The sequence below is a fragment of the Shewanella sp. cp20 genome (genome assembly GCF_000832025.1).
Taxonomy (GTDB): domain Bacteria; phylum Pseudomonadota; class Gammaproteobacteria; order Enterobacterales; family Shewanellaceae; genus Shewanella.
This window is the reverse complement of sequence record NZ_JPII01000024.1, coordinates 1-57,671: the sequence shown is the minus strand read 5'-3', so window position 1 is coordinate 57,671 and position 57,671 is coordinate 1. Positions and strand designations below refer to the sequence as shown.

The 57,671-nt window shown below is 52.2% G+C and carries 40 protein-coding genes and 1 pseudogene (1 of these 41 running past the window's edge); 24 read left to right on the top strand and 17 right to left on the bottom strand.

Annotated features, from left to right (window positions below):
* Window positions 1-345 carry the 3' portion of a nitrous oxide reductase accessory protein NosL gene (locus tag DB48_RS08380; protein ID WP_041509847.1) on the top strand. Its footprint begins 162 nt before the window's first position, so 345 of the gene's 507 nt are visible here — the last part of the coding sequence; its start codon lies off the left edge, out of view; the stop codon is at window positions 343-345.
* A 219-nt stretch (window positions 346-564) separates the two neighbouring features.
* Here DB48_RS08380 and DB48_RS08375 read toward each other — a convergent pair whose 3' ends face one another.
* Window positions 565-2,184 carry a DHA2 family efflux MFS transporter permease subunit gene (locus tag DB48_RS08375; RefSeq protein ID WP_041509846.1) on the bottom strand — a complete coding sequence of 540 codons (1,620 nt, stop codon included), beginning with the start codon at window positions 2,182-2,184 and terminating at the stop codon, window positions 565-567.
* A complete protein-coding gene (locus tag DB48_RS08370; RefSeq protein ID WP_041509845.1) occupies window positions 2,181-3,257 on the bottom strand; it encodes an HlyD family secretion protein in 1,077 nt (358 codons plus the stop codon). Before DB48_RS08370 ends, DB48_RS08375 begins: the two co-directional genes overlap by 4 nt.
* Before the next feature lie 110 nt (window positions 3,258-3,367).
* Between DB48_RS08370 and DB48_RS08365 the strand changes: the two genes are divergently transcribed.
* The 3 genes from DB48_RS08365 to DB48_RS08355 all read left to right on the top strand — a co-directional run bounded on the left by DB48_RS08365 (window position 3,368) and on the right by DB48_RS08355 (window position 6,511).
* Complete coding sequence (locus tag DB48_RS08365; RefSeq protein WP_041509844.1) at window positions 3,368-4,303, top strand: LysR family transcriptional regulator; 936 nt, start codon at window positions 3,368-3,370, stop codon at window positions 4,301-4,303.
* Between the two features lie 107 nt (window positions 4,304-4,410).
* The gene (locus tag DB48_RS08360; protein ID WP_041509843.1) at window positions 4,411-5,136 is read left to right on the top strand and encodes a YebC/PmpR family DNA-binding transcriptional regulator; all 726 of its coding nucleotides are present in this window, start codon (window positions 4,411-4,413) and stop codon (window positions 5,134-5,136) included.
* Window positions 5,137-5,476: 340 nt separating this feature from the next.
* Window positions 5,477-6,511, top strand: coding sequence for a DUF4382 domain-containing protein (locus tag DB48_RS08355; protein ID WP_041509842.1), 1,035 nt, complete (start codon window positions 5,477-5,479; stop codon window positions 6,509-6,511).
* 75 nt (window positions 6,512-6,586) lie between these two features.
* Here the strand turns inward: DB48_RS08355 and DB48_RS08350 are convergent, their stop codons facing one another.
* Complete coding sequence (locus DB48_RS08350) at window positions 6,587-7,954, bottom strand: SO_0444 family Cu/Zn efflux transporter (RefSeq protein WP_041509841.1); 1,368 nt, start codon at window positions 7,952-7,954, stop codon at window positions 6,587-6,589.
* A 3-nt stretch (window positions 7,955-7,957) separates the two neighbouring features.
* Window positions 7,958-8,434: a Zn(2+)-responsive transcriptional regulator gene (gene zntR, locus DB48_RS08345; protein ID WP_041509891.1), complete on the bottom strand. Its 477-nt coding sequence runs from the start codon at window positions 8,432-8,434 to the stop codon at window positions 7,958-7,960.
* 300 nt (window positions 8,435-8,734) lie between these two features.
* Between zntR and purH the strand changes: the two genes are divergently transcribed.
* The 3 genes from purH (at window position 8,735) to DB48_RS08330 (ending at window position 14,959) form a co-directional block, all read left to right on the top strand.
* A complete protein-coding gene (gene purH, locus DB48_RS08340; protein WP_041509840.1) occupies window positions 8,735-10,324 on the top strand; it encodes a bifunctional phosphoribosylaminoimidazolecarboxamide formyltransferase/IMP cyclohydrolase in 1,590 nt (529 codons plus the stop codon).
* 51 nt (window positions 10,325-10,375) lie between these two features.
* Complete coding sequence (gene purD, locus DB48_RS08335) at window positions 10,376-11,668, top strand: phosphoribosylamine--glycine ligase (protein ID WP_041509839.1); 1,293 nt, start codon at window positions 10,376-10,378, stop codon at window positions 11,666-11,668.
* Between the two features lie 288 nt (window positions 11,669-11,956).
* Window positions 11,957-14,959 (top strand): hypothetical protein, encoded by a 3,003-nt coding sequence (locus tag DB48_RS08330; protein WP_041509838.1) that lies wholly within the window; start codon window positions 11,957-11,959, stop codon window positions 14,957-14,959.
* A 90-nt stretch (window positions 14,960-15,049) separates the two neighbouring features.
* Here DB48_RS08330 and DB48_RS08325 read toward each other — a convergent pair whose 3' ends face one another.
* On the bottom strand, window positions 15,050-15,856 hold the full coding sequence (locus DB48_RS08325; RefSeq protein WP_041509837.1) for an SDR family oxidoreductase: 807 nt from the start codon (window positions 15,854-15,856) through the stop codon (window positions 15,050-15,052).
* 102 nt (window positions 15,857-15,958) lie between these two features.
* Window positions 15,959-18,532 carry a sensor domain-containing protein gene (locus tag DB48_RS08320; RefSeq protein ID WP_041509836.1) on the bottom strand — a complete coding sequence of 858 codons (2,574 nt, stop codon included), beginning with the start codon at window positions 18,530-18,532 and terminating at the stop codon, window positions 15,959-15,961.
* Between the two features lie 320 nt (window positions 18,533-18,852).
* Between DB48_RS08320 and DB48_RS08315 the strand changes: the two genes are divergently transcribed.
* From DB48_RS08315 to DB48_RS08300, 4 genes are all read left to right on the top strand, one after another.
* Window positions 18,853-19,554: a spondin domain-containing protein gene (locus tag DB48_RS08315; protein WP_041509835.1), complete on the top strand. Its 702-nt coding sequence runs from the start codon at window positions 18,853-18,855 to the stop codon at window positions 19,552-19,554.
* A 9-nt stretch (window positions 19,555-19,563) separates the two neighbouring features.
* On the top strand, window positions 19,564-20,292 hold the full coding sequence (locus DB48_RS08310) for a spondin domain-containing protein (protein ID WP_041509834.1): 729 nt from the start codon (window positions 19,564-19,566) through the stop codon (window positions 20,290-20,292).
* A gap of 100 nt (window positions 20,293-20,392) precedes the next feature.
* A complete protein-coding gene (locus DB48_RS08305; RefSeq protein ID WP_052813717.1) occupies window positions 20,393-21,121 on the top strand; it encodes a response regulator transcription factor in 729 nt (242 codons plus the stop codon).
* 2 nt (window positions 21,122-21,123) lie between these two features.
* On the top strand, window positions 21,124-22,593 hold the full coding sequence (locus tag DB48_RS08300) for a sensor histidine kinase (protein WP_041509833.1): 1,470 nt from the start codon (window positions 21,124-21,126) through the stop codon (window positions 22,591-22,593).
* A 246-nt stretch (window positions 22,594-22,839) separates the two neighbouring features.
* Here the strand turns inward: DB48_RS08300 and hemE are convergent, their stop codons facing one another.
* Window positions 22,840-23,904 carry a uroporphyrinogen decarboxylase gene (gene hemE / locus DB48_RS08295; protein ID WP_041509832.1) on the bottom strand — a complete coding sequence of 355 codons (1,065 nt, stop codon included), beginning with the start codon at window positions 23,902-23,904 and terminating at the stop codon, window positions 22,840-22,842.
* 477 nt (window positions 23,905-24,381) lie between these two features.
* Here hemE and rsd point away from each other — a divergent pair, with 477 nt between their 5' ends.
* Window positions 24,382-24,849, top strand: coding sequence for a sigma D regulator (rsd, locus tag DB48_RS08290; protein WP_200890547.1), 468 nt, complete (start codon window positions 24,382-24,384; stop codon window positions 24,847-24,849).
* A gap of 96 nt (window positions 24,850-24,945) precedes the next feature.
* Here the strand turns inward: rsd and acnB are convergent, their stop codons facing one another.
* A complete protein-coding gene (gene acnB / locus DB48_RS08285; RefSeq protein ID WP_041509830.1) occupies window positions 24,946-27,543 on the bottom strand; it encodes a bifunctional aconitate hydratase 2/2-methylisocitrate dehydratase in 2,598 nt (865 codons plus the stop codon).
* A gap of 413 nt (window positions 27,544-27,956) precedes the next feature.
* On the opposite strand from acnB, the gene hxpB reads away from it, so the two are divergent.
* A complete protein-coding gene (gene hxpB, locus DB48_RS08280; RefSeq protein WP_041509829.1) occupies window positions 27,957-28,616 on the top strand; it encodes a hexitol phosphatase HxpB in 660 nt (219 codons plus the stop codon).
* Between the two features lie 242 nt (window positions 28,617-28,858).
* On the opposite strand, the gene DB48_RS08275 is transcribed toward hxpB, so the two are convergent.
* From DB48_RS08275 to ampD, 9 genes are all read right to left on the bottom strand, one after another.
* Window positions 28,859-30,913 carry a M13 family metallopeptidase gene (locus tag DB48_RS08275; RefSeq protein ID WP_041509828.1) on the bottom strand — a complete coding sequence of 685 codons (2,055 nt, stop codon included), beginning with the start codon at window positions 30,911-30,913 and terminating at the stop codon, window positions 28,859-28,861.
* Window positions 30,914-31,045: 132 nt separating this feature from the next.
* Window positions 31,046-33,259, bottom strand: a complete 2,214-nt coding sequence (locus DB48_RS08270) for a patatin-like phospholipase family protein (protein WP_041509827.1) — start codon at window positions 33,257-33,259, stop codon at window positions 31,046-31,048.
* Window positions 33,260-33,355: 96 nt separating this feature from the next.
* Window positions 33,356-37,810, bottom strand: a complete 4,455-nt coding sequence (locus DB48_RS08265) for an EAL domain-containing protein (protein ID WP_041509826.1) — start codon at window positions 37,808-37,810, stop codon at window positions 33,356-33,358.
* A gap of 142 nt (window positions 37,811-37,952) precedes the next feature.
* A complete protein-coding gene (lpdA, locus tag DB48_RS08260) occupies window positions 37,953-39,380 on the bottom strand; it encodes a dihydrolipoyl dehydrogenase (protein WP_041509825.1) in 1,428 nt (475 codons plus the stop codon).
* 153 nt (window positions 39,381-39,533) lie between these two features.
* Entirely contained in the window at window positions 39,534-41,480 is a 1,947-nt protein-coding gene (gene aceF, locus DB48_RS08255) for a pyruvate dehydrogenase complex dihydrolipoyllysine-residue acetyltransferase (protein ID WP_041509824.1), read from the bottom strand.
* An 11-nt stretch (window positions 41,481-41,491) separates the two neighbouring features.
* Window positions 41,492-44,158, bottom strand: coding sequence for a pyruvate dehydrogenase (acetyl-transferring), homodimeric type (aceE, locus tag DB48_RS08250; RefSeq protein ID WP_041509823.1), 2,667 nt, complete (start codon window positions 44,156-44,158; stop codon window positions 41,492-41,494).
* A 70-nt stretch (window positions 44,159-44,228) separates the two neighbouring features.
* Window positions 44,229-44,981 (bottom strand): pyruvate dehydrogenase complex transcriptional repressor PdhR, encoded by a 753-nt coding sequence (gene pdhR / locus DB48_RS08245; RefSeq protein WP_011867228.1) that lies wholly within the window; start codon window positions 44,979-44,981, stop codon window positions 44,229-44,231.
* A 238-nt stretch (window positions 44,982-45,219) separates the two neighbouring features.
* Window positions 45,220-46,071 (bottom strand): beta-lactamase regulator AmpE, encoded by an 852-nt coding sequence (gene ampE / locus DB48_RS08240; RefSeq protein ID WP_041509822.1) that lies wholly within the window; start codon window positions 46,069-46,071, stop codon window positions 45,220-45,222.
* A gap of 63 nt (window positions 46,072-46,134) precedes the next feature.
* Entirely contained in the window at window positions 46,135-46,680 is a 546-nt protein-coding gene (gene ampD / locus DB48_RS08235) for a 1,6-anhydro-N-acetylmuramyl-L-alanine amidase AmpD (protein WP_041509821.1), read from the bottom strand.
* 284 nt (window positions 46,681-46,964) lie between these two features.
* On the opposite strand from ampD, the gene nadC reads away from it, so the two are divergent.
* The 11 genes and pseudogenes from nadC (at window position 46,965) to mutT (ending at window position 57,127) form a co-directional block, all read left to right on the top strand.
* Window positions 46,965-47,846 (top strand): carboxylating nicotinate-nucleotide diphosphorylase, encoded by an 882-nt coding sequence (gene nadC, locus DB48_RS08230; protein ID WP_041509820.1) that lies wholly within the window; start codon window positions 46,965-46,967, stop codon window positions 47,844-47,846.
* 906 nt (window positions 47,847-48,752) lie between these two features.
* Window positions 48,753-48,876: pseudogene (locus tag DB48_RS20610) on the top strand (prepilin-type N-terminal cleavage/methylation domain-containing protein); the annotation flags it as partial.
* Between the two features lie 26 nt (window positions 48,877-48,902).
* Window positions 48,903-49,190 (top strand): hypothetical protein, encoded by a 288-nt coding sequence (locus DB48_RS08225; protein WP_443018626.1) that lies wholly within the window; start codon window positions 48,903-48,905, stop codon window positions 49,188-49,190.
* 58 nt (window positions 49,191-49,248) lie between these two features.
* Complete coding sequence (gene pilB, locus DB48_RS08220; protein WP_041509818.1) at window positions 49,249-50,958, top strand: type IV-A pilus assembly ATPase PilB; 1,710 nt, start codon at window positions 49,249-49,251, stop codon at window positions 50,956-50,958.
* A 27-nt stretch (window positions 50,959-50,985) separates the two neighbouring features.
* Entirely contained in the window at window positions 50,986-52,251 is a 1,266-nt protein-coding gene (locus DB48_RS08215) for a type II secretion system F family protein (RefSeq protein ID WP_041509817.1), read from the top strand.
* 35 nt (window positions 52,252-52,286) lie between these two features.
* A complete protein-coding gene (locus DB48_RS08210; protein WP_041509816.1) occupies window positions 52,287-53,204 on the top strand; it encodes a prepilin peptidase in 918 nt (305 codons plus the stop codon).
* A gap of 23 nt (window positions 53,205-53,227) precedes the next feature.
* Window positions 53,228-55,126: an LTA synthase family protein gene (locus DB48_RS08205; RefSeq protein ID WP_041509815.1), complete on the top strand. Its 1,899-nt coding sequence runs from the start codon at window positions 53,228-53,230 to the stop codon at window positions 55,124-55,126.
* Complete coding sequence (coaE, locus tag DB48_RS08200; RefSeq protein ID WP_041509814.1) at window positions 55,119-55,733, top strand: dephospho-CoA kinase; 615 nt, start codon at window positions 55,119-55,121, stop codon at window positions 55,731-55,733. Before DB48_RS08205 ends, coaE begins: the two co-directional genes overlap by 8 nt.
* Window positions 55,734-55,741: 8 nt before the next feature.
* A complete protein-coding gene (gene zapD / locus DB48_RS08195; protein WP_041509813.1) occupies window positions 55,742-56,476 on the top strand; it encodes a cell division protein ZapD in 735 nt (244 codons plus the stop codon).
* 48 nt (window positions 56,477-56,524) lie between these two features.
* Complete coding sequence (gene yacG, locus DB48_RS08190) at window positions 56,525-56,737, top strand: DNA gyrase inhibitor YacG (protein ID WP_041509812.1); 213 nt, start codon at window positions 56,525-56,527, stop codon at window positions 56,735-56,737.
* Entirely contained in the window at window positions 56,738-57,127 is a 390-nt protein-coding gene (mutT, locus tag DB48_RS08185; RefSeq protein ID WP_041509811.1) for an 8-oxo-dGTP diphosphatase MutT, read from the top strand.
* Window positions 57,128-57,671 lie beyond the last annotated feature (544 nt).

Here is a 57,671-nt window from a genome sequence, read left to right as displayed (position 1 = left end):
GGTAATTTTCCCGGCCCCAAGGGGGAGCTCTATCTCAAGACAGAGCAGACAGTGAAGAAGTTCTGCTCGACCCGGGATCTGTTTAGCTTCCTGCTGGATCCCGAATACCAAAAGCAGGTCAAGGAGATCTATGTCCACGACATGGCCAAGAGCCCCTGGCAGGCGCCACAGGATAGCCACTTCATCGACGCCAGACAGGCCTGGTACGTAGTGGGTTCCAGCCAGACGGGCGCCATGGGTAAGACGCTGGCCAGCTTTGGCAAGCAGCAAGATGCCAGCGCCTTTGCCGCCGAATTTGGCGGCCAGGTTTACCCCTTCGAGCAGATAAGCCTATCTATGCTCTAATACCAATCGTAATAAATAATTAATCATTCTAGCTTGTTAAAACGCTCGATAACTGTATTAGTATTTTTAATTGTAGAATAACTACTTATCTAAAAATCCTGCTTTGTTCTCAAGCGTTTTTCCTGCGCTATTTCTGATCACATATTTACTGTGATTGGTATAACTGGCTCTTAGCCAGGTGCTAGCTGCTATAGGTGGTCGCTAACTATTGGCGATTACCTAGGCCGCGCCTGATTCATCGGCGTTAGGCTTGCGGATCAGCAGCACGGCCACTACCGCCAACATCAGCAGCACAGAGATGATGAGAAACACATCATTATAGGCCTGAACATAGGCCTGCTGCGTCATGGTCTTGGCCAACATTGCCTTGGCCTGCGCCTGGGCGGTAACGGGATCCGAACCCGCCTGAACAAATAGCTGACTGCTCTGCTGCAGATATTGATAGGCCTGGCTACTCACAGCCGTCACCGTCTGTTTCATCTCCGCCAGGTGGGTACGCGACTGATTGTCGATCAGGGTCGCCACCAGTGCGATGCCGAAGGCGCCACCCAGATTGCGGATAACATTGAGCACGGTCGAGGCCGACGGCGTCTGCTGGGCGCTGATATGCATAGTGGCGATAATGCCGATGGGCACCAGGATGAAGGGTTGGCCCAGGGCCCTGACAATCTGCGCGGCTATCATCTGATCGCCGGCAAAATCCAGCGTCATATGGCTGTTCATGTAGTAACTCAGGGCAAACATGCTAAAACCGAAGGCCGCCAGGTAACGCCCGTCAAATCTTTGCAATAGTCTGGGAACCAGCGGCAGTACCAGGAGTTGCGGAAAGCCCATCCACATGATCACCTCACCTATCTCCAGCGGACTATAGTCATGGATCTGTGACAGATAGAGGGGGATCATATAGATGGCCGAGAACAACGCCATCCCCAGCAGAAAATAGGCCAGGGTCGACAGGGCGAAGTCACGCTGCGCCAGTAATCTGAGGTTCACCAGCGGCGACGACTTACGCAGCTGAATAAAGACAAACAGGGCGATATTGATGACCGCAATGATGGCCAGATGCTGGATCAGCTCCGAGCCAAACCAGTCCTTACGATTGCCCTCCTCCAGCACCACCTCGAGACAGCCCATGCCCAGCGCCATGGTGACTATGCCGGAATAATCGGCGTTCTTCAGCTTGTCCCAGTCGATGGGGCGAGATCTCAGGCCATAGGCGAGCATTGCCATCACCAGGAGCCCGGGGGGAATATTGATATAGAAGAGATAGTGCCAGCTAAACTGCTCGGTCAGCCAGCCACCCAGGGTGGGGCCGATAGACGGTGCGAAGGTGGCGGTCACGCCAAACAGCGCCATGCCAGTGGCACGCTTCTCCTCGGGCAGCAGTTCCAGGATTAACCGAAAAGCCAGGGGGATCAGCGCGCCGCCGAAGAAGCCCTGCAGAGCGCGAAAGGCGATCATCGCCTCCAGATTCCAGGCGAGCGAGCAGAGGAATGACGCTAAGATGAAGGCCGCCGTGGTCCACAGCAGATAACGCCTCACCGACAGCCCCTGACTCAACCAGCCCGACAGGGGAATGGCGATCATCTCGGCCACCAGATAGGCGGTAGCAATCCAGGAGCCCTCCTCCAGGGTCGCCCCCAGGCTGCCCTGGATCTCCTTCATCGAGGCGTTGGTGATCTGAATATCTAAAATCGCCATGAAGGCACCAAGCAGGCCGGCGAATACGGCGACCCAGGAGCGAAGGCTGCCGCGCTCATAACCCTGGGGCCTGGCTGCTTGAACCTCTGACTCTGCGGCCTGAGGCGGAAGTGCCTGGGTGGCGCTCACGCTGCTCATTGGGTGGCCTTAACCGAAACCTGCTTACGATTGCTGGCGATCACTGTGTCTTGCGGCGCGCCCCGGGTATCTACCTTCACCACGGCACTAAGACCGGGCACTATGTTGATGCTCTCATCCAACGCCAAACGGATACGCACAGGAATGCGCTGCACTATCTTGGTAAAGTTGCCGGTGGCATTTTCCGCCGGCAACAGACTGAATTTGGCGCCAGAGGCCGGTGCCAGGCTATCGATCACACCAGTAAACTCCTGGTCGGGAAACGCGTCGAGATGAACCTGTACCAACTGCCCAGGCTGCATATGCTGGATCTGGGTTTCCTTGAAGTTGGCGGTGATCCACACCGCGCCATCCGGCACCAAACTGTAGAGCGACTGCCCCGGCTGCACATATTGGCCGGTCAGGGCGCCGCGTTTGCCTATCACCCCGGAGAAGGGGGCTCTGATCTGAGTATCGGCAAGCTGGATCTCGGCCAGCTCCAGCCCCGCCTTGGCCTGCGCCACCTGGGACTGACTCTGGTTCAGCTGGGCGTTAAGCACCGCCAGCTCCGCCTGCTTGGCCACCAGGGCCGCCTTGGCCTCATCTAAATGACCTACGGCCGAATCGAAGGCCGCCGTCGCCTGATCCACCTCATCTTGTGAGCTGTAGTCTCTGTGTCTTAACTTGGTGGTACGCTTTAGCTGCTGCTCTGCGCGGATCTTCTCCGCCTCGGCACTGGCCACCCCGGCTGCCGCCTGACGGATGATCGCCTGTTGCAGCGTCACCTTGGCCGACAGGGTCTGCAGCTCTGCCTGACGACTCTGCAGACTGGCCTGACTCTGACTCACCTTGGCGCGATACTGATTCGACTCCAGCTCGGCCAGCAGCTGTCCCTGCTCCACATGCTGGTTATCTGTCACCTTAGCGGTCACCACATAACCCGGCACCTTAACACTGATATTAGAGATATCGGCCTCGACATAGGCGTTGTCGGTCGATTCGATGAACCTCACCTGACTCCACCAGTAGTAGCCGGCAACCACAGCTGCGAGCAACAGCAGCGGCAGCACGATAAATAGGCGACGTTTTGACATCCAACCCCCACGAATAAACACCTTGATTAGAATTTGATAGTTTACTACTGTCTTATAATGTTTATTAGACAGTTAAAAAATTACCAACTGTTTCACAGGTGTAACAATAGATGGATTTGAATCGTATTCAGATGTTCGCCCAGGTGGTGGAAAAAGGCAGCTTCACCGCCGCAGCCAAGGCGATGGGTCTCACCAAGGCGACGGTGAGCCGTAAGATTGCCGAGCTTGAAACCGATACCGGGGTGCAGCTGCTGTATCGCACCACTCGGGCCCTCAAGCTCACCGAGGCCGGTAGCATCTATTACAACAAGATACAGAGGATCCTGATGGATCTGCAGAGCGCGGAAGATCAACTCAGCGCCAGCCAGGAGACCATCAAGGGCAACCTGAAGATAGTCTGCCCCATAGAACTGGGACAGCTGTTCTTCGGCCGTATCTTCGCCCGCTTCCTCGAGGCCAACCCCGGGATGACTCTGGACGCCGAACTGACCAACCGTAAGGTCGACATGATAGAGGAAGGCATAGACATTCTGTTTCAGGTGTCCGATGTGCGCGACTCGCGGCTGCAATCCTACCGGATACTCAACACAGACAAATCCTTGGTGGCCAGTCCAAGCTACCTGGCGCGCTATGGCATCCCCGCCACACCGCAAGATCTGATAAGCCACAAGGCGATTCGCCTCAAGTCGACCCATATCGACGGTGGCTGGACCCTGTTCGATGGCCAGCAGTGGGTCACCATTGAGCCCGAGGCCCAGCTAACCGTTAACAATGTCACCCTGGCGCGCGAGGCGGCCATCGAAGGGCTGGGAGTCGCCACGGCGCCGACCCTGGTGGCACAGGCAGCCATAGAGGAAGGGCTATTGATCCCGCTGTTGACCGACTTCCCCATGGCGCAGACCGCCATTACCCTGAGCTTTCCCCATAGGGCCTACCTGCCCCGCAAGTACCGCGCCTTTATCGATTATATCTATCAGGCGCTGTTTGACCGTAGGCCCGGAGAGATCCTGGAGATCCCAGATTTCATTACCCCACCCGAGCGTTAGCGGTTCGCGCGCCACAGTTTTGACAAAATAAGCAGCGGAGTCTGCAAAATCGTCGACAAAGCTGCTAACATTGGCCCAATTTTTTTCGCTTAAAGAGATATCGCAAGATGGGAAGAGCATACCAGAACCGCAAAGAATCTATGGCCAAAACGGCTGGGCAGAAGACGAGACTCTACTCTCGTTACGGCAAAGAACTCTATGTTTGCGCAAAGAACGGTGGCTTCGATCCTGACGGCAACCTGGCACTACGCCATATGATCACCAAGGCTAAGAAAGATCAGGTTCCTGCTCATGTCATCGAACGCGCCCTGGAGAAAGCCAAGGGTGGCGGCGGTGAAGACTATGAAACTGCACGTTACGAAGGCTTTGGTCCTGGCGGCACCATGGTGATCGTCGACTGTCTGACCGACAACGGTAAGCGTACCTTTACCGAGGTGCGTCAGGCGTTCGTGAAAAACGATGCCAAGCTGGGCAGCCCTGGCACTGTAGGTCATATGTTCGATCATCAAGCGGTATTTGCCTTCAAGGGCGAAGATGAAGAGGCCGTGCTTGAGGCCCTGATGATGGCCGACGTCGACGTCGCCGACATCGAAGTAGAAGATGGCATCATAAGCGTATTTGCGCCAAATACAGAGTTTTACAAGGCGAAGACGGCCCTCAACGAAGCCTTCCCTGAGACAGAACTGGAAGTGGAAGAGATCGCCTTCGTGCCTCAGACCATGACAGAGCTCAGCGACCCTGAAGTGATCGCCCAGTTCGAGAAATTCCAGGCCGCGCTGGAAGACTGTGACGACGTACAAAACGTCTACCACAACGCCGATATCAAGGCATAAATAAAAGTTTAACAGGCTAACGCTATTAGCTTGTTCTGTTATAAAAGCGATTCGTAGCACTTGCGCACGAATCGCTTTTTTTATTGCTATCCATTGTTATTTTTTTGACTTGTGCCAAGGGCTTGGCGCAAAGAGTGAGTGCTCACTGCCCGACCTATTAAACTTTATTAATACTTACCTCTTTAGCGCAATTTTCTGTGGACTTAGGCGTCTGTTCACCTATCCTTATAGCTGCACTGATTAAAATAAATAACCCCATCAAGCTGCCTGGCTTACCATCTACTCTCCGGGATGGCGAGCCGGGCATACTTGATAAACCAACATGACGAACGGGTAACCTATGAAGTATTCAAAATCGATTATCGCCATCACACTCACCAGCCTGCTTGCCGCCTGTGGTGGCAGCGATGATACGCCGGAAACACCAGAGACAGGTGTCTTCAGCCTAGGTGTTTCAGATAACCCAGCCGATGCCAAAGTGGTGAATATCGCCTTCAAACAAGTGGTGCTTAAGGGTAACGGCGAATCTCTGTCATTCGACGTATCCGAAGACGGTGAGCTGAAACACGTTGATCTACTGACGGTACAGGGTCAGGAAGTCGAAACTTTGGTTAGCGGCCAGTCTATCCCGGTCGGTGAATACCAGATGTGTATCTATATGCAGAACAGCGAAGTGGCCGACACCAACAGCTCTTATGTTAAGACCATGGATGACATGGATGCAGGCCTAGTCACCAACAGCAACGGTAGCTGTGGCGGCGTTGGCGCCGAAGAGCCTGGTACGGGTCGCCTCTTCTTCAACAAGGCCTTCACCATTGCTGCAGGCGTGAACAACTTCGTCGCCGAGTTTAACCTCTCACAGGGACTACAGGCGCCTCACGGCAACAAGGACTACTGGACCCTTAAGCCTACAGCAGTACAGCTGGTTAACAACGCCGAAGTCGGTGCCATTCACGGCATGATCGACGCCAGCGTGATGGCAGACTGTGAAGCCGCCGCCGGTGGCTCTGAGTTCCGCCCGGCCGTCTATCTGTACCCAACGGCAACCACGCTTGAGAATATGCTGGACTTCCGCCTGGAAGCCGACATTGTCGACCCTCAGGTAGCCCCTATCGCCTCGGCACGTGTTAACCCTGTTACCGACGAAACCGAGACAGTGACAGGCTATGAGTATGAGTTTGGCTTCGTTGCCGCGGCTAACTACAGCCTAGGTTACACCTGTCTGGCACAGAACGATGACCCAGAAGTGGCCAACGGCGCAGATGATGTTGAGGCACCTTTCTTCATCCATGTGGATGAGCAAGACGTCACAGTCACCCAAGGTACAACGACCGAGCGTGACTTCGAGGCCGCAGCAGAGACTCCTGCACCTTAAGTTAGACTTAAACAGACAGCAAAAAGGCACTCATTAGAGTGCCTTTTTTATTAACTAGAATGTGCTAACTCGATGTTATGAGCAGCAATCTCGGCGCCACCAGTTTTTCGGCAGCTTGGCCAGCAATACCTTAAGCATCAAAATTGCCAGTATGATGCCCGAGGCGTTCACCACCACGGCAGGCAACAGGTTATGTTGCTCACCCACCTGAGGCATCACCTCGAAACCGAAGGTTGCCACCAGGTAGTTCACCAAGACTCCGGCGATCAGGGCCACACCCAAGACACCACCGAGATAACCATAGAGGGCGCGCTTACCCAGTTCCTTGGTCACTACCCCCAGGGTGGCGATATTCGTCGCCGGGCCCGCCAGCATAAACACCAGCACGGCGCCGGGCGAGACGCCCGCCAGCAGGAGACCCGCGGCGATAGGCGTGGATGCCGTGGCGCAGATATACATAGGTACAGAGATAAGCACCATCACCAGCATGGCCAAGATGCCATCGCCCCACTTGGCCATGAAATCCCCCGGCACATAGGTCTGTACCAAGGCCGCAAAGAAGAGGCCGATCAACAGCCAGACTGTGGTGTCGCGCACCAGGTCGGTGGCGGCGTAATGCATGCCTTTGCCCATACGCACCAGTACCGAGGTGCCCTTGAGCTCGGTGGCAACATCTTTGGTGGACTCACAGCAACTCTCACCCGAAGACTGGCTGGTGTTCTGCTTGTCTGTGCTAGCACTCGAGCAGCATGAGCTAGCCACTTTGACCTCTTGCTTGCTGCTACAGCAAGAACTGACAGCTGCTGTCGCCGCCATGGGTTTAACCAGGGCATCCGAGCTTGCCGGGCGCATCATCATGGGCGAGGCATCTGCCGTCATGCGCACAGGAGCACTCGACTTGTCACCACAGCAAGCGGATGTCGTTTGTTTTACCACTGGCTTCTCGGCAGGCTTGCTAGCGCTACAGCAGCTTGCCGTTGCTTTGGTTGCCTTCTCTGTCACGGGCTGATTCGAACTCGCCTGAGCCATCTCCTCAACCTGACCTTCATCATCGTCACGGCCCACCAGCAGACCGGCCACAATGGCGCTGGTCACTGCGGCGATAGGTCTCACCACCGCCATGAAGGGACCGAGCAGCACATAAGAAACGCTGACCGAGTCGATACCCGTCTCTGGGGTAGATACCAAAAATGAGGTGGTGGCCGCCTTAGAGGCGCCCGAGCGGCGCAGGCCGACGGCGGCGGGGATCACGCCGCAGGAGCACAGTGGTAGGGGCGCGCCTAGCACGGCTGCCTTGATGGTCGTCTTCACCCCATGGCCCCCTAGCTGCTTCTGCATCCAGGTCATGGGCACAAACATCTTCAACATACCGGCAAGCACCAGGCCCAACAGCAGCCAGGGCGCGGAATCGAGAAAGAGATCGATGAAATTAGATAACAACATAGGTTAACCCTTTAGCTTACAACTGGTTTTATATTCGGTTTCGCTGTGATCATGACTGTGGTTTTCACACTTCACCTCGACGTTGGACTCGAGTGCCTCAAGAATAGAGCAATGTTCGGCGCTTTCCGGCCCGCCACAACAGGCATCGGATAGCCGTTGAAGTGACAGACGGAAATGATTCAGCTCGGCAATCTTCTCTTCCACATTGGCCAGCTTGATATCCACCATCCCTTTGACATCGGCGCAGGCCCAATTGGATTTGTCGAGATCGATGGATAACAGCTCGGTGATCTCCGACAGGGTAAAGCCCACCGCCTTGGCCCGCAGGATAAAGCGCAGGCGTTCGGCATCCTGCTCGGTATAGAGTCGATAACCCGACTCGCTGCGCATCGATGGCGACAACAAGCCATGTTTCTCATAGAAACGCAGGGTGTCGGCCTTCACCTCACACTGTTTGGCCAACTCTCCAATACGATACATCTTGCCTCCGTTAGCGCCTTTCATCATCACATTAATGCCAGTATAAACCTTAGAGTTAAATCTAAGGTCAAGGGTTATTCTGCAGCAAATCGCAATCTCTTGCTTGTTCGCCATGGCGTATTGTGAAATCGCACAGAAAAAAACAGCATGGCACACAGTTTTACGGTAAAATACGCGCGCCGCGATGGGGAGTTAAAAAATTGAGGGGCTTTTGGAAAGCAATACGCTTGGGGTTAGCAGCGACTAACTGTTCTGTTTTCCGAAAGATCCTTAAAATAACTACTGGACCCTGTACCTAAAATGAATAATGCCAGACCTATTCGTCGCGCGCTGTTAAGCGTTTCTGATAAAACCGGAATCTTAGAGTTTGCAAAAGCCCTGCATGCTCAAGGTGTTGAACTGCTATCTACCGGCGGCACTGCCCGTCTGTTAGCAGACAACGGTGTGCCTGTCATTGAAGTCTCTGACTACACAGGCCATCCTGAGATCATGGACGGCCGTGTAAAGACCCTGCACCCTAAAGTGCACGGCGGCATCCTCGGCCGTCGCGGTATCGATGAGATAGTGATGGAACAGAACGCCATTAAGCCTATCGATCTGGTTGCCGTTAACCTCTACCCCTTTGCCGAAACTGTGGCCAAAGAAGGCTGTACCCTGGCCGACGCCGTAGAAAACATCGACATTGGCGGCCCGACTATGGTGCGCTCTACCGCGAAGAACCACAAAGACACCACCATTATCGTTAACGCCAAAGACTATGATCGCGTGATCGCAGAGATGCAGGCTAACCAGGGCAGCACCACGCTGGAGACGCGTTTCGACCTGGCTATCGCCGCCTTCGAACACACGGCCGCCTATGATGGCATGATCGCCAACTACTTCGGCACCATGGTACCGGCACACAGCCAAGACGAATGTCACCAGGACTCTAAGTTCCCACGCACCTACAACACTCAGTTGGTGAAGAAGCAAGATCTGCGTTACGGCGAAAACAGCCACCAGAGCGCCGCCTTCTATGTGGATCTCAACATAGACGAAGCCTCGGTCGCCAGCGCGACTCAGCTGCAGGGTAAGGCCCTTTCTTACAACAACATCGCCGATACCGATGCCGCACTAGAATGCGTCAAAGAGTTCAGCGAGCCAGCCTGTGTCATCGTCAAGCACGCCAACCCTTGTGGCGTCGCCATCGGCAAGGATCTGCTGGAAGCCTACAACCGTGCCTACAAGACAGACCCAACTTCGGCCTTCGGTGGCATCATCGCCTTCAATGGTGAGCTGGACGCCGAGACCGCCAGCGCCATCGTCGAGCGTCAATTCGTCGAGGTGATCATCGCTCCCGTCGTTAGCCAGGCGGCTCGTGATGTCGTGGCGGCCAAGGCCAACGTTCGCCTACTAGAATGTGGTCAATGGAATACCAAGACCCGCAGCCTGGACTACAAGCGCGTCAACGGCGGCCTGCTGATCCAAGACAGAGACCAGGGCATGGTCGAAATGAGCGACATCAAGGTGGTGACCAAGCGTCAACCAACCGAAGCCGAGATGAAAGATCTCATGTTCTGCTGGAAGGTGGCCAAGTTCGTTAAGTCTAACGCCATCGTCTACGCCAAAGACAGCATGACCATAGGCGTGGGAGCCGGCCAGATGAGCCGCGTCTACAGTGCCAAGGTAGCCGGTATCAAGGCGGCCGACGAGAACCTGGAAGTCGTGGGTTCGGTCATGGCATCCGATGCTTTCTTCCCCTTCCGCGATGGTATAGACGCGGCCGCGGCAGCCGGTATCAGCTGCATCATCCAGCCGGGCGGTTCGATTCGCGATGAAGAGATCATTGCCGCCGCCGACGAACATGGCATGGCCATGGTCTTCACCGGCATGCGTCACTTCCGTCATTAATTTGCTTTCGCGCCTGGGTCACAAGCCCGGGCGCCATTTTAAGGATATAGCATGAACGTATTAGTTATCGGTAGCGGCGGACGCGAACACGCCCTGGCCTGGAAGGCCGCTAAATCCCCCCTGGTCGAGAAGGTCTTCGTTGCCCCAGGCAACGCCGGCACGGCGCTAGAGCCCAAGCTGGAAAACGTCGCCATCGCGGTGGAAGCCATCTCTGAACTGGTTGCCTTTGCCAAGGATCAGGCGATCGAGCTGACGATTGTCGGCCCGGAAGTGCCGCTGTCTCTCGGTGTGGTCGATGCCTTCAACGAGGCGAATCTGCCTATCTTCGGCCCGACCCAAGGCGCGGCGCAGTTAGAGTCTTCTAAGGCGTTTACCAAGGACTTCCTGGCTCGCCACAATATTCCTACCGCAGCCTATTCGAACTTTACCGAGATCGATCCTGCCAAGGCATATGTCACCGAAGTGACCGCCAAGACAGGCTTCCCTATCGTCATCAAGGCCGACGGCCTGGCGGCGGGTAAAGGGGTGATCATCGCCCAAGATCAGGCCGAGGCCGATGCCGCCATCGAAGATATGTTGGCCGGTAACAAGTTTGGCGAGGCGGGTTCTCGCGTAGTGATCGAAGAGTTCCTCAAAGGCGAAGAAGCCAGCTTCATCGTCATGGTCGACGGCAAAAATATTCTGGCCATGGCCAGCAGCCAGGACCACAAGGCCAGAGACAATGGCGACAACGGCCCCAACACTGGCGGCATGGGTGCCTACTCTCCTGCGCCGGTTGTGACCCAAGCCGTGCACGACTGGACAGTGGCAAACGTGATCCGTCCAACCGTAGACGGTATGGCCGCCGAAGGCAATGTCTACACAGGCTTCCTCTACGCCGGTCTGATGATTGCGCCAGATGGTAGCGCCAAGGTTCTGGAATACAACTGCCGCTTCGGCGACCCAGAGACCCAGCCTATCATGATGCGTCTCAAGTCTGACCTAGTTGAACTCTGCCTGGCCGCCACCCGTGGCGAGCTGGACAAGGTCACCGCCGAGTTCGACAGCCGCGCCGCCGTGGGTGTGGTAATGGCTGCAGGTGGCTACCCAGATGCCTATCGCAAGCATGATGTGATCGAGGGACTGAGCCTGGGCAGCGATGATGCCAAGGTATTCCATGCCGGCACCAGCATGAAGGATGGCCATGTGGTCACCAATGGCGGCCGCGTACTATGCGCAACGGCTTTGGGTGAAAACGTCACCCAGGCGCAACAGAGTGCCTATCAGCTGGTCAACGAGATCCACTGGGATGACGTCTACTTCCGTACCGATATCGCCTATCGCGCTATCGCCCGGGAGAACTAATACCCATAAAGGGATATTAATGAGAAGTTGAGATCCAGATCACGCTCACTTTTCATGCAATAAAATCGCATAAAAGCACCTATACTCTACAAGGGTATTAGGTGCTTTTTTATACAACTCAATGAGTTATGTTCTAAATTCGAATCATGTATTAAAAATAGCCTGAATACGCGATTTCTATACTGCAAAAAACACAATATTAGCATAATTCAATATTTTACCCCCTCATTGCAGCAGATTATTCACATATGTATACTCGCCGCCTCTGTTTTTTAAGCTGGAGGCTTAATGAGATACTACCTTCTATTGTTTACCCTTTTACTCACCGCTTGCGGCGGAGGCGACTCGGACAGTCCAGCCCCGCAACCCGAAAAACAAGCGCATCCCGGCATTCAAGTGCAGCAGCTGGTGCAAACCTACGCACCGGACCAGCGCCTCACGCCGGCGATCACAGGCAAACTGGGCAGCATCAGCTACCAATTGGCTAATGGCGCCCCGGCCGATGTGGTCAAGATCTCTGCCGATAAGCAGTATCTCACCGTCCTCAATGCCGGCACGACTGAACTGATCGCTACCGATAGCGGCAACAGCCAGACCAAATCGGCCAGCCAACGCTTTAGCGTCCTCATAGATAAGGCCCCTCGCTCACCGCTACTGACCAACGACATTAGTCAGGGCTATGTCGCAGGTGCAAAGCTGTCGCCAAACATCGGCGGCGTCAAAGGCACCCTCAGCCTCTCTCTGGCCGAAAATCAGTCTACTGACGTGGTATCTATCGATGCCCAGGGCAAACTCACCGTTATCGGCAGTGGCAGCGTTAACCTGCTCGCTAAGGACGATGGCGGCCGTAACTACCAGGCCGATACCCGTGAGTTTAAGGTCAGCATCTCGCTCGCCGAGACAGCCTTTGCGACTTATCAGGCGATCACCAACAAGCCGCTGATCTTTGGCGGTCAGCTAGTGCCCGTCTACAGCGGCACACCGACCACCGAGGTGCACTATCAGCTGGTCGCCGGCGCCAATACCCAGGTCGTTCAGGTACACCCCACCACAGGGGCGATGAACATTCTGGGCGCCGGTGAGACTCAGGTTGAAGTCGCGCAGGTCGCGCCCGCCAACCATACTCAGGTGCCGGTGCAGCGCTTTCGCGTGCAGATCAACAAGGCGGAAAATCTCGCCTTCAAGGCAAATGATGTGACGACCCGTTTCGCCGCCGACCAGACAGGCAGCTTCGATGTGACCCAGTCACAGGGCAAGCTACACTTCGCCATCAAGACGGGAGCCGCCGAGGATGTCATCAGCATCACAGATGCCGAGCTGGGCGAATTTAGCTTCCAGGGCGTAGGCGAGACCCAGGTCGAAGTGACCGATGCGGGTAATGACAACTACCTGACCACCAGCCGTACCTTTAAGGTCAAGGTCGAGGCGATGATCGCCAGCTCGCTGCAGGCGCTCAATATCGACAACCAATATCAGGCTAATCAGACCCTGTCGCCACAAGTTGCCGGTGCCAAGGGCACCCTGAGCTACCGCCTGACAGCCACCAGTGCCACCGATGTGGTAACACTCGACGCCAAAACCGGTCAGATGCAGGTTCTGAAACCCGGCACTGTTGAGGTAATAGTTAGCGACGATGGCGGCGAACTGTGGACGAGCCAAACGCAGCAATTTACCGTCTCCATCGACAAACAAGACAATGACCTGTTCGTCGTGGAAAATAGCCGCGTCGAATATAAGGCAAACGAACCATTCCTGCCGCAACCTAGCAACAATCAAGGCCAGGTGAACTATCAGGTCGAAAATGGTGGTGATGGCGTACTCAGTCAAGATGCCAATACCAAGGCGATCACTATTGTGGGCGCCGGCCGCGGCTGGATCACAGCAACCGATGCGGGCAATGAGTTTTATCATCCGGCCAGCAGCCGCTTCTTCGTCGACGTGGCGCCGCTAAACGGTAGCCTGCAGATCTCCTCAGTGCGCAGCCAATATGCACCGAATAAGACGCTAACCATTCCACTAACGGGCGCCATCGGCAGCCTGAGTCTGAAGCTACATAGCGGTCAGAGTGATGTGGTCAGTGTCGACCTAGCCAATAAGACGCTGACGGTTAAGAACGCGGGTAGCGTCACCTATTTAGTGACAGATAGCGGCGACGCCGGTCATGTGCCACAAAGCGCCGAGCTGAATGTGGTGATCGACAAGGGCGGCGAAAACCCTGAGCTAAAACTTGGCTCACTGTTGCTCAGCACAGTCTACGATCCGAGTACTCGCCTCAATGCACCGACCATCAGCGGCCGCGGCGTCGACAGTCAGATTAGCTACTATGCCGATATCGCCTCGAGCAAGGTGGTGAGTCTCGACCAGACCAGCGGTGCGATGACGGTTCAGGCGGCAGGCATGGCCAAGGTCACAGTGATCGAACAGAGCCGCAACTACGAGCGCACCCTACTCGACTTCAACGTCAGTGTCGCCAAGGCGGTTCATCCAGGGCTAAGCCTGGATGAGATCAGCCAGTCGGTGGTTTACTATCCGGATCGTAAGGTATCACCGCCAGAATTTACCAACGCCTTTGGTAAGCTCAGCTACACCTTTAATTATCCGGTGTCGCTGGAATATGCCGAGCTCACCTCAACGGGCGAACTCACCCTGCATGCTTACCCGCGTTCACGTGAAAACAACTACTTCGATATCACGGTTACCGATGATGGCGGCAACAACTATCAGAGTGCCAGCCTGAACTACAAGGTATACCTCAAGGAGATCGAGCCAGGCCTGGGCGAAGAGGCCAGCCTGACCTTCGATGGCAACGACTTGCAGCTGGTCTCACCGGCAGAGGTTGCCGCAGGTGACGTCTCCTACTTCACCGCTATCGGCGGACGTGGTGATGCCCTAAGTAAGGATGACAATGATGAACTAAGCGGTGGCTACACCACTATGGTGACTCAGATCTGTACCGACCCGGATAATTTAAAGGGCTGCACCATAGTGACGCTTAGGCTACAGCAGACCAGCCTGTGTAGCGATGGTAGCAGAGTGGCATACCCGCTCGCCTCAAGCAGCATCTATACCTGCCCGAACATGAGCCAGCCGGTCAGTTCAGAAGTGACCGTCAGCCTGAATGCGGACGATCCCTACAACGCCTGGTTCGTTAATCCGGGACGCTACCATAGCATTAGGCCGATAGTGGTCACCCACTTTGCCAAGCCATACCGCAGTGGCGGCGTGGTGGAGGCCGGCGATATTCAGGTCAGAGCCTGGTGGCTGATCAACCTGGATATCACCAAGGAGTAGGCGCTAAAGCCTCTAGTCAAACACCAAAAAGCCCAGTTCATTCTGGGCTTTTTATTTGCTTTATCTCTGTAACTTTCTAAAGATTTCATCCTAATGACCGGAGGCGATCGCCTTACGGGCGATCTTATCGATAAGGCCAGGTGCGACTATCTTAAACCAACGGCCTAGCCGTCCCCGCAGCGAGGTGATTAGCAGCCGCTTGCGCCCGGCAATCGCAGGCAACATCATCTGGGCACACTGCTCGGCGGTGATGATCTTAGCCTCCTGCATAGGGCTCTTGCCCAGCGGCTGCCCCTTACCATCTAGCGCCCGTTTATGGATCTCAGACACCACGAAATCAGGGCAGATATGGGTCACGGCCACATCATGCTCGGCCAGCTCAATCCGCAGCGAGTCGAAGAAGCCCATCACCGCATGTTTAGAGGCGCTGTAACCACTGCGAGTCGGTACGCCGGTTAATCCCGCCACCGAGGCCACCACCACGATTTGGCCACGGCTGGCCTTTAGGTGTGGCAAGGCATAATGGGTCAGCATGGCGGGGGCAAGGTAGTTGACTCGCATCACCCGCTCTAAGATGGCGAGATCTTCGAGGTCTTCGAAACGCGACCACATGGTCATGCCAGCATTGTTGACCAGGATATCCAGGCGGCCGAAATGGGCCACACAGGTATCTATGAGGGCGCGACAGGCATCGGCATCTGTCACATCGGTGGGAACGACCAGGGGCGGCACGCTGGCAACACTTAAAAGCTCTTGTTGCAGGGAATGAAGGCGTGCCTGGCTGCGAGCGGTCAGCACCAATCGACACCCCAGTGGCGCCATCGCCTTGGCCAGGGCACGCCCTATGCCTTCGGAGGCGCCGGTGATGATAACGACCTTGTCGGCTAAAGTTTGCATCTAAGACCTAAGGTATGAATAAATGGATAGGCTCCAAATTCACACACTTAGCCCGAAAGCACAAGCCTTAAGGCCAGGCGATCAGGCTATACGGCATTAGCACTAGGCCATCAGCCGATGCACATTATCCAGCGGCGCTGTGAGGTATTGATCTAGGCTCTTGGGGCGACCTATGGCGTAGCCCTGGGCATAGTTGATGCCGATCGACTCTAGCCTGTCGATGATCTCCTGATTTTCCACAAACTCGGCCACCGTCTCTATGCCCATCACGCGGCAGACATCGTGTATCGACTTGACGATGGCATAGTCCTTGGCATTGCTGGCCAGAGACTTGATGAAGCAACCGTCGATCTTCACATAGTTCACCGGCAGCTCCCGCAGATAGCCATATGACGCAAAGCCGGTACCGAAATCATCCAGGGCGAAGGAGAAGCCCTGTTTCTTAAGCTGATTGAGCATCTCCATCGCCCGGTTACGATTCTGGATGGCACTGGTCTCGGTGATCTCGAAACAGATGCACTGGCTGGGGATGGCGAACCTTTCCAGCTGGGCGATGATATAGTCCACCATGCCCTCGGCCCCCAGGCTGTTGGCCGACAGGTTGATCGACAGACAGTGATCTCCCCATAGCTCCTCGTGCAAGGATAGCCAGAGGAAGGTCTTACGTATCACCTCTTTATCGACATCTGTCATCAGCTTAAAGCGCTCGGCCGCGGCAATAAACTGCGCCGGGGCCAGGATACGCCCGCAGGGCTCCTGGATCCGCAGCAACACCTCCATACGCTGCTTACCCTGAGGCCCGAGGGCCTTGATGGGTTGATAGTAGAGCAGCAGCTCGTTGTGTTCGATCGCCTGGGCGATACGCACCGCCCACTTGGGCGCATTGCGCTGGTAGGTGAGTTCCTTGTCCTTGTCATCGTAGAAATGCACCTGATTACTGCCCTTGCGCTTGGCGGCGATACAGGCGATGTCGGCATCTTTAAGCAGCTCAAGCGGATTGATGTAAGGCGCCCTGGCCAGCGCGATTCCGGCGCTGATCCCCACATGATAATGACAGCCATGATGCTCCATCACCTGTTTGCCGACGGCGTCGATGATCTGTTTCACCTGCTGTGCCAGCGCCACCACCCCCAGATCTTTCAGCGCCAGACCAAATTCGTCGCCCCCCAATCGGGCCAACAGCCCCTGTCCACTCAGGCTGGCCTGAATCGCCTTGGATACCATCTTCAACATGGCATCACCGGCATTATGGCCGCAGGAATCGTTGATCAGCTTAAACTGCTCCAGGTCGAAATAGCAGATCGCCAGGGTCTGGGCATCCTCGGCAAACGCCTGTAGGCGCTCCTCGAAGGCGCAGCGGTTGAGCAGTCCGGTGACATTATCATAGTTGGCCCTGCGTCTGAGCTGATGCTTGAGCAGCTCCTCCTGGGTGATGTCCCGCAGTACGATCACAGTGCCGATGATCTTGTTATTCGGCCCCTTGAGGTTACTGATGCTACGCTCCATCAGCCTAGGGGTATGACTGGTAAACTTGACCTTGCTCAGCAGCGGCGTCGCCGTGCCACTCGCCATGAAGGCAAACAGCGACTGATTCAGCTCGGGCTCACTACGAAACACCCTCTCCAGATTCATGCCCACCGCAGACTCGGCCTTCACCTTGAGCAAACGCTCCGCCTGGGGGTTTAGGTAGATCACCTTAGCCCAGCTATCGGTCAAGATCACCGCCTCGGCAATCGCCTCCAGGGTGATCTTGGAGCGCTCCTTCTGCTGGAAGATACGTGCGAGCAGGCTGTTGACCTGCTCGGAGATCACCATAAATTCCGAGGTCCCCTTGGCGCGGATCGGTTGATAGGTCTTAGCCGTCGGATCCACCCGCGACAGCTGACGCAGCAGCTGTTTAAGGGGGTCGATCACCCCATGACGCAACCAGAGATACCCCATCAAGAGAAGCAGCAGGCTGATGCCGCCGATAAGGTACACCAGAGTTGCCGGCGCACTGTCTAACTGACTGACCGGTAGCTTGAGCTCGATATCCAGCAGCAAGGAGTGCTGACCAAGCAGGCTCGGCACCTCCAGGGTCACCCGCTGTGGCGATGGCTGCCCCAGCAAGGTCGGCGCCGCGCTCGCCAGTCTCAGCCCCGCCATCGAGGAGTCGGCCTCATAATATTCGAACAGTTGATTATCGACCCGGCGGACCATCAACAGGCGTCGACTATCGGACAGCGGGATCACACAGGCCAGAAAGCCTTGCTTCCCCTGGAGCAGAAAGCCGGTACGAACGCCATCGAGCATCAGCAGCTCGCGGCGCAGTGAGGCGAGATCCAATGCCTGGGTTTCCGGGCTGAGATCACCAAAGGGCGTGATACCCGTGTCTTGCACCGTGTAGAGGCTGACATGGGCAGATAGGGACATGGCTTGCCAGGTCGCCGACAGGCTCTGGCGCTGCTCGGCGGGCAGGAGTGCCATAGGGACGCCGTAGAGCTGGGCCAACATCTCAAACTGCGCGAGATCTTCCTCGAGATGGTGGGCGATATTCTGCTGCGCACGCTGACTCACGTCCTGGCGCAGGTCGCTCAGGCGAAGCTCATACCAGGCATTTAACCCATAGGAGATGGCCATGATGGCGGGCAGGCAGAAGCCGGCCACAAAAACCACAATTTTCTTGCTAATGCGCATCTTGTCTCTGAGCCATCCTATCGGGGTCGCTTTTAGGGCTAGGTTCGAATCGGCGAGGAAAATACCCTATTTGTCCTAGGGTTTAAACCGCCTGGCGACTGCCCGTTGCAAAACTAGCCAATAGCCTGCCTGCGGCAAACGGCCGCCGCATTGACTTAGCGCAGGAATTAACGATTGAGACGTAAATCAAAGCGTAAATTGAGAGCCAGTTCACCGCCCGAGAGCAGTTGTGAAACTTTTGTGATAATTTGGCGATACTTAAGTGAACTCCTGAGGCCATGCTTGAAATACAAGTCTTAATGTCCATCAGGAGAAACCTCATGACCCTACGCAAAGTCACCGCCGGCCTACTATTAGCTGGCTTAGTCGCCACACCTGTCGGCGCCGCCGAACTCACCATCAGCATCAGCAACCTCACCCATGGCAACCACTTCACTCCGGTCCTAATTGCTGCCCACGATGCACAGATGCACCTGTTCCAGGCGGGCGAGCCTGCCACGAGTGCGCTACAGAAGATGGCGGAAGGGGGCGACATCGCCGATCTCGCCGCCATGGTCGATGCAGCCAATGGTGTCACCCTGTCTAATCCGGCGGCTGGCCTGATGGCGCCGGGACAAAAGGTCGAAAGCATCACCTTAGACAGCCAGGCCATGACCCATCTGTCGCTGGTTGCCATGATACTCCCCACCAACGACGCCTTCGTCGGCTTAGATGGCTGGGAAATTCCGACCACTCCCGGCACCTATAGCCTGACTCTCAACGCCTATGACGCCGGCACAGAGGCAAACGATGAGATCATCAATGGCGGCGGCATGCCAGGCACTCCAGGGATCCCCGCTGCGCCGGGTGGCGATGGCGGCAGCAATGGTAGCGGGGTGGCCGACACCAGCGCCAACGACAAGGTGCATATCCATCCCGGCATCTTAGGCGATACAGATCCGGCAGGTGGCATGAGCGATCTCGACAGCCGTGTACACCGCTGGCTCAACCCGGTCGCCCACGTCAGCATCACAGTGAAATAGGAGGCCAAGATGAAACTGCAAGATTTCAAGGGCAGCCTACCGCTGTCGATAATGGCATTGAGTGTGGGGCTGCTGCTCAGTGCCTGCTCAGACAACGACCATGACAACAATATGCCAGAGCCACCGGCACCGCCCGTAGAGCGTAGCTTTACCCTGACGGTGACAAACCTCACCGCCAACCAGCCTATGTCTCCCCTGGCACTGCTGGCCACCTCAAACGGCTATCACGCCTGGCAAAGTGGTGAGCCCGCCAGCCTGGCACTTGAGCAACTGGCCGAAGGGGGAGATCAGTCAGGTTATAGCACTGAGATGGACGGTGTCGACATGGTGATAAGCGGCGCGGGCATACTGGCTCCCGGCGCGAGTGAGAGCCTGACCCTGACCCAGGTCGAGACGGCCGTCTCATCGCTTTCCTTGCTCACCATGCTGGTCAACACCAATGACGCCTTCAGCGGCCTGGACGCCATAGATCTGAGTCAGATGGCAGTAGCGCAGACCCAGAGTTTCTACACGCCCGCCTATGATGCCGGCACCGAGGCCAATAGCGAGCTCAAGGGAACAATACCCGGGCCGGCCGATGGCGGCGAAGGCTTTAATGCAGGCCGTGACGATGTAGATCGTGTGCATCTGCATCCTGGGGTGATCAGCCAGGACGATGGCCTGAGCGATTCGGTGCTACATGCCAGTCACAGGTTTGACAATCCGGTACTGAGAGTGACGATTCAGCGCACACGTTAGTCGCTAGAGAGGCTTGCCAACGAGCAATATTTAACCTCGACGAAATAAATTCCCTCCGGGCTGGGTCTACTGGATGTAGGCCAACCAGAGGGAATTTGCTATGTCTGTGATAAACAGCGACAAGAGTGTGTGTGAACGCCGGCGCATCTTACTGGTCGAAGATGAGCCCGACCTCGCCCGCCTGATCCGCCTCAACCTGGAATCCCTGCAACATGAGGTGACACAGGTAAGTAGCCTGACTCAGGCAAGACAGGTGCTGCAGAGCAAAAGCTTCGATCTCTTGCTGTTGGATCGCATGCTGAGTGACGGCGACGGCCTGACCCTGTGCCAACAGCTGCGCCAGGAGGGCAAGCGCCTGCCCTGCATGATGATCACCGCCCGGGATAGCGAGTCAGATATCGTCCTCGGCCTGGAATCCGGCGCCGACGACTACATGGTGAAACCCTTCAGCGTGCTGGAACTCAGGGCCAGGGTCAAGGCCCTCCTCAGACGCGCCAACCAGCAGGCCGCCGACCAGTATGCCTTGACGTTCGACGAGTTAGTGATCGACAGCAAGACGAGGGAAGTCACCGCCGCCAACCAACCGCTGACTCTCACCGCCAGAGAGTTCGACTTGCTCTACTACCTGGCACAACATCCGCGCCAAGTATTCAGCCGCATGCAACTGCTCGAGGCCGTATGGGGCTACTCCTATGCGGGCTATGAACACACGGTCAACAGTCACATCAATCGCCTCAGGGCCAAGCTGGCCTGCTGCCCCAACAGCAACGAGCTGGTACAGACGGTGTGGGGCGTGGGCTATAAGTTTGCGCCACCGGCGGCGCACTAGCCATGGTCAATAGCCTGTTTGGCCGCATCCTACTGCTTGCCAGCGCCTGTGTCCTGCTGCTGTTTATCGGTTTCTGGCAGTGGTTTAGCCTGAACCAGCAACACAGCCAACGTCTGGTGCAGCAATCCCTGCACCGAGAACTGGCGACCCACATGGCCGAGATCAACCCCCTGCTGTCCCAGGGGATCACCTCCAACGCCGCCCTCAAGGAGGCCCTTCACGATCTCATGCTGCTGGGCCCCAGCTTCGAGATCTACACCCTAAATCCCCAGGGCAAGGTGATCGCCTTCGACGCCAAGGAGGAGCAGATCAAGACCCACGGCGTCGATATCACCAAGGTGCAGGCCTTTCTGCAGGGTGAGCCCTTACCTATCCTGGGCACAGATCCAAGAGCTGAGGGCCAGCAGAAGATCTTCTCCGTCAGCCCACTTCATAGCCCAGACGGGGCCCTCAGTGGCTACCTGTATGTGATCATCGGCGGTGAGGCCTTCGACAACTGGCAATCGCTTATCCAGGCAAAAGACCTGCCCCAGCGCTGGGGCGTCGCCCTAGGCGGCTGGGCGCTGTTTACCCTGATCCTGTTTTCCCTGCTACTGCGCTACCTGACGCGGCCACTCAAGCGTCTCACCCAGGCACTGGGTGAGCTAGAGCAGAAACCGATCAGCCAGCCTCTCGCCCTTCCCCTGGCGCCGAGCCGTAGCCAGGAGATGGCCCAACTTAACACCCAGATCAACCGCCTACTGCAGGAGGTTGCCCAGAAGCAGCGCCAGGTGACTCAGCAGCAGGCGGCTAAGCAGGAGTTTCTGCTGCACCTGTCACACGATCTCAAGACACCGCTCACCACGCTACTGGGCTATCTGGACACCTGGCGAATCAGCCCGGTCGATGAGCGCGACGACAGCCTGCTCGAATATGCCAGTGCCTCGGGGCAGAGGCTGCAACAGCTACTGGCGCAGATGCTGGAGTTGGCGGCGCTGGAGAATGGTCAGATAAAAGCGAATCTGCGTAGAACACCGCTGCATGCGCTCCTCGATGAGGTCAAGCAGACCTTCGTCCCCAAGGCCAAACGGGCCGGAATTAGCCTGAACATCAGCCGGGACGAGGGGTTGATCCTTTACACAGATCCCCAGCTGATGGGGCGCGTGCTCAACAACCTGCTGGACAACGCCCTGCGCCACACGCCAGCCGGCGGCGAGATCGATGTCTATGCTCAGACCCTGCCTTCGGGATCTTATCTCGTCATACAAGACACGGGCAGCGGCATGCAGGCGCAAGCCATTGCCACCCTGGAGCAGCCCCCCAGCCAAACTCAGCCCGAGCTCTACTATTGCCAAGGCGACGCGCTGCCACAGCTAGGTGTCGGCCTGGCGATCGTCAGACAATTACTGGCCAGACTCGGTTGTCGTATCGAGGTGCAGAGCACAGTTGACCGGGGTAGCCGGTTCATGATCGCATTGCGTCACTATCAATAAGGCGAGCGGAAGCTTATACCAATCACAGTAAATATGTGATCAGAAATAGCGCAGGAAAAACGCTTGAGAACAAAGCAGGATTTTTAGATAAGTAGTTATTCTAAAATTAAAAATACTAATACAGTTATCGAGCGTTTTAACAAGCTAGAATGATTAATTATTTATTACGATTGGTATTAACCATTGAGACAAAAAAATAGCCAGTCGAGTTGCCCCGACTGGCTAGCTTTAACATGTCATTGCCACTTACTTGTGGTATTGCGCCGACAGTTCGTGTACTGACTTGATGAAGGCGCCCGCATGCTCTGGATCCACATGCTGGTGAATACCATGACCCAGGTTGAATACGTGACCAGAACCTTCGCCGTAACCGGCCAGGATCTGACGCACCTCTTCGTGGATGCGTTCTGGTGAGGCGTAAAGCATAGAAGGATCCATGTTACCCTGCAGGGCAACCTTGTGACCCACGCGGCGACGCGCATCGGCAATATCCACGGTCCAGTCCAGACCCAGTGCATCACAGCCAGTCTCGGCCATCGCCTCTAGCCATAGTCCGCCACCCTTAGTGAACAGAGTGACAGGCACCTGACGACCGTCGGCATGACGCGTCAGACCATCGACGATCTTCTGCATGTAACGCAGCGAGAACTCGCGATAAGCGGTATGAGACAACGCACCACCCCAAGAGTCGAAAATCATCAGCGACTGAGCACCGTTGGCCACCTGAGCGTTCAGGTACAGGGTCACCGAGTCAGCCAGCTTGTCTAGCAGCATGTGCAGCGCCGCAGGTTCGGCGTAGGCCATCTTCTTGATCTTTTCGAAGGTCTTGCTCGAACCGCCCTCGACCATGTAGGTCGCCAGTGTCCAAGGTGAACCAGAGAAACCGATCAGCGGCACTTCGCCTTTCAGCTCACGGCGAATGGTGCTAACCGCGTTCATCACATAACCAAGCTCATCTTCTGGATCCGGTACGGCCAGCTTCTTGATGGCATCAAGGGTATCGGTTGGACGCTCGAAACGAGGACCCTCACCGGTTTCGAAATAGAGACCCAGGCCCATGGCATCTGGCACGGTCAAAATATCAGAGAATAAGATCGCAGCATCGAGATCGTAACGACGAAGCGGTTGCAACGTCACTTCACACGCCAACTCGGCATTGCGGCACAGAGACATGAAGTCACCGGCTTGTGCGCGGGTTGCTTTGTATTCAGGAAGGTAACGACCCGCCTGACGCATCATCCACACAGGAGTCACATCAACAGGCTGTTTTAGTAAGGCACGTAAATAACGATCATTTTTTAGTTCTGCCATAAGGCTCTATTCCTACGCTTATTGATTTTCGCTGGGACAGTAGTTTAGCATTTACGCGAGTAAAGTAACCTCCATCAGCACATTTATGTGACAAACGCCGCTTGATTATTTTTTTACCCCCGCGTCCCTTCTCTCAGGGTTTGGCCTGGGCCGCAAATTGCCCGCCTCACCCCGCAATTCGTTAGAAAAAAGTTGCACCCCCTCTTTGCCTTTGGTATAAAAAGTCTGCGCTAGCAAGAACAATCAAGAAGCTCGTCGCATCGAGCCCGCAAAACTTTACTCGCCCAGCGATAGATTTCTATCGCTGGGCATTTTATTTCTGCCCTTCTCACCGACCACCCCCACGTCATTTTGTATACAAAACAAGCAGATTCGACCAGCTGAAAGATCGCCAGGATAGACTAAAAAATGGTTGATCAAAGCGGTGGTTCTCACCTACATTAGAAGTCATAGAAGAACAATGCGATGGGGACCATTATGCTAAAGCAATTGGAACGGGCCGAACAGAAATGGGGTGGCTCCAATACACTGATTGATCAATGGCTGAATCACCGTCGTAAGCTGCTGATTAACTATTGCCAAATTGCCGGGCTGCCGCCCTACGAGGCGATAGACAAATCACTTCCCGCCTTCAAAGCGGTCAAAGAGTTCTGTGATCTCTTGGTCGATTATGTGTCCGAGGGGCACTTCGAGGTTTATGATCGCGTGGTCACCGCCTGTGAGAAGAATGGCGAATCCAGCCAGGCATTGGCGCAGACCATAGTCCCTAAGATCAGCGAGACGACGGATCTCGCCCTGGACTTCAACGATAAATACACCAGCGCCAGCGACGACAAGATCCTCTATCAGCTGGACAAAGATCTCTCCTCTCTCGGTGATGCCATGGAGACACGTTTCCAGCTGGAAGATCAACTGCTTGAAGTGCTGCACAGCAAGTACTCCTAAAAGCAATATCAGTCCTGATGCTTATGTGAATTTCACCTAAGAGCAGGCATAAAAAAGGCCAGCAATCAGCTGGCCTTTTTACATCATCAATCTTGATTACACGGCAGACTGGAAGATCACTTCGGCCGCTCTTTTTGTGTATGAATCGATCTGGTCGAAGTTCAGGTAACGGTAAGTATCGGCTGCTGTCGCATCGATCTCTTTGGCGTACTCCTGATACTCTTCAACGCTTGGCAGACGACCCAGCAGTGCTGCAACCGCGGCCAGCTCGGCAGACGCCAGGTAGACGTTAGCGCCAGTACCCAGACGGTTCGGGAAGTTACGGGTAGAGGTCGACACAACCGTCGCGCCCTCGGCAACACGAGCCTGGTTACCCATACACAGAGAACAGCCTGGGATCTCGATGCGCGCACCGACACGACCGAAGATGGCGTAGTAACCTTCTTCTGTCAGCTGATCACGGTCCATCTTAGTTGGTGGAGCGATCCACAGACGGGTTGGCAGCGTCTTGGCAAACTTGTCCAGCATCTTACCGGTTGCACGGAAGTGGCCGATGTTAGTCATACAAGAACCAACGAACACCTCGTCGATCTGAGTGTCTTTCACCTGAGACAGGAGAACGGCATCATCTGGATCGTTAGGCGCACACAGGATAGGCTCTTTGATCTCGTTCAGATCGATCTCGATCACTTCGGCGTATTCTGCGTCAGCATCGGCTTCCATCAGCTCTGGATTCGCCAGCCACTCTTCCATCGCAGCGATACGACGCTCGATGGTACGACGGTCACCGTAACCTTCGGCGATCATCCACTTCAACATCACTATGTTAGAGTTGAGGTATTCGATGATAGGCTCTTTGTCCAGCTTGATGGTACAACCGGCAGCACTACGCTCGGCCGATGCGTCAGACAGTTCGAATGCCTGCTCAACCTTCAGCTTCTCTAGACCTTCGATCTCCAGGATACGACCAGAGAAGGCGTTGATCTTGCCCTTCTTCTCAACGGTCAGCAGACCCATTTCGATCGCCTTGTGCGGGATAGCATGTACCAGGTCACGCAGTGTGATACCAGGCTGCATCTCGCCCTTGAAGCGAACCAGTACAGATTCAGGCATATCCAGTGGCATAACACCGGTCGCGGCGGCGAAGGCCACCAGGCCAGAACCCGCAGGGAAAGAGATACCGATTGGGAAACGAGTATGCGAGTCACCACCTGTACCTACGGTATCAGGCAGCAGCATACGGTTCAGCCAAGAGTGGATAACACCGTCACCTGGACGTAGCGACACACCTCCACGGTTCATGATGAAGTCAGGTAGTGTGTGGTGAGTGTTCACGTCCACAGGCTTAGGATAAGCGGCTGTGTGACAGAATGACTGCATGGTCAGATCGGCACTGAAGCCAAGACATGCCAAGTCTTTCAACTCGTCACGAGTCATAGGACCCGTGGTGTCTTGTGAACCCACAGAGGTCATCTTAGGCTCGCAGTATTGGCCAGGACGCACACCGGTTACGCCGCATGCCTTACCCACCATCTTCTGCGCCAGGGTGTAACCCTTGCCAGAATCGGCCACATCTTGTGGACGTACGAATACGTCAGAGGCTGGCAGACCTAAGGTCTCGCGAGCGCGGTCAGTCAGACCACGACCGATGATCAGCGGAATACGGCCGCCGGCACGGACTTCGTCCAGCAGCACGTCTGTCTTAAGCTTGAACTCAGAGATCACTTCGTCGCTGCCGTGTAGCTTAACCACACCTTCGTATGGGTAGATGTCGATCACATCGCCCATGTTCATCTTGCTTACGTCCAGCTCGATTGGCAGGGCACCGGCATCTTCCATGGTGTTGAAGAAGATAGGCGCGATCTTGCCACCCAGGCAGAAACCACCGGCGCGCTTGTTAGGCACGTATGGGATGTCGTCACCCATGAACCACAGCACTGAGTTGGTCGCAGACTTACGTGAAGAACCTGTCCCCACAACGTCACCCACGTAAACCAGTGGATGACCCTTCTCTTTCAGAGATTCGATCTCATTGATTGGGCCTTTTACGCCCGCTTCGTCTGGCACTATGCCATCGCGCGCGTTTTTCAGCATCGCCAGGGCGTGCAGTGGGATATCTGGACGAGACCAGGCATCCGGTGCAGGTGACAGATCGTCTGTGTTGGTTTCACCCGTCACCTTGAATACGGTCAGGGTCACCTTGTCGGCCAGCTTAGGACGGCTGAGGAACCACTCGGCGTTCGCCCAAGACTCAACCACTTGCTTAGCGTGGGCGTTGCCCGCTTGCATCTTCTCAACCACATCGTGGTAGGCATCGAACATCAGCAGGGTGTTTGACAGTGCCTTAACCGCCAATGGGGCCTGGGCATCATCGTCGAGTTGAGCAATCAGCGGCTCGATGTTGTAACCGCCCTGCATGGTACCCAGTAGCTCAACGGCACGTGCCGATGACAGGATAGGAGACGTTGCCTCGCCTTTGGCAACCGCATCGAGGAAGCCGGCTTTCACATAGGCCGCTTCGTCAACACCTGGTGGAATTCTGTTTTCGAGCAGGTCGAGGATAAATGCCTCTTCACCCGCAGGTGGATTCTTCACTAATTCGATTAATTCGGCCACTTGATGGGCATCTAGTGGCTTAGGGACTACGCCCTCTGCAGCACGTTCTGCGACGTGTTTACGATATGCTTCTAGCACGGCAACATTCCTCTTTGTTTGGCGTTCTAACAGCGAAACTGCACGTCTTCAATTCTGAAGCTCACAGTCAAGCAGGCTCAACCCGTATTTCCGGCCGCATTATACTACAGCTTTGCAAAAGTATGAATCAGATCACACTCTTAGAAGTGAGAAATTACCGGGATTTCCTAGGGTGCCCAGCAAATTAGCCTAGCCCTGAAACAAATGAAATTAGACAATAGTTTGAATACCTAGATAACCCATTGTTATAAAAACAATTAAAGAGTTATCCTAAATTCATTCCAAACGATGGAATTGATGGCTTTCGCGGGAAAAATAATCTTAAAAATTTTCGTATCTCACTCGTAAATACTCGAAGAATTCGCATAATATTCCACTACCTTCGCCAAAATGAACCAGTAAGGGCCTACATCATGAGCCAAATGCATTTATCGGCCGTCATCTTCGATATGGATGGCGTACTTATCGACTCGGAGCCGAGTTGGCAGGCCGCAGAGTACAAGGTGCTGAGCCAGCTTGGCCTTCCCATCAGCCTCAGCGATACCGAGCAAACCACAGGACTGCGTATCGATCAGGTCGTGGCCTACTGGTATGAGCGCCATCCCTGGGCAGACTATGATAATCAGGTGACATCAGATGCCATAGTGCAGCAGGTCGCAAGCGAGATCCTACGCAGTGGCGAGGCGATGCCAGGCGTCCATAGGGCGCTTGAGGCCTGCCAGCGGCGCGGCGTCAAGATAGGCCTGGCCACCTCATCGCCTCAGGAATTAATCGATGCCGTGATGCAAAAGCTGGCCATCGCTGAGCTATTCGATGCCATCGAAAGCGCCGAGACGCTGTCTCTGGGCAAGCCACACCCAGAGGTGTACCTCAACTGTGCCAAGGCCCTGAATGTCTCGCCCTCACATTGCTTGGCGGTGGAAGACTCCTTCAACGGATTGATCGCCGCCAGGGCCGCCAACATGCATACTGTGGTGATCCCCGCGTCCCATGAGGCGAGCCAGGCCAGATGGGCCGCCGCCCACCAGCAGCTGGTCAGTCTCGACGAACTGGCGGACTATCTCGCCCGATAATTCATACCAATCACAGTAAACATGTGATCAGAAATAGCGCAGGAAAAACGCTTGAGAACAAAGCAGGATTTTTAGATAAGTAGTTATTCTACAATTAAAAATACTAATACAGTTATCGAGCGTTTTAACAAGCTAGAATGATCAATTGTTTATTACGATTGGTATCACAGGTTTCAGACAGTAAAAAGCCCATCCTAAGATGGGCTTTGTTGCTTTGAGCTGCTTTGAAAGCGAACCTAGGCCTACCAGATCTTGACGCGATCTTCTTCGCTCAGATACATCTTGTCGCCCGCTTTCACATCGAACGCCTCGTAGAAGGCTGGAATGTTACGCGGCGTGCCCATGGCGCGGAAGTGGCTTGGTGAATGTGGGTCGGTCAGCAGACGACGTCCCAGCTCTTCGTCGCGATAGTTACGACGCCACACCTGCGACCAGCCGATAAACAGACGCTGCTCGCCGGTCAGGCCATCGATCACTGGCGCCTCTTTGCCGTCAAGGCTCAACTTGTAAGAGCGTGCCGCCACGGTTAGACCACCCAGGTCGCCAATGTTCTCACCCAGGGTGAGGTCACCATTAACAAACTTACCCGGAAGGGCCTCGAAGCTAGAGTATTGCGCGCTGAGCTTAGCACCACGCTTCTTGAACTCTTCTCTGTCTTTGTCTGACCACCAGTCTCTCAGGTTACCGTCACCATCATACTTGGCACCTTGGTCGTCGAAACCATGGCTGATCTCGTGGCCGATCACGGCACCGATACCACCATAGTTGATCGCATCATCGGCATCCATGTTGAAGAATGGAGGCTGTAAGATGGCCGCAGGGAAGACGATTTCGTTCATCACAGGGCTATAGTAGGCGTTAACCGTCTGCGGCGTCATGTGCCACTCGGTGCGGTCGATAGGCTTACCTAGCTTATCCAGCATGGTCTTGTATTCGAAATGCGCGTAACGCTGGTAGTTACCCACCAGATCATCGGCCTTGATGCTCAGGTCTGTGTAGTCTTTCCACTTGTCAGGGTAGCCGATCTTGTAGTTGAACTTAGATAGCTTCTCTTGCGCCGCAACCTTAGTCTCAGGTGTCATCCACTCTAGCTCGTTGATGCTCACCTCGAAACCCTTGATCAGGTTCTGGATCATCTTCTCCATACGTGCCTTGGCTTCTGGCTTGAAGTGACGTTTGACGTACTCTTTACCCACTAGCTCGCCGATCACCTGATCCGCTGCATCAACCGCCTTCTTCCAGCGCGGCTTCTGCTCTTCGATGCCCATCAGGGTCTTGCTGTGGAAGGCAAAGTGAAGATCGACCATCTGCTTGTTCAGCAGCTCGGCGTAGCTGTCCACCAGGTGGAACATCAGGTAGTCCTGCCACTGCTCGACGCTGAACTGATTAAATTGCTTGCCAAATTTCTCGAAGAAAGAGGGCTGACGCACGATCACCTCGGTCACCTTGTTCATGTCGGCGCCGTTGGCAAACTGTGAATAGTCGAAGTTGCTGACTGTCTTCTGCAGGCCAGCGATATCCATCTTGTTGTAGCTCTTGTTGGCGTCACGAGACTGGGTGCGTGTCCACTGACTCTCGGCCAGGAAGTGCTCGATCTCGGCCACGTTTTTCGCGGCGCGCTTGGCGTGGGCATAACCGGCGTTATCTAACAGGTCGGTGACATAGCTTTGCAGTGCGGCGCGGTTAGCTACGAACTTAGCATCATCTTTGAGGTAATAGTCGCGATCAGGCAATGTCAGGCCAGACTGATAGAAGTAGACACCATACTGAGTCGACTTCTTAGCGTCGTTATTCACATAGAAGCCCAATGGCATCTGCACACCCGAAACCAGCAGCTTACCCATCTGGCTGGCGACATCCTGATGGCTCTTAAGTCCCTGGATCTCAGCCATTGGCGCCTTGATTGGGGTCACGCCCAGCTGCTCGGCCAACTCGGTATTCATGTAGCTGGCGTAGAAGTCGCCCACTTTCTGCTCGCTTGAGCCTTCGGCCTTGTTTGGCTTAGCCGCTACTTCGTCGATGATCTCCTTCAGGGCGTTCTGGCTCTGCTCATAGAGTACGGAGAAGGCACCATAGTTAGACTTGTCGGCTGGGATAGGCGTGGTCGCCAACCAGTGACCGTTGACGCTGTAATAGAAGTCATCCTGATGACGCACCTGAGGGTCGAAGTTTTCTTTCTCAACGCCCGACACCTTTGTCGTTTGTACACTCTCTACCTGAGTGGTGTCATGGCTACCACAGGCGCCCAGGCCCAAGCCCAACGCCACAGCCAATGCTAAATGACTGACTTTTTTCATCTCGAATTCCCCGGTTCTTACTTTTATCTTGTTTATAGCCTGATTGCACAGACCTTTGCGAATGACACACTAACACCCCAGCCCCAAGGACTGTAGGGTGATTTTGTAACTTTGTATGACGCCTTAGCTGCCCTACCAGTTCTTACCCAGGAAGAGGAAGACGGTATTTTCGCCATCGTCTGTCCAGCCGTAACCTATGGCCGCCGGGCCTATGGCGGTATCCGTGCCCAGATAGAGGCTGCCGCCGTAGATGAGATCATTCAGGCTCACGCTATCGCGGATCGACCAGACGTTACCCGCCTCGAGACTAGCGCCCAGATAGAGAGGGTAGTCTGTCATCCCCAACATGTCCCGGCCCAGATCGTATTGATAGACGAAGGCACCGAACAACTTGTGCGGCCCAACCAAGGCGTCCTTATGGTAGCCAGACAAGTTAAGGAAGCCGCCTAGTTCGGAGACATTCACGCTGAAGCCCTCCTCCTTGTCCACCGTTGCCAGCGAGGCGATACCCACGAAGGCATGATTTCCCACACTCAGGGCGCCTCGCCAATCGGCCATGATCTGCAAGGAGTTCTCCGATGGTTCATCGTCAAAGATGTAGGGAGATTGCTCATGGCGGTAGTACATGTTCAGGGTAAAGCGATTACCCGAGGTCGGGAAGCTGATGCTGTCCAAGTCATCGAAACCGAACTTGAGATAGGCGCCGTAGGAGCTAAAATCTGCCCGCCCATCAAAGGCCGCATTATCGAGATAGCCCGTCTCCCCCATCACCCCCAGCTCAACCACGCCTTCCTTGATATAGTTGACGCCAATACCCAACTCGGCGCGATACTTAACCTGCTCGAGATCCAGGAAGCGGTTATTCTCTTCATACAGGGTCCAATCTTTCTTCTCATAGCCCAGTTCCGCGCGGGAGAAATAGCGCTGATCGGAATCCATGGGCAGATAAAACTCTGAGGCGAGCATCTTCTCATAACCCAGGCGTAGCTCGTTGCGCCACTCGCCACCATAGGCGGTCAGATCTGTCATGGTGTAGGCCACATCCAGTGCCACCACAGAGTCCAGGGTGAAGTCATCCTCCCAGCTAAAGCCAAGTTGGAAATAATTTGGCCCCCAAGACTTGGCCCGGGTCTGCAGGATCAGTATCCGTCCCTCATCTGTGTCGACAAACTCGGCGTTGACCCGCTCAAATTTATCGAGCGCATAGACTTTGTTGATCCCCTGCTCCAGCTTGGTCTTATCGACCACCTCACCCGGCTCGATACCTAAGGTCTCCGCCAAGAGTTTCTCGCTCACCTTAGAGTTGTTGTCGAAGCGTATCTCGATCACCGGGCGAGACAGGTTGTAGAGCCAACCCACGCTGGCGGCATCCTTGTGAGCCTGATAGGCAGCATACTGCTCATTGGTCACGGCTAACTGTTTTAGCCTTGTCATCTGGCCCTGAACCGCAACCTCTCCGAGGCGATAAGCCTCCGGCATGATGGAAAAATCTGTGGTGCTGAGCTCGCCAACCTCTGGACGGATCAGGATATCTTGTGTCGTCAGTAGCCGCTTTTGCTGCTCGGTACTGGCATTGGTCAGCATGGTGGATAGTTGGTTCAATACCGCGATCGTGCTCTCAAGCTGGTCCCGCTTAACCAGAGAGGAGCCGATATCCACGGCGATGACGATGTCGGCGCCCATGGCCTTCACCACATCCACCGGCATATTGTTGGCAATTCCGCCGTCAACCACTATATGCCCCTTATACTGCGCCGCCTGCAGCGCACCAGGGACAGTGGCCGATGCCTGCATCGCATCCACCAGGCTGCCGCTGTCGATCACCACGGCGCCACTGGTCTCGAGATCTGTGGCCACGGCGCGATAGGGAATAGGCAAGTCGTCGAAGTGTTCAAACTTATGCACCAGATCCGTCGAGTGCTGCAGCAAGAGCGACATGGACTGGCCACGCAACACACCATTAGGGACTTTGACTTGGCTATCGCTGTAGCCAATGTTGAGCGGGATATTGAATCTATCCCGCTGCTGCTTGCCACGATAGCTGAGAGCCGCACGGGGAATGGTATCTGAATAGCCGGCGTTCCAGTTGGAACCCATCATGATGTCTTCGATCTCTTCGGCACTATAGCCCAGGGCATACATGCCGCCCACATAGGCGCCAATACTAGTACCAGCGATGTAATCGACGGGAATATGTTCCGCCTCTAAGGCCTTAAGCACGGCGATATGAGCCGCCCCTTTCGCACCGCCCCCGCTGAGTGCCAGACCGATCTTGGGGCGTTCCTCGCTCGTGGCAGAAAAGGTGAGGCTTGCCAGCAGCAAAGAGAGTAGAAAAGGCTTGATCATCGGCGATTCATCTTCCTATGAATAGAGGGACAAGATATTCTAGCAAACATCTTAAAAAACAAGAAAGTTTGCCCTATCGACGCGATGACGAAGCCGTTATTGTGACTTGATGTAGAGGTATTTCTCGAACTCATCGATAGTCATCGGCTTGGCAAAGTAGTAGCCCTGTATAACGTAACAGCCGCGGCTAAAGACCTGTTCTAACTGCTCCTGAGTCTCAACCCCTTCGGCCACCACCTTCAGCTTAAGGTTACGGGCCAGCTCTATGATACTGCTGGCGATCGCCTGATCCGCCTCGTTATTGGCGATATCGATCAGGAAGGAGCGGTCAATCTTGAGCGTGCTGACATCGAAGCTACGCAGATAGGCGAGCGACGAATAGCCGGTGCCGAAGTCATCGATAGCGACCTCTATGCCGATCTCCCGCAGTGCCTTAAGGTGATCCTTGGCCACATGCAGCTCTTTCATCAAGACACCTTCGGTGATCTCCAGCCCCAGCATCTTGGCCGGCATGCCCGACTCCTTGAGCGCCTGCTGCACATCCTGAATAAAGTCGGGTTGTCTGAAGTGCACCGCAGAGACGTTAACCGACAGCTTTAACTCATCGCCGAAATGTGCGGCCCACTTGGCCCCCTGAATACAGGCCTGCTTGATCACCCAGCGGTCGATGTCGATGATCAGGCCACAGGACTCGGCCACCCTGATGAAAATATCGGGGCGGATGTAGCCCTCCTTGGGATGATGCCAGCGCAGTAGCGCCTCCATCCCGACCACCTTATCGTCTTTGAGAATATCGATCTGCGGCTGGAAGTAGAGCTCAAACTCCTGCCTGTCCATCGCCTTACGCAGCTCGGCCTCCAGCTTGAGGTGATAGAGCGCCTCGGCATTACGCTCGGCCGAGAAGTACTGGAAGTTGCCACGCCCCTCTTCCTTGGCGTGATACATGGCCTGATCGGCGTTCTTAATCAGCACCTCGGGCTGCTTGGCATCATCCGGCCACAGGCTCACCCCGATACTGGTGGAGATAAAGAACTCGCGGCCGTAGAGCTCGAAGGGTTTCTCTATCTGGCGGATCAAGGCCTCGCACAGATGGTTGACCTCATCGATATCGACCATGTCACGCATCAGGATCACAAACTCGTCGCCACCGAAGCGGCAGAGGGTATGGCTCTCGCTCACGCAAGATTGCAAGCGACTGGCGGCTTCCACCAGCAAGGCGTCGCCCATGCTATGGCCGTAGGAGTCGTTGACGTTCTTGAAACGGTCCAGATCGAGGAAGATCAGCGCCAGCTTGTCCTGGGTCTGCTCCGCACGGTGAATACACTTGGCCAGACGCGAGGCGAACAGGGAGCGGTTCGGCAGGCCGGTAAGCACGTCATAGTTGGCCAGACGTCGCAGGTCGGCCTCCGTCTGTTTGCGCTCTGTGATATCGGAGAATACCGCCACATAATGGCTGATGGCCCCTCGGTCATCTTTCATGGTCGACAGGTTTAACCACACGGGACAGATTAGCCCCTCGGAACACTGAAACTCATGCTCGCCGGTCCAGGTGATCCCCTGTTCCAGCAGGATGCTGATCTCATCGCTCCTGTCTTCGCTGCTATGAACCAGCTGGGAAAAGTATCTGTCGATCAGTTCATCGGCGCTCATCCCCAGGATGCTCTGAGCGGCCTTGTTGGAGACCCTCACCCGCTCATCGGCGTCTAAGATAAGTACCCCTTCGGAGGTGTTGGCAAAGGCCTGCGCCAGGAGTTTAACGTCATCCTCCAGTCGACGCTGGGTCGTGATATCTGTGTAGATACCGGCAACCTTCTTCACCCTGCCGCTGATGGGATCAAACTCCAGGGCGCGTCCCCGCACCCGGGTCCAGCCCCAGGACTCGTCGGGGCGACGGTAACGATAATCCACATCCAACCTGTCATCCTGCTTAGAGAGCAGACGTTTCCAGGCCGTAAACACCTTGTCCTGGTCGTCGGCATAGATGGGGAACTCATCCATCTTGAGCTCGAAGGCATCGCCCTTGTCAGGGAAGTAGCGTCCGCGGTTTTCAAGCAGGAAGGTTTCACTCTCGCTGTGCCACTCCCACAACTCTGAGTCACTGCCCCGCAGCGATTGACGCAACCTGTCCTCGCTCTCCTTGAGCGCCTTGTTGACCCGTCTGAAGGCACCGATCTGCTTCTGACGCAGCAGCAGGAAGTAGAGCCCCACCAGCAACAACGAAATTAACAATAAGCCCCTGAACCAATCATAGTTCCACCAGTAATCTTCTACCACGAAACGGAATGAATAGGGGGTCTGCGACCAGACACCGTTTTTCTCACTGAGAATGTCTAAGGTGTAATGGCCTTGCTTGAGACCTGAGACGTTAACCTGCGACTGGCCCATCAGCTGCAGATACTTGCTCTGCTCAGAACCCTTGCCACGACGCAGGCGGTACTGTAACTGAAACGGAATATCGGTCAGATAATCCAGGCTAGTTAACTGGAAACTGATCAGGCGCGCACCGGGCTCGATCAGCATGCCGGCCTCAGGCACCAGCTTGGTCTCCGTGTTGTCCTCATAAAATACCGAGACAGACTCCATCATAATGCCATCTTCCGCGAGGCGGTTTCGCATCTGGGGCACATCCACTAAGGCGACCCCGTCTGGGCTGCCGACAAACAGGCCGGCACCGGGCTGATAGAAGGCGGCGCCGTCGTTAAGTTCATGACTGATAAGTCCGTCCTGCTTCTCGATAACCGTAAGCCCCCCCGTGGTGAGATCTTGCCGCACCAGGGAGTTGGCGCAGCCCAGCACCCGATAACCGGGAAGCTGCTCGATGAAGTAGACGGAGCTGCACTCCACCTGCCAGTTGTCGGTAAGAAAATAGGTCAGCCCTGTCTTGGGGTGATACTCCACTAACCCCTTGGGCGAGGTGCCGAGCCAGAGCACTCCAGAGTCCACCTCCTTGATATAGCTGACATCGATAGAGATGTTCTCGTCGGCGAACAGGTCGATACGGGAATAGAAGAGCCCCTTGCTATCGATATAACCAAACAGGTTTTCGCCGCCAATCCACAGCTTACCGTCGGCCGCTCGATAGATGGAGCGCAGCGGGATCTGATGCAGGGTGCCGTCGACCCCCTTGACCTGCATACGAGTCGGCTCCAAACTGCCCTTGTCCCAATAGAACAAGCCCGTGGCGGTAACAAACCACCAGCGGGAGGCGATCAAAGGATCCTTGTAGCTGAAGTAGATCATCTTATTTTCGAGCGAGGTGCGCCCGCCGGTGATCTCGGCAAATCTCTGCGTCTTGTGCGCCTGGCGGTCGTAGGTAAACAGGCCATTGGTGGTGCCCAGCAGCAGATGCCGTTTGTCTAACTCGTTTACCGCATAGACGCTGTCGTTGACTTCCATCTCCTCTGGCAGGTAGGTCTGACTCTTCCTGGCATCACGATCCACCTCGATGAGCCCCTTGTCTGTGCCCAACCACAGCTTATTTTGATCGGCAAAGATGCTCCACACCATCTCGTCGCTGAGCCCATAGGGGGCGTTACGGGTGAAGTTATCCAGCACGAAATCGGGGTCGTCGGCGACAATTGCTAGGCCATCGCCCGAACCGCCCACCCAGACCAGGTCATTGTCGTCCACCGCCAGGTCGTAGATATAGTCGAGATCGGCCGCCAGCTTCAGTTCATTGCTAAAGTGCTTTATCTCCAGGGTGTCGGGGTGCCACTTGATCAGCCCCTCACGGCCCGAAAGCCAGAGAAAGCCCAGCTTATCCTGAGCCATCTGGGTCACATAGAAGGGGATCTGCTCCACCTTCTCAAGGGTTAACGAGTCGGGGTAGACGCGATATAAACCATTGCTCGAGCCCAGCCACAGACGCCCCGCCCTGTCTTCAAACAGGCTCTTGATCTGGCCCTGCTCCTCAGTCCAGGGGAAGATCCCCCTGAGCATCCCCAGGCTGTCCCTGAGTTGCAGCTCATAAGTCTTTCCCACAATCAGCTGGGAGTCGCCAAATTGCGACAACACAAACCAGGGCATATCGGGATCGCTTGGCAGGGCACTGATGAAGGTGAGCGACATCGCCTGGTAATCCAGACGGTAGAGCTCGCCGACATAGCTGAGCAGCACATAGCTACCATCTTTCTGGCGGGTGATTGCCTGTAGCCCACTGGGATTAAACTTGGGAAACAGCTCGCGACTTCCCAGCTGGACAAACTCATCTTGAACTATGTCATACAGGTAGGTATTGGCATAGCTGCTAACCAGCAGGTGCTGTTTACTCAGGGATTCGACGAGATAGATATACTCATCAGAGAGGCGAATATGGTTGGCGTCTTTGTCGATGCGCCGCGCCTTAGTGTCGCTGACGCGGTACAAGCCCTGCTCGGTGGAGAGCCAGGTGTAACCATACTCATCGAAGCTAATGTCGTTTACCGTGGCATTGTTGAGGCCGTCGCGAGCGCTAAAGACCCTCTGTACCAGATCGCCCGCCAAACTTGGCGTGGTAAAGCCAATCATAAATACCAAAAAGCCTAGTAAGCGAAACGCCTGGGTAAAACTCATAGAAGATCCCATTTCAGACAAACAGCACGGCGGGGTTGGGACATAGCGCGATAAACTTATAATTGTTACAAAAATATAATATATAAGTTAGCCAGCCAAAAAAAAAGCGCTCAGTGAGCGCTTTTTCGGATTTCAGAAGCAATTATTTCTTCTTCTTTGCCTTAGGGTTTGGCAAATCGGTAATTGAACCTTCGTAGATTTCAGCCGCCAGACCGACAGACTCGTGTAGCGTCGGGTGAGCGTGGATGGTCAGCGCCAGATCTTCGGCATCACAACCCATCTCGATAGCCAGGCCGATTTCACCCAGTAGCTCGCCACCGTTCACACCCACGATAGCACCACCGATCACACGATGGGTTTCCTTATCGAAGATCAGCTTAGTCATACCGTCTGAGCAGTCAGAAGCGATCGCACGACCACTTGCCGCCCATGGGAAGCTTGCCGTCTCGTAAGCGATGCCTTGCTCTTTGGCTTCTTTCTCGGTCAGACCAACCCAAGCCACTTCAGGATCTGTGTAGGCGATTGATGGGATAACCTTAGGATCGAAGTAGTGCTTCATGCCAGCAATCACCTCGGCAGCGACGTGGCCTTCATGCACACCTTTGTGTGCCAGCATTGGCTGACCCACGATGTCACCGATAGCATAGATGTGTGGCACGTTGGTGCGCATCTGCTTGTCGACATTGATGAAGCCGCGCTCATCGATGTTTACGCCAGCCTTGTCGGCATCGATCAGCTTACCGTTTGGTGTACGACCGATAGCCACCAATACCGCATCGTAGCGTACTGGCTCAGTTGGCGCCTTCTTACCTTCCATAGAAACATAGATACCGTCTTCTTTCGCTTCAACGGCAGTTACTTTGGTCTCTAGGATCAGGTTGAACTTGTTCTTGATCTTCTTGGTGTAGACACGAACGATATCTTTATCGGCTGCTGGGATAACCTGGTCGAACATCTCAACCACGTCGATCTCACTACCCAGTGAAGAGTACACCGTACCCATCTCCAGACCGATAATACCGCCGCCCATAACCAGCAGCTTGCCAGGAACTTCTTTCAGCTCAAGCGCATCGGTAGAATCCCAGATACGTGGATCTTCATGAGGAATGAAAGGCAGTTGAATTGGGCGAGAACCCGCAGCGATGATCGCTTGCTCGAAGTGCACCACTTTCACGCCATCTTCACCAGCAACTTCGATGGTGTTAGGACCGGTAAACTTACCCAGACCGTTAACCACGTTGACTTTACGCATCTTAGACATGCCGCCCAGACCGCCAGTCAGCTGGCTGATAACACTCTGCTTAAACTCACGTAGCTTATCGAGATCGATCTGCGGCTCGCCAAATACCACGCCGTGGTTAGAAATGGCTTTCGCTTCTTCGATCACTTTAGAAACGTGCAGTAGCGCCTTAGATGGGATACAACCCACGTTCAGACACACACCACCTAGGGTACTGAAACGCTCTACAATAACAGTCTCCAGACCTAAGTCGGCAGCACGGAATGCTGCTGAATAACCTGCAGGGCCTGCACCTAAAACCACTACCTGAGTTTTGATTTCGTTACTCATGTTTTCCTCTATTCTTTCTCATTGTGTTGGGAGGAATTCCGGCCCAACCCATTATGACGCCAGCTTTTTGAACGTTAGTTCTTGTAAGGTGGCCGCATTTTAACCTTTCAAGGAGTTAAACAAAAGGCTACTCATGGTGAGTAGCCTTCATCATTACAAAATAAGTGTGCGTATGTCGGACAGCATACTTGACAGGGTCACGCTAAAGCGTGCCGCCATCGCGCCATCGATCACACGGTGGTCGTATGATAAAGAGAGCGGCAACATTAACTTAGGCTCGAAATCTTTACCATTCCACTTAGGTTTAATTTCAGACTTAGAAACCCCTAAGATCGCGACATCAGGATAGTTGACGATAGGCGTAAACGCGGTACCGCCTATGCCACCTAGGCTAGAGATGGTGAAACAGCTGCCCTGCATGTCTGCAGCCTTAAGCTTGCCATCACGGGCCTTAACCGAGATCTCCATCAGCTCGGCTGACAGCTCGATAATGCCTTTCTTGTCGACATCACGTACCACAGGAACGACCAGGCCGTTTGGCGTATCGACCGCCACACCAATGTGGTAGTACTTCTTCTTGATCAGCGACTCACCATCGGCGCTCAGGCTGGCGTTAAACACTGGGAACTGCTGCAGTGTCTTGGCAACCGCCTTCATCATGAAGACCAGCGGGGTGATCTTGACGCCAGTTTTCTGCTTGGCGGCGATCTCGTTTTGCTGCTTACGGAAGGCTTCCATCTCTGTAATGTCGGCTTCGTCGAACTGAGTCACGTGTGGAATAGTGACCCAGTTACGGTGCAGGTTAGGTCCAGAGATCTTCTGGATACGGCTCAGCGGCACTTCTTCCACTTCACCAAACTTAGCGAAATCAACCTTAGGCGCAGCAATCACCTGCAATCCGCCTTCACCGGCACCCACACTGGTGGCTGCAGAGGCTTTAGGACGAGACAGCTCATACTTAATGTAAGCCTGAACGTCTTCTTTCAGAATACGTCCTTTAGGGCCGCTACCTGTAACCTGAGTCAGGTCTGCACCGAACTCGCGGGCCAGACGACGAACCGCTGGCGAGGCGTGCACGGCACCCGTTGCTGGCTTGCTACCGGCACTTGGGTGATGCGGCACAGGCGGCTTGCTCGCCGCAGGCGCTGGCGCACTGGCTTGTGGAGCCGGCGCAGACGCGGCAGCTGCAGGGGCTGGCGCGGCAGCCGGTGCACTCGACTGCGTCTCTATGGTCGCAATCACGCTACCTTGAGAAACCTTGTCACCCACCTTAACGGTCACAGAAACCAGCTTACCGGCGAACGGTGCAGGGACTTCCATGGTGGCCTTGTCGGTTTCCAGGGTGATCAGGCCTTGGTCGGCCTCGATCACATCACCGGCGGCAACCAATACCTCGATAACATCGACATCAGATGCATCACCGATATCCGGCACGGCGATCTCTTTTACTTCGATGCTCGTCGTTGCTGCAGCCGCTGGTGCTGCTTCTGGTGCAGGTGCGCTAGCCGCTGGAGCTGCTGCACCACCACTGACTTCTAGCATCAGCACTAATGAACCCTGAGAAACTTTATCGCCCACAGCGACTTTAAGTTCTTTCACAACGCCGGCAGAAGGTGCGGGTACTTCCATGGTCGCCTTATCGGTTTCCAGGGTGATAAGACCCGTGTCGACATCGATACTGTCGCCCACGGCCACCAGCACTTCGATCACATCAACATCGGATGCATCACCGATATCCGGCACTGTGACTTCAATCACTTGCGCCGAGGCAGGCGCCGCCGCAACGGGTGCAGCCTCAACAGGCGCTGCCGGTGCAGGAGCAGCTTCGGCAACCGCAGGGGCTGGCTCGGCGGCTTGCGCTTCACCGGCTTCCATCATGGCGATCAGCGAGCCTTCAGATACGGTATCGCCCACGGCGACCTTGATCTCGGCCAGTTTGCCGGCGAAAGGCGCAGGAATATCCATGGTCGCCTTGTCGCTTTCAACGGTAATGATCGATTCTTCGGCGGCGAGGTTATCGCCTACCGCAGCACAGATCTCGATAACCTGTACTTCATCCCCACCGATATCGGGGACTAAAACTTCTTTTAATTCAGCCATTCTCTATCCCCTTACGCGAACTGTGGGTTGATCTTGTCAGCATCGATGCCGTACTCGGCAATCGCTTGCGCAAGCACTTCAACTGGCAACTCGTTGCGGTCAACCAGCGACTTCAGTGCGGCGATCACGATGAACTTAGCGTCCACTTCGAAGTGGTGACGCAGGTTCTCGCGGCTGTCACTGCGGCCGAAACCATCGGTACCCAGCACCTTGTAGTCGGTAGGAACATAGGCACGTAGCTGCTCGCCGTATATCTTCATATAGTCGGTGGCGACAACGGCAGGTGAATCGCTAGACAGCACCTGGCTGATATAAGCCTGCTTAGGCGTCTCGGTTGGGTGCAGCATGTTGTAACGCTCTGCCGCCTGGCCATCGCGAGTCAGCTCGTTAAAGCTGGTGACACTAAATACGTCCGACGAGATACCGAAGTCTTTCGCCAATGCCTGGGCTGCCTTACGAACCTGCTCAAGGATGGTGCCACAGCCCATTAGCTGTACCTTGCCCTTGCCGCTGCCTGAGACTGATTCCAGCTTGTAGATACCCTTGACGATACCTTCCTCGGCACCTTCTGGCATTTCAGGCTGTACATAGTTTTCGTTCATAGTGGTCAGGTAGTAGAAGATATCTTCCTGGTTCTCACCATACATACGACGGATACCGTCTTGAACGATAACCGCAATCTCATAACCATAAGTTGGGTCGTAAGAGATACAGTTCGGAATCGTGTTAGCCAATACGTGGCTGTGACCGTCCTGGTGCTGTAGACCCTCACCGTTCAGGGTAGTACGGCCCGATGTGCCGCCGACCATGAAGCCGCGAGCGCGCATATCACCTGCCGCCCATGCCATGTCACCAATACGTTGGAAACCAAACATTGAGTAGTAGATGTAGAACGGAATCATTGGCGTATCGTTAACCGAGTAACTTGTTGCCGCCGATACCCAAGAAGACATTGCGCCAAGCTCGTTGATACCTTCTTGCAGTACCTGGCCAGACTTGTCTTCGCGGTAATAAGCCACCTGATCCGAGTCTTGTGGCACATACTTCTGCCCTTCGTGAGCATAGATACCTACCTGACGGAACAGACCTTCCATACCGAAGGTACGTGCCTCATCCGGGATAATAGGCACTATGTTCTTACCTATCTTCTTATCTTTCAGCAGCGCAGTTAGAATACGCACGAACGCCATGGTGCTTGAGATCTCACGGCCGTTAGAGCCTTTCAAGATAGAATCGAAGATCTTCAGTGAAGGGACTTCGAGATCTTCAGAGAACTTCTGACGGCGAGCCGGCATAGAACCGTGCAGTGCGGCGCGGCGTTCCTGAAGATACTTCACCTCTTCCGAATCTGGACCTGGGTGATAGAAAGGGATTTCTTCTAGCTTGTCATCAGGGATCGGGATGTTGAAACGATCGCGGAAGTAACGAACGGCGCTGATGTCCATCTTCTTGACGTTGTGCGCGATATTCTTACCTTCACCGGCATCACCAAGACCATAACCTTTAACAGTTTTCGCCAGGATTACGGTTGGACGGCCCTTAGTGTTCTTAGCGTGTTGCAGCGCAGCATAGATCTTCACTGGATCGTGACCACCACGGTTGAGGCGCCAGATGTCATCGTCAGACATGTTCGCAACCATCTCGGCAGTTTCAGGGTACTTACCGAAGAAGTGCTCACGGGTGTAAGCGCCACCTTTGGCCTTACAGTTTTGGTATTCGCCGTCGACGGTTTCTTCCATCAACTGCAGCAGCTTACCGCTGGTGTCGCGAGCCAATAGCGGATCCCAGTAGCGACCCCAGATGACCTTAGCCACTTCCCAGCCAGCGCCGCGGAATTCACCTTCAAGCTCTTGAATGATCTTGCCGTTACCACGTACAGGACCATCTAGACGCTGCAGGTTACAGTTAACGATGAAGACCAGGTTGTCCAGCTCTTCACGCGCCGCCAGACCGATAGCACCTAAGGTTTCTGGCTCGTCACACTCACCGTCACCCAGGAAGCAGTATACGGTTTGCTCAGAACAATCTTTCAGACCACGGTCGGTCAGGTACTTCAGGAAGCGAGCCTGATAGATAGCCTGGATCGGACCCAGACCCATAGAAACCGTAGGGAACTGCCAGTAGTCCGGCATCAACTTAGGGTGTGGATAAGAAGAAAGACCCTTACCATCGACTTCCTGACGGAAGTTGGCCAGTTGATCTTCGGTCAGGCGACCTTCGAGGAAAGAGCGCGCATAGATACCTGGTGCGATGTGTCCCTGGAAGTAAACCAGGTCACCGCCATCCTTCTCGTTTGGTGCACGGAAGAAGTGGTTAAAGCAGACATCGTAAATGGTTGCACTAGAGGCGAAACTGGAAATGTGGCCACCCAGCTCAAGATCTTTCTTCGAACCGCGCAATACCATGGCCAGGGCGTTCCAACGAATGATGGCGCGAATGCGACGCTCCATCTCCTGGTTACCAGGCATATGAGGTTCCTGACCCGCTGGAATCGTGTTCAGATAGGCAGTGGTTGCCTTATAAGGCAGATGAGTACCGTTACGACGAGCCTTGTCGATTAGCTTCTCAAGAAGAAAATGAGCACGTTCCGGACCTTCTTGCTCTAATACGGCTTGTAATGAATCGACCCACTCTTGAGTCTCTAACGGATCTAAATCTTGCAGCATATGTTCAGACATTTCGCAGTCCTTCCCTATATACATTAATTGTATGAATTGAATAATAAAAAGTGGCGGTTAGACAGACTGCCTACGCGCCACTCTTCAAACGGCGCAGACTACGCTGCAACCGGCTATCTTCTTCCCTCACAGACAACATCACTTCCTCAATGTAGCTTAGATGCTCGTTTGAGGCTTCTCTTGCTGCTTCAGGGTCACGACGCACGATGGCGGCAAGAAGATCTTGCCTATGCTCGTTCGCCATTTTAGAGGCATCAGCTCTGCGCTTTAGCAACTCTAGGTTTTGTGCCACATTCTTATGCAGCACGGGAGATAAACTCAGTACCAAGTGCAGCATAGCCACGTTGTGTGAGGCTTCGGCAATGGCGCGATAAAAACACACGATCGCCTCTGCCTTCGCCTCGATGTCAGACGCAGCTTCTACCGCTTGGATTTTTTCTTTGATGTTTTGCATGTCGGCATCGGTACCCCGAAGTGCCGCGAAGTAAGCCATCATGCCTTCAGTGGCGTGACGAAACTCGAGAAGATCGTACTGACTCTCGGAATCGCTGTGCATCAGCTCCACAATAGGATCAGCAAGACTCTGCCAAAGTTGCTCTTTGACATAGGTACCACCGCCTTGACGACGCAGCAGCAAGCCTTTTGCTTCTAACTTTTGAATTGCTTCACGAAGAGATGGTCGAGAGACTTCGAATTGCAGTGCCAATTCACGCTCTGGTGGTAATTTCTGACCCGGTTGCAGACTCCCCTCTAGGATCATCTGCTCCAGCTGATTCATGATCACATCAGAAATTTTTGGCTGGTTGATTTTGCTATAAGCCATATGGCCCTCAGCTCCTATTGTAAATTGGTCTTACCAATTTAATTGACTGAGCGCACTTTATCAAATCACATTTCAGATGTCCAGTTCGTGATCTGCTTCATGTAAACTCACGATTTGTGAGAATAGCTTATATTTATGATAAAGGGGTCTGACCATTGCCCCAAGTGCTTAGGGCTCGCCTTGAATAGCAATAACGAGGCGAGCAAGCCGCAATACGAGCGTCCGCCTCGCCCCGCAGCTACACTACCACCCCAAAAATCGTCAGCAAAGAGAGGCCGATCACGAGTAAGATAAAGTTACGCTTACTCAACTGTAGCAAAGAGATGGTAGATTGGACGCAAATTGGTGTAGGTGAATTAAATTCAATGGTCTCTGCCGCCAGAGCGACCTCAGATATGACATCGCGCGCCGGGCAACGCCAGCACAGCGCCTGTTGTCGCCAGCGAGCAAATGCCAGTGAAAAGTGCCCACTGAGAACATAGCCTAGCGCGATCAATCGGCTCGGCAGCCAATCCAGCAACAATAAGGCGGTGTCCACCAAGGGAAGATCGATTCCACGGCTCTTGGCATCGTCCGAGAAATAACGCACGGTACAGTAGAGTACGGCGCCGGCAGGTCCGAAGAAGATAAGGTATAGCGCCACGGCGCCATAGAAACGATAATTGAGCCAGGCAACCGTCTGCCCGACTTTCTCACCGAGATCTTGCTCTGACACGGCATCGAGCGACACATAAGGGTCAAGCTCATCGGCAAAGTGGTAACAAGCCTGTGCGTCACCACGACAAGCCGCCTGTATATATTGCTTGAACACCTGTCGCTGTTTGAGGTGACTGAAACAGAGAATCGATACACCAACCCAGAGGGCAAGACTCAATATTCCCCAAAACATCCCCGCCACGAACCAGGCGAGTACCTGCACGGCTATCGCAGGGAGAATCAGCGCGATAGCCATCATAAGATCGTTGGTGAGCTGCTTACGGCCAAAGAAACTCTTGGCATATAAGGCTAATAGGGTTTCTAGCTGCCATGCCTGGGGTAATAGCTTGAGACGTTCTATCATGATCGCCAGCAATAAAGAAAACAGTGCCATCTTACTCCCCTCTCCCTTCCATCTAATTGTTGTGTTTAATGGTAAACCAAGCTTTTAGGTAAGTTACGCTTCATCCAAACTCGCGCGATATCTTCGCCAGTCGAAACTTTCACCGGGATCAGTCTTCCGACCTGGTGCGATATCGCTATGACCGACGATGAGATTTCTATTGAGCATAGGATATGCGTCAAACAAGACCAAGGTTAATTGCTTAAGCCGCTCATACTGAGCATCGGTATAGGCTTGGCTATCTGTGCCTTCCAGCTCGATACCTATGGCAAAGTCATTACAACCGGTACGCCCGGCAAACTCAGAGACGCCAGCATGCCAAGCACGATCATCACAGCTGACATACTGCACCAGTTCACCGTCTCGCCGAATCAAAAAATGCGCCGACACCTCTAAGCCGTCGAGTTCACAAAAACTCTCGTCAGCCTGAACATCCAAACAGCCTTGAAAAAGCTGATCGATATAAGGCAACCCGAACCGCCCCGCCGGCAGGCTGATATTATGGATCACCAAGAGACTCACCTCTCCATCTGGTCGGGCGTTAAAATGTGGCGAGACGCACTGTCGACACTCTTGAATCCACCCTTTTTGCAACGTCATGTTAGCCACAGGCCAATCTACCTCCAAACAATATCAAGCCGTTAGCACTTTAACCCAATTCGCTTGATACTCGCCAGTCACTCGAAGACTATGAATACAAATCGGCACAAATTGCGTCTATCTTCAGGCTCAAGCACTAAATATCCCTGCTTTTTCAATCTGGGATTTGTTACTATTAATGCCATATAGCTAAGTGCTCGCAGCCATTGAAACGAGAGAGATAACCCGTTCGAGCTTAAGTTGTAAGCTCAGGGAGTGCGGCGAGCCGCCATGAGGATAGAAAGATGCTGGAAAATGACATTAGATTAGCCGTCAAAGTCGCACTCGAAGAAGATTTAGGTTTTCAGGCTGACTCGAATCTAACCCCACAAGAAAAATTGAGTCTGGACATCACAGCTCAGCTTATTCCAAGCGATAAGTATGCGCAGGCCACACTAATCACCCGCGAAGAAGGCGTCTTTTGCGGTAAGGCATGGGCAGAACAGGTCTTCAACCAATTAGGCGGTGAAGTCGCTCTGCATTGGCATGTTGACGATGGTGACCTTGTGTTGCCGAATCAGGTTTTATGCGAAATGTCGGGTTCTGCTCGCGCCATCCTGACCGGTGAGCGCACCGCCATGAACTTTATCCAGACACTCTCCGGCGTGGCGACCTTGACTAAGCTTTATGTCGATAGACTGGCGGGCACTCACTGTAAACTGTTAGACACTCGCAAGACCATACCAGGTCTACGAACAGCACAAAAATATGCCGTTACCTGCGGCGGCGGAAAAAACCATCGCATTGGCTTGTTCGATGCCTTCCTTATTAAGGAGAATCACATCATGGCCAGTGGCTCGATCGCATCAGCCATCAAAGCAGCCCGTAGGCTTGCCAGCGACAAGTTAGTGGAAGTCGAAGTAGAAAGCATTGATGAGCTAAAGCAGGCGCTCGATGCGGGTGCCGATATCGTCATGCTCGACAACTTTGACGTCACCATGATGATAGAGGCGGTAGAGCTTAATAATAGCTATAGCGAAAACCAGCGGGTAAAACTCGAGGTGTCGGGCAACGTGACCCTAGATACCATCTCAGACTTCGCCAAAACCGGCATAGACTACATCTCGGTCGGAGCCCTGACCAAACACGTCAAGGCGTTGGACTTATCGCTTAGGCTGAAAGATTAATTTCCTGTAATAAGATGCCAGCGGTGACTGGAATGCTCAATCTGATACTTTTACCCATCAGGTTGAGCAACATTTACGCAACAAGTCAGATTACCACTAAAGATTGTACGTAAATTGTTCAAGGCTAAAACGGCTTTCTAGCCGCTATAAAATTGACACTCCTGGTACAATCGCCAATTTTTCAGCCAAAGTCATAATTACGCTATAACTTTTTTTACAAAAAAAATTTTTATTAGACAAATTCACCATCAAATTAGTACTTTGATGCGATTTACGGTTCCCTTTTTGTTAACTTTGTACTAACTTTGGCTGTAGGCGAGATGGCCCTTTCGGCCAGCTTACCATGAAGGTAAACCGACTTAGTAAGTCGAAAGCATTAATTATTGTTAATTGAAGATTTTCTAGACTAGCGACAAGTTTAATGAAACATACCGTTAACACTTTCTCTGTATACGAGAGCGTAAAAAGGGCAAGCATTAAACGAGTCCCAGCTTAAAACCTGCTGGAAAAAGTTAAGATATTGATGATAAGAATATGATTTCTACTGACTAAATTGCCAAATGGTGCAGTTTGCCGAATGAAGATTAATTAAACTTAGAGTGAAAGCCGAGAGTGAGTGGTACACCAAGGCAAAAACAGCCTGCTTACTGGACTCATTTTAGGAATTCATAAAATACTAGTTGATAGTAATAACGATTTGACCAGGGACGACGTCAAAAGCTACGCAGGAGCAAGCTGAAATAGCGGTCTCAGCACCGCCTTCTAAAGTAATGGCTGTAGCATTGGTTACTTGTACAAGTTTAACTATTACTATAGCGATAACACTAGAATAGTTGTGCTGCCACCCTGCTATAGTCAGCATTAGGATGAGTCGAATCAGAGTTCTGTCAAACGGAGAGAGTAAAAATGAAAGGTATCAAGAAGACTAACGCTAAGGGTTTCACCCTGATTGAATTAATGATCGTTGTTGCAATCATCGGTATTCTCGCCGCAATTGCACTGCCAGCTTATCAAGACTACACCAAGAAAACTCGTTTTGCCGAAGTAAATACCGCAATTGACGGTTTCAAAACTGCGACGACTATTTGTGTTATGCAACAGGGTAAAGGTTCATCATGTGGTGCGAGTTCTAATGGAGTGCCTAGCGTTCCAACAGCAACAGCCAACCTAGCTTCTCTTACTGTAGCAGCGACAGATGCATCAATTATTCTGACCGGTACAGGTACAGCTGCTGCCGGCGGTAAGAAGAATGTATTGACTGGCACTATCAACGCATCAGATCTTACCATTACATGGGCACAATCAGGTGACTGTGTAGCGGCTGGCTACTGCCAAGATCAATAATCAGTCTATGCAGAATGAGGTAGTCGCTTAGCCGACTACCTCGACTGATATACTTATCATGCCAACAACAGGTCTTCACTTAGGTTTATCCACCCTCTTTATTCGCAAGCATCTATTAAGCGAAGAGCAAGTTGCATCAGCAATAACCAAATCGCGCCAATCTAAACAATCTTTAGTATCTACAATAGTTTCGGAAAAGCTCATTTCTGCTAGAGAAATCGCAGAACTGTGTTATGAAGAATACGGTACCCCACTGCTAGATTTAAATGAGTTTGATATAAGCAGCATTCCAGAAGATTTTCTCAATAAGAAACTCATTGAAAAACATAAATGTTTACCTCTGTTTAAACGTGGCAATCGTCTCTATATTGGTACATCAGATCCTACCAACATTGCTGCATTAGAAGATTTCCAGTTTAGTGCCGGTTTGCACGCCGAAGCGATTCTAGTTGAAGACGACAAGCTAACCTTAGCATTAGAAAAAGTGCTCGAAGAAGATATCTCGGCGCTTGATTTAGATGGTATTGATGAAGACTCGCTTTCCGGTATAGAAATTACAGATACAGACAAGCGCCAGGAAGAACAAGCCGGTGATGCCAGTGACGATGCCCCCATCGTCATCTATATCAATAAGATCTTAACCGATGCTATACGAAAAGGTGCATCAGATCTTCATTTCGAGCCTTACGAAAAACGCTATCGAATCCGCTTTCGTATCGATGGAATCTTACACGAAGTCTCAGAGCCTCCGGTAAATTTAGCCGGGCGCATATCGGCACGTTTAAAAGTAATGTCAAAGCTGGATATCGCCGAGCGCCGCGTCCCTCAAGATGGTCGCATCAAGATGAAGCTGTCGCGCACTAAATCCATCGATTTTCGTGTAAGTACCCTGCCCACTATCTGGGGCGAGAAGATCGTAATGCGTATCTTGGATTCATCCTCGGCGCAGCTAGGCATCGAAAAACTAGGCTATGAAGATGATCAACGAGCACTCTATGAGGAAATGCTCGCCAAACCACAAGGCATGATCTTGGTCACCGGCCCTACAGGTTCGGGTAAAACCGTATCCCTCTATACCGGCCTGAATATCCTCAACACCGAAGAACGCAACATATCTACGGCAGAAGACCCGGTCGAAATCAACCTAGAAGGCGTTAACCAAGTTCATATCAACCTCAAGGCAGGCTTAACCTTTGCTTCGGCGTTACGTTCATTCCTCCGTCAAGATCCAGATGTAGTCATGGTGGGTGAGATCCGCGACCTAGAAACGGCTGAAATAGCCATCAAGGCCGCACAGACAGGTCACCTCGTATTATCAACCCTGCATACCAACTCTGCCGCTGAAACCCTTACTCGTCTTATCAACATGGGGGTTCCTGGTTATAACATTGCGAGTTCGGTAAATCTGATCATTGCCCAGCGTCTTGCAAGAAGACTGTGCACAGAATGCCGTCAACCAGAAGATGTTCCCGAACACGAACTGTTAAACCTAGGCTTTACCCAAGCCCAAATCGATGATGGATTTACCGTCTACAAACCTATAGGTTGCGATCTCTGCTCTGGAGGCTACAAAGGACGTGTCGGTATCTATGAGGTGATGAAGATGTCGGATGAGATTGCCCGTACTATCATGGAAGGAGGCAACTCACTACAAATAGCCAATCAGGCGAAAGAACAGGGCATGCGCGATCTTCGAGACTCTGGCCTACGCAAAGTGATTGCCGGAGTAACCAGTATTGCCGAAATAAACCGCGTCACCAGTTTCTAATAAATAGATACTCACAAAGGATTATCCATGGCTAGCGCATCACTCACAAAAACCACAACTAAAAAGCAAAAGGCAGCCAAGGCTCAACCTAAAGTAGTCACCTTCGAATGGAAAGGCACTAATCGCGATGGCAAAAAAACTTCGGGAGAACTCAGAGGAACGTCATCTGCAGAGATTAAAGCACAGTTAAAATCTCAGGGTGTTAACCCTAAGGTTGTTAAGAAAAAAGCCGAATCCTTATTTAAAAGCGATCCAAAAATCAAGGCGATGGATATCGCCATGATCACCCGGCAAATAGCCACTATGTTGGCAGCTGGCGTCCCAATTGTGACTACTCTTGAAATGCTAGGTCGCGGCCATGAAAAACCTAGAATGCGAGAACTCTTAGGTACAATAGTTAACGACGTACAAGCTGGCATTCCATTGTCAGATGCTTTAAGACCACACAGGCAATATTTTGATGATCTTTACGTCGATCTAGTTGCCGCAGGTGAACACTCGGGTTCTCTCGATGCCGTATTTGACAGAATAGCAACCTACAGAGAGAAAGCTGAAGCCCTTAAGTCAAAAATCAAAAAGGCAATGTTTTATCCTGCTGCAGTTGTTGTTGTTGCGATTTTGGTAACCTCACTGCTTTTACTATTTGTCGTACCTCAATTTGAAGAAATATTTGCTGGTTTCGGCGCCGAACTACCTGCATTCACACAAATGATTATCGGCATTTCAAGATGGCTACAATCGTCTTGGTATATTTTCATCATCGCTATTATTGTTGGTATTTGGTCATTTAAGCGTGCACACCTAAAATCTCAAAAGTTCCGCGATAAAGTTGATGAAATGGTTCTAAAAATTCCAGTGGTTGGCAATATTCTGCATAAAGCAGCTATGGCTCGATTTGCTCGAACACTAGCTACGACCTTTGCGGCAGGTGTACCACTTATAGACGGTTTAGAATCTGCTGCCGGAGCTTCTGGTAACTATGTTTACCGTAGTGCTCTTACTAAAGTACGTACTGAAGTCATGTCAGGCATGCAGATGAACGTTGCTATGCGCACTACAGGGCTCTTCCCCGATATGCTAATCCAGATGGTCATGATAGGTGAAGAATCCGGTGGTCTAGATGATATGCTCAATAAAGTTGCTAATATTTACGAGATGCAGGTAGACGATGCTGTTGATGGTCTATCCAGTCTAATCGAACCTATGATGATGGTCGTTATTGGCACCCTAGTTGGCGGCTTGATTGTCGGTATGTATCTACCAATCTTCCAGCTAGGTAATGTAGTCGGCTAACAATATCCCAGTAAAATTACTAAATTAAGCTTTCAATGACTGAATTTATCCAATTAATGGCTCAGTACCCTTTACTGTTTGCCTCAATTTCCTTCTTCTTCGCTACAGTTATTGGTAGCTTTTTAAACGTGGTAATTCATCGCCTACCAGTGATGATGAAAAGAGAATGGCAGCTAGAATGCAATCAATATCTCGACGAATACCACAAGGCTACTGTTACAGGGATTAAAGATAAACTAGCCCAACCAATCGATGATTATCCGGAGAAATACAATCTTATCGTTCCTGGTTCATCCTGCCCTAAGTGTAAAACCAGCATAAAGCCTTGGCATAATCTCCCTATACTAGGATGGCTCATACTTGGTGGGAAGTGCATTCATTGTAAAACTCACATCTCTGCGAGATACCCTATCATCGAAGCTTTAACTGGAATGATGGTCGCTTATTTGGCGTACCACTTTGGCCCTAGCTGGCAATTTGCTTTTGGAACCATACTTACCTTTGGTTTAATTGCTTTAACAGGCATAGATCTCGATGAAATGCTACTCCCTGATCAAATTACCCTTCCTCTATTGTGGATTGGCATACTGATAAATCTGAATGGTACCTTTGTCTCTATTACTGATGCTGTCATTGGTGCTACTGCCGGCTATATGAGCCTTTGGAGTGTATTCTGGGGATTCAAACTGCTAACAGGAAAAGAAGGGATGGGCTACGGTGATTTTAAATTGTTAGCAATGTTTGGTGCCTGGCTCGGTTGGCAACAACTCCCCCTAATAATTTTATTGTCTTCTATCGTTGGCGCGACGGTTGGTTTGATTCTAATTGTAACTAATAAAACCAGTTCAGAACATCCGATTCCGTTTGGCCCATACCTCTCTTTTGCTGGTTGGATATCTCTGGTTTCAGGCCCGCAACTGACTCTGTTATATATGTCATATGTAACCAGTTAACTTTGTTAAAGGAATAACAAATAATGAAAAGAAACAGGATATACATTTACACATCACTAATATACTCTCTACTACCTCTTGGGCTTTTATACTTCTATGGATTTGAAACATCTTTTTTTGGCCTCATAGATACTCTTGTTGCATCGACAATTATATTCACTGTTTACATGTCAACAATAATGGTGTCGAAAAGTCTACACTATCTCACATACATATTAATTTCAACAATACTAATTACATTTTACAAAGTTTCAATTGAATATTTTAATTTTTATCAAACCTACATCGTATATGATATAATTCCACTGTACAAAGATTTAATAAGTGCCTCCAGTAATTTCGATCTCAGTGATACTCTCCCATTGCTAATCATTGTCATTGCCACCCCCTTTTTTATTGAGAAATCAAGACCTGAAAAAATTAGCAAAAGAAGTAGTCTTATAATAATTTCTTGCTCCATTACAATAATTTTTTGTGGGACAATTTTTCACAGTAAGTCTTTTGATTCTCAATATCATAATACTAGAGTGCTTCAAGATGAAAACCCCATTCTATTACTTTTCAGAAGTACTCCCATTATCAGTAGCCTCTACACATCAAATGAAGAAATTTATCAAAAAAAATCAGAGAGTTTCATAATAAACCAAATAAAAAACGATAACATAGAAATACTACCAGAATACATTAGTGCTAAAAACTATCGCAATCTGATTCCCAACTACCCTAGCTACAGTGTTTTATCCACAGAGCAAAACCCTTTACTAAACGTCAACAAGTCAAAAGATCAATTTTCACAAAAAAGAAAAAACGTCATACTTATTGTGATGGAAAGTTTAAGAACACTAGAAGCTAATAACAAAAGCATTACGCCTAATTTAAATAAAATAATCAGCCAATCAATATCCGTAGAATCATTTTATGCTACAAATAGAACTACCGTAAAATCTGAAGTCAGTATTCTATGTAGCCTGCCTGATACGTCACCTTATGCACCTTTTTCTGTTGTTAGTGGAAAAGTTGACAACAATTGCCTCCCCAAAATCCTGAATAATAAAGGTTACGAAACAATATGGATGCATGGAAATACAACAGAATTTTTCAATAGAAAGCTTTTTCACCCCACATTAGGCTTCAATAAAGTATTTGGAAAGGAATACTTTAGAGAGATAGGTTATAGTGAAGATGATGACATAGGCTGGGGAATATCAGACAAAAATGTATTTTTACACTCATTAAAGTTTGCAGAAAGCATAGAAAAACCTTTTTTCATGGAAATCCTTTCCCTAACAAATCATCAACCTTTCACTTGGGATGTGGGTAGAGAATACCAAAATAACAACTTGGTAGTTGATAATGATGAAAATTATACAAACTATGCAAAAACAGTAAATTACGCCGACTATGCACTCGGCAAGTTTTTTGAATCATTTATTAAATCAAAAATATCTAACAACACCGTTTTAATCATAACAGGTGATCATGGAGTCCCATACTATCCAAGTTCACACTCGACTAAAGCGGAAGATAAAATTGAAACCCTATATAAAGTCCCTTTGGTCATATTTGAAAAAGGAAAAGAACACGAGAAACTGGTTGAAACAGCTTACAGCCACTTTGATCTAGCTCCAACCATTTTATCAATACTTGACATTAGATATACCAACACCTTTTTAGGGAGACCTTTTTTAGGAAAAGATGCAACAACATCGCCCCGCCCAATATTCCTGCTAGATCATAATTATTATCACTTTAAATTTGATGATGTAACATGCTATGACCCCCAAAAAGTCTTTCATGTAACAACCTGCAATGATGGAAAAATCGATCTAAGAAATCAATCAAAAAGTCTTCTTAATTACCTAAACATCTATCGAAGAGCTAACTACCATATAGCGTTAAGGCATACCAAATTACATGGGTAAAACTCTACCATTCATAATAGGCTTAACTGGCGGCATAGGAAGCGGCAAGACGACTGTCGCCAACTTGTTTGCAGAACTAGGAGTTGATCTTGTTGATGCAGATGTTGTCAGCAGAGAAGTCGTTGCCAAAGGAACCAAAGGGCTAACAGAAATCGCTAAGCATTTTGGTCCAAGCGTCCTCCTTAAAAATGGTGAACTCAATCGATCCGTTTTAAGGGATAAGATTTTTAAAGACCCTGTAGAAAGACAATGGTTGAATAGTCTTCTTCACCCATTGATTAGGACCGAAATGTTAACACAATTGCAAAATGCGACATCAGCCTACGCAATTTTAGTTGTGCCCTTGCTATTTGAGAATGGTTTAGATAGGTTAGTCAATTGCACTTTAGTGGTTGATATTTCGCCAGAGTTACAAGTAAAGCGAACCACGGAGAGGGACGCTGTCGATGAGCAGCAAGTAAAAAACATAATCGCTAGCCAGGCAAGCAGAGACGAAAAGCTATCTAAAGCAGATGATGTTATCGACAATCAAGGTGACATATCGGCATTAAGAGACAAGGTCGCTGCTTTACATAATAAATATATAAAATTAGCCGCCCAGACTTAACAATCGTCATGAATGAATTGATCTACGAACAACCGTTAAACGAGAAGACTCGAAGCTACCTTAGGCTCGAGTACCTCGCTAATCAAGTTCAAAATAATTTAGATCAAGACCATCAACACCGCTGTTTTTATCCATTATTTTCCCTGTGTGAACTCACCGAGCGTTGTGATTATCGCAGTGAAATTATAAAAGACATCGACAAGCAGCTTATAAATCTCAAAAAATGGCAGCACCTACCCCACATAGATGAGCAGCAAGTAGAAAGTTATATCGAGCAGATGCAAAAGGCGAGAGTTAAGCTCGTTCGCTGTGAAAGGCCTGGCCAAAAACTTAAGCAAGACAGGTTTCTCTCTGCCCTGCGTCAACGATTTGGCATGCCAGGTGCTTGCTGCAACTTCGATCTTCCGCAGTTACATTACTGGTTAGCTAAACCTTGGGAAACGAGGCAACAAGAATATAAGGCTTGGACGGAACATTTTGAATGTCTGTTAACGCCGATCAAATTGTTACTTGAGCTTACCCGTAAGACGACAGTGTACAACCCAGCAACCGCAGTAGCCGGCTTTTATCAGGGCTCTAGCACCCAAGCCCTCTCGCTTATCCGAGTCAAAATCGATCCTGCCCAGGGTTGCTATCCAACCATCAGCGGTAACCGGAATCGCTACGCCATCCACTTCGTATTATTTGACCAGCAAAAACACTCTGACAAATCGATAGACTTTATGTTGGCAACCTGTACCTAAAGTGGTTTACCATAGCCGACTGTTACAAATCGGCCTATGGGAATGATTATGCCAACCACAGTTAAATGCCCAACCTGCCAGAAAGAGGTGCTTTGGTCTAAAGAGTCTCAATTTAAACCCTTCTGCAGTGAAAGATGCAAACTCATCGACCTGGGTGATTGGGCCTCGGAGAAACATGCCATCCCTGTAAAGCCTGAGTTTGATCCAGAGCACCTAGATTCACTAGGCTATGAAGAAACAGACTTTTTTAAGGATCACTAAATGAAGCGTGTACATGTCGCGGTAGGCATAGTATTCAATGAAGAAAATCAGATCTTACTCGCCAAACGCCCAGTGCATCTGCACCAAGGTGGGAAATGGGAATTTCCAGGCGGAAAAGTCGAGTCCAGTGAAACGATATCAGAAGCATTAATAAGAGAGTTAAAAGAAGAAGTCGGCATAGAGGTTACCTCCACGAGCCCTCTAATGGTGATCTCACACGATTATCCGGACAAACAAGTATATCTTGATATACACACAGTAAACGCTTTCTCAGGAGAAGCTCAGGGGCTTGAAGGGCAAAAGATCAAATGGGCTAGACTCGACGAGCTCAAGAGCTATGACTTTCCAGCTGCAAACGCCCCCATAGTAGAAAAGTTACTTTCTTTATAAGCCAGTTTGAAAGCCCGAAAATCAATATGGGCTTTCCCTCCCTCCGATAACCATCGCTTTCACTCCCCCAACTCCCGAACATAAATCTTATCGACTAGATATGTTTGGTAACGATATGAACGACCTATCACAGCCTTGGGACTTGAGCATTTCATATTATCGACTGATAAAAATCTTACTATTAGGACTGCTTAAGTTAATTTCAGCAATCATTCGACTCTCACATAGGAGCCTAGGGCATCTGCTCATCAAGCGAAGCTTGATGAATGGCTGAAGCGCGTAGCAGCTAAACGACGAATTAGTGGGTCTGTAGCGGAAAAGCAGTTTCTAAATGGAACAATTAACTGCCACACTGCGTAAGCAGCTTTGGACTGCAGGTGAAGTAGATGCTTTCGCGCGACCTACATGGATGTATGAAGTGCCATAAATTGCCAGGAGCAATTTAGGCGAGCGTAGAAAGCAAAAAGCCCTAGCGTTTTAGGCTAGGGCTTTTTGCTTTATTAGGCGCCTGGAAATGACCTACTCTCACATGGGGAGACCCCAC

Bases quoted from the DNA above. Each gene is read 5' to 3' on its own strand.
- hemE (WP_041509832.1), bottom strand. From the start codon at position 23,904: ATGGCAGAACTAAAAAATGATCGTTATTTACGTGCCTTACTAAAACAG.
- rsd (WP_200890547.1), top strand. From the start codon at position 24,382: ATGCTAAAGCAATTGGAACGGGCCGAACAGAAATGGGGTGGCTCCAAT.
- yacG (WP_041509812.1), top strand. From the start codon at position 56,525: ATGCCAACCACAGTTAAATGCCCAACCTGCCAGAAAGAGGTGCTTTGG.
- mutT (WP_041509811.1), top strand. From the start codon at position 56,738: ATGAAGCGTGTACATGTCGCGGTAGGCATAGTATTCAATGAAGAAAAT.
- hxpB (WP_041509829.1), top strand. From the start codon at position 27,957: ATGAGCCAAATGCATTTATCGGCCGTCATCTTCGATATGGATGGCGTA.
- lpdA (WP_041509825.1), bottom strand. From the start codon at position 39,380: ATGAGTAACGAAATCAAAACTCAGGTAGTGGTTTTAGGTGCAGGCCCT.
- DB48_RS08265 (WP_041509826.1), bottom strand. From the start codon at position 37,810: ATGAGTTTTACCCAGGCGTTTCGCTTACTAGGCTTTTTGGTATTTATG.
- DB48_RS08365 (WP_041509844.1), top strand. From the start codon at position 3,368: ATGGATTTGAATCGTATTCAGATGTTCGCCCAGGTGGTGGAAAAAGGC.
- zapD (WP_041509813.1), top strand. From the start codon at position 55,742: ATGAATGAATTGATCTACGAACAACCGTTAAACGAGAAGACTCGAAGC.
- zntR (WP_041509891.1), bottom strand. From the start codon at position 8,434: ATGTATCGTATTGGAGAGTTGGCCAAACAGTGTGAGGTGAAGGCCGAC.
- DB48_RS08360 (WP_041509843.1), top strand. From the start codon at position 4,411: ATGGGAAGAGCATACCAGAACCGCAAAGAATCTATGGCCAAAACGGCT.
- DB48_RS08305 (WP_052813717.1), top strand. From the start codon at position 20,393: ATGTCTGTGATAAACAGCGACAAGAGTGTGTGTGAACGCCGGCGCATC.
- DB48_RS08215 (WP_041509817.1), top strand. From the start codon at position 50,986: ATGGCTAGCGCATCACTCACAAAAACCACAACTAAAAAGCAAAAGGCA.
- aceF (WP_041509824.1), bottom strand. From the start codon at position 41,480: ATGGCTGAATTAAAAGAAGTTTTAGTCCCCGATATCGGTGGGGATGAA.
- DB48_RS08375 (WP_041509846.1), bottom strand. From the start codon at position 2,184: ATGAGCAGCGTGAGCGCCACCCAGGCACTTCCGCCTCAGGCCGCAGAG.
- DB48_RS08205 (WP_041509815.1), top strand. From the start codon at position 53,228: ATGAAAAGAAACAGGATATACATTTACACATCACTAATATACTCTCTA.
- DB48_RS08210 (WP_041509816.1), top strand. From the start codon at position 52,287: ATGACTGAATTTATCCAATTAATGGCTCAGTACCCTTTACTGTTTGCC.
- purH (WP_041509840.1), top strand. From the start codon at position 8,735: ATGAATAATGCCAGACCTATTCGTCGCGCGCTGTTAAGCGTTTCTGAT.
- DB48_RS08330 (WP_041509838.1), top strand. From the start codon at position 11,957: ATGAGATACTACCTTCTATTGTTTACCCTTTTACTCACCGCTTGCGGC.
- DB48_RS08315 (WP_041509835.1), top strand. From the start codon at position 18,853: ATGACCCTACGCAAAGTCACCGCCGGCCTACTATTAGCTGGCTTAGTC.
- DB48_RS08300 (WP_041509833.1), top strand. From the start codon at position 21,124: ATGGTCAATAGCCTGTTTGGCCGCATCCTACTGCTTGCCAGCGCCTGT.
- ampE (WP_041509822.1), bottom strand. From the start codon at position 46,071: ATGGCACTGTTTTCTTTATTGCTGGCGATCATGATAGAACGTCTCAAG.
- ampD (WP_041509821.1), bottom strand. From the start codon at position 46,680: ATGACGTTGCAAAAAGGGTGGATTCAAGAGTGTCGACAGTGCGTCTCG.
- DB48_RS08370 (WP_041509845.1), bottom strand. From the start codon at position 3,257: ATGTCAAAACGTCGCCTATTTATCGTGCTGCCGCTGCTGTTGCTCGCA.
- DB48_RS08350 (WP_041509841.1), bottom strand. From the start codon at position 7,954: ATGTTGTTATCTAATTTCATCGATCTCTTTCTCGATTCCGCGCCCTGG.
- DB48_RS08310 (WP_041509834.1), top strand. From the start codon at position 19,564: ATGAAACTGCAAGATTTCAAGGGCAGCCTACCGCTGTCGATAATGGCA.
- DB48_RS08355 (WP_041509842.1), top strand. From the start codon at position 5,477: ATGAAGTATTCAAAATCGATTATCGCCATCACACTCACCAGCCTGCTT.
- DB48_RS08320 (WP_041509836.1), bottom strand. From the start codon at position 18,532: ATGCGCATTAGCAAGAAAATTGTGGTTTTTGTGGCCGGCTTCTGCCTG.
- coaE (WP_041509814.1), top strand. From the start codon at position 55,119: ATGGGTAAAACTCTACCATTCATAATAGGCTTAACTGGCGGCATAGGA.
- pilB (WP_041509818.1), top strand. From the start codon at position 49,249: ATGCCAACAACAGGTCTTCACTTAGGTTTATCCACCCTCTTTATTCGC.
- nadC (WP_041509820.1), top strand. From the start codon at position 46,965: ATGCTGGAAAATGACATTAGATTAGCCGTCAAAGTCGCACTCGAAGAA.
- DB48_RS08270 (WP_041509827.1), bottom strand. From the start codon at position 33,259: ATGATCAAGCCTTTTCTACTCTCTTTGCTGCTGGCAAGCCTCACCTTT.
- aceE (WP_041509823.1), bottom strand. From the start codon at position 44,158: ATGTCTGAACATATGCTGCAAGATTTAGATCCGTTAGAGACTCAAGAG.
- purD (WP_041509839.1), top strand. From the start codon at position 10,376: ATGAACGTATTAGTTATCGGTAGCGGCGGACGCGAACACGCCCTGGCC.
- pdhR (WP_011867228.1), bottom strand. From the start codon at position 44,981: ATGGCTTATAGCAAAATCAACCAGCCAAAAATTTCTGATGTGATCATG.
- DB48_RS08325 (WP_041509837.1), bottom strand. From the start codon at position 15,856: ATGCAAACTTTAGCCGACAAGGTCGTTATCATCACCGGCGCCTCCGAA.
- DB48_RS08275 (WP_041509828.1), bottom strand. From the start codon at position 30,913: ATGAAAAAAGTCAGTCATTTAGCATTGGCTGTGGCGTTGGGCTTGGGC.